The 55158-nt window shown below is 63.9% G+C and carries 60 protein-coding genes and 1 pseudogene (1 of these 61 cut by a window edge); 32 read left to right on the plus strand and 29 right to left on the minus strand.

Translation table 11 applies throughout. The features are described from left to right. Both KLP42_RS02550 and KLP42_RS02555 read left to right on the plus strand, forming a co-directional pair. Positions 1-250 carry the end of an HAD family hydrolase gene (locus KLP42_RS02550; protein WP_215564521.1) on the plus strand. The gene continues 359 nt to the left of window position 1, outside the view, so only the last 250 of its 609 coding nucleotides appear in the window; its start codon lies beyond the left edge, outside the window; it ends in the stop codon at positions 248-250. Positions 251-267: 17 nt separating this feature from the next. Beyond that, entirely contained in the window at positions 268-570 is a 303-nt protein-coding gene (locus tag KLP42_RS02555) for a putative quinol monooxygenase (RefSeq protein WP_215564522.1), read from the plus strand. Positions 571-1157: 587 nt separating this feature from the next. On the opposite strand, the gene KLP42_RS02560 is transcribed toward KLP42_RS02555, so the two are convergent. Further along, on the minus strand, positions 1158-2288 hold the full coding sequence (locus tag KLP42_RS02560) for a site-specific DNA-methyltransferase (protein WP_215564523.1): 1131 nt from the start codon (positions 2286-2288) through the stop codon (positions 1158-1160). Between the two features lie 147 nt (positions 2289-2435). Between KLP42_RS02560 and KLP42_RS02565 the strand changes: the two genes are divergently transcribed. Further along, positions 2436-2732 carry a nucleotidyltransferase family protein gene (locus KLP42_RS02565; RefSeq protein WP_215564817.1) on the plus strand — a complete coding sequence of 99 codons (297 nt, stop codon included), beginning with the start codon at positions 2436-2438 and terminating at the stop codon, positions 2730-2732. Then, positions 2732-3139: a HepT-like ribonuclease domain-containing protein gene (locus KLP42_RS02570; protein ID WP_215564524.1), complete on the plus strand. Its 408-nt coding sequence runs from the start codon at positions 2732-2734 to the stop codon at positions 3137-3139. Before KLP42_RS02565 ends, KLP42_RS02570 begins: the two co-directional genes overlap by 1 nt. Here the strand turns inward: KLP42_RS02570 and KLP42_RS02575 are convergent. Next, positions 3055-3426, minus strand: a complete 372-nt coding sequence (locus KLP42_RS02575) for an antibiotic biosynthesis monooxygenase family protein (RefSeq protein ID WP_215564525.1) — start codon at positions 3424-3426, stop codon at positions 3055-3057. The genes KLP42_RS02570 and KLP42_RS02575 overlap by 85 nt on opposite strands. After that, entirely contained in the window at positions 3423-3752 is a 330-nt protein-coding gene (locus tag KLP42_RS02580; RefSeq protein WP_215564526.1) for an NIPSNAP family protein, read from the minus strand. The genes KLP42_RS02575 and KLP42_RS02580 overlap by 4 nt, the downstream gene beginning before the upstream one ends. Positions 3753-3826: 74 nt before the next feature. On the opposite strand from KLP42_RS02580, the gene KLP42_RS02585 reads away from it, so the two are divergent. From KLP42_RS02585 to KLP42_RS02600, 4 genes are all read left to right on the plus strand, one after another. Continuing rightward, positions 3827-4525 carry an ArsR/SmtB family transcription factor gene (locus KLP42_RS02585; RefSeq protein ID WP_215564527.1) on the plus strand — a complete coding sequence of 233 codons (699 nt, stop codon included), beginning with the start codon at positions 3827-3829 and terminating at the stop codon, positions 4523-4525. A 100-nt stretch (positions 4526-4625) separates the two neighbouring features. Next, entirely contained in the window at positions 4626-5315 is a 690-nt protein-coding gene (locus tag KLP42_RS02590) for an HAD family hydrolase (protein ID WP_215564528.1), read from the plus strand. Positions 5316-5438: 123 nt separating this feature from the next. Further along, a complete protein-coding gene (locus KLP42_RS02595; protein ID WP_215564529.1) occupies positions 5439-6341 on the plus strand; it encodes an AraC family transcriptional regulator in 903 nt (300 codons plus the stop codon). 148 nt (positions 6342-6489) lie between these two features. Then, positions 6490-6993: a cupin domain-containing protein gene (locus tag KLP42_RS02600; RefSeq protein ID WP_215564530.1), complete on the plus strand. Its 504-nt coding sequence runs from the start codon at positions 6490-6492 to the stop codon at positions 6991-6993. A 32-nt stretch (positions 6994-7025) separates the two neighbouring features. Here the strand turns inward: KLP42_RS02600 and KLP42_RS02605 are convergent, their stop codons facing one another. Beyond that, a complete protein-coding gene (locus KLP42_RS02605; protein ID WP_215564531.1) occupies positions 7026-9734 on the minus strand; it encodes an autotransporter outer membrane beta-barrel domain-containing protein in 2709 nt (902 codons plus the stop codon). Positions 9735-9912: 178 nt separating this feature from the next. Continuing rightward, complete coding sequence (locus KLP42_RS02610; RefSeq protein ID WP_215564532.1) at positions 9913-10479, minus strand: PilZ domain-containing protein; 567 nt, start codon at positions 10477-10479, stop codon at positions 9913-9915. Between the two features lie 249 nt (positions 10480-10728). Here KLP42_RS02610 and thrC point away from each other — a divergent pair, with 249 nt between their 5' ends. From thrC to KLP42_RS02630, 4 genes are read left to right on the plus strand one after another with little or no spacing between them, the layout of a single operon-like run. Then, positions 10729-12135 carry a threonine synthase gene (gene thrC / locus KLP42_RS02615; protein ID WP_215564818.1) on the plus strand — a complete coding sequence of 469 codons (1407 nt, stop codon included), beginning with the start codon at positions 10729-10731 and terminating at the stop codon, positions 12133-12135. Between the two features lie 26 nt (positions 12136-12161). Beyond that, positions 12162-13460 (plus strand): M16 family metallopeptidase, encoded by a 1299-nt coding sequence (locus tag KLP42_RS02620; protein ID WP_215564533.1) that lies wholly within the window; start codon positions 12162-12164, stop codon positions 13458-13460. A 60-nt stretch (positions 13461-13520) separates the two neighbouring features. Further along, positions 13521-14135, plus strand: a complete 615-nt coding sequence (locus KLP42_RS02625) for a GNAT family N-acetyltransferase (protein ID WP_215564534.1) — start codon at positions 13521-13523, stop codon at positions 14133-14135. A gap of 44 nt (positions 14136-14179) precedes the next feature. Beyond that, positions 14180-17038, plus strand: a complete 2859-nt coding sequence (locus KLP42_RS02630) for an EAL domain-containing protein (RefSeq protein ID WP_252192738.1) — start codon at positions 14180-14182, stop codon at positions 17036-17038. Positions 17039-17186: 148 nt separating this feature from the next. Here KLP42_RS02630 and KLP42_RS02635 read toward each other — a convergent pair whose 3' ends face one another. The 3 genes from KLP42_RS02635 to KLP42_RS02645 form a co-directional block, all read right to left on the minus strand. Continuing rightward, the gene (locus tag KLP42_RS02635; protein WP_215564536.1) at positions 17187-18248 is read right to left on the minus strand and encodes a zinc-binding metallopeptidase family protein; all 1062 of its coding nucleotides are present in this window, start codon (positions 18246-18248) and stop codon (positions 17187-17189) included. Positions 18249-18321: 73 nt separating this feature from the next. Then, positions 18322-18513 carry a CsbD family protein gene (locus tag KLP42_RS02640; protein WP_215564537.1) on the minus strand — a complete coding sequence of 64 codons (192 nt, stop codon included), beginning with the start codon at positions 18511-18513 and terminating at the stop codon, positions 18322-18324. Between the two features lie 117 nt (positions 18514-18630). Continuing rightward, positions 18631-19236 (minus strand): YqgE/AlgH family protein, encoded by a 606-nt coding sequence (locus KLP42_RS02645; RefSeq protein WP_215564538.1) that lies wholly within the window; start codon positions 19234-19236, stop codon positions 18631-18633. 244 nt (positions 19237-19480) lie between these two features. Here KLP42_RS02645 and KLP42_RS02650 point away from each other — a divergent pair, with 244 nt between their 5' ends. The 7 genes from KLP42_RS02650 to KLP42_RS02675 all read left to right on the plus strand — a co-directional run bounded on the left by KLP42_RS02650 (position 19481) and on the right by KLP42_RS02675 (position 26114). Then, the gene (locus tag KLP42_RS02650) at positions 19481-20323 is read left to right on the plus strand and encodes a protein-disulfide reductase DsbD domain-containing protein (RefSeq protein ID WP_252192701.1); all 843 of its coding nucleotides are present in this window, start codon (positions 19481-19483) and stop codon (positions 20321-20323) included. Between the two features lie 59 nt (positions 20324-20382). After that, on the plus strand, positions 20383-20868 hold the full coding sequence (locus KLP42_RS02655) for a peroxiredoxin (RefSeq protein ID WP_215564539.1): 486 nt from the start codon (positions 20383-20385) through the stop codon (positions 20866-20868). Between the two features lie 322 nt (positions 20869-21190). Then, positions 21191-23146, plus strand: coding sequence for a methyl-accepting chemotaxis protein (locus tag KLP42_RS02660; RefSeq protein ID WP_215564540.1), 1956 nt, complete (start codon positions 21191-21193; stop codon positions 23144-23146). 290 nt (positions 23147-23436) lie between these two features. Then, the gene (locus KLP42_RS27090; protein WP_286675427.1) at positions 23437-23559 is read left to right on the plus strand and encodes a hypothetical protein; all 123 of its coding nucleotides are present in this window, start codon (positions 23437-23439) and stop codon (positions 23557-23559) included. After that, positions 23556-24326: a metal ABC transporter ATP-binding protein gene (locus KLP42_RS02665; RefSeq protein WP_252192703.1), complete on the plus strand. Its 771-nt coding sequence runs from the start codon at positions 23556-23558 to the stop codon at positions 24324-24326. The genes KLP42_RS27090 and KLP42_RS02665 overlap by 4 nt, the downstream gene beginning before the upstream one ends. Then, positions 24323-25195, plus strand: coding sequence for a metal ABC transporter permease (locus KLP42_RS02670; RefSeq protein ID WP_215564542.1), 873 nt, complete (start codon positions 24323-24325; stop codon positions 25193-25195). The genes KLP42_RS02665 and KLP42_RS02670 overlap by 4 nt, the downstream gene beginning before the upstream one ends. Before the next feature lie 19 nt (positions 25196-25214). Continuing rightward, a complete protein-coding gene (locus KLP42_RS02675) occupies positions 25215-26114 on the plus strand; it encodes a metal ABC transporter substrate-binding protein (protein ID WP_215564544.1) in 900 nt (299 codons plus the stop codon). Between the two features lie 214 nt (positions 26115-26328). Here the strand turns inward: KLP42_RS02675 and KLP42_RS02680 are convergent, their stop codons facing one another. The 15 genes from KLP42_RS02680 to coxB all read right to left on the minus strand — a co-directional run bounded on the left by KLP42_RS02680 (position 26329) and on the right by coxB (position 37009). Beyond that, positions 26329-26637 carry a Dabb family protein gene (locus KLP42_RS02680; RefSeq protein WP_215564546.1) on the minus strand — a complete coding sequence of 103 codons (309 nt, stop codon included), beginning with the start codon at positions 26635-26637 and terminating at the stop codon, positions 26329-26331. A gap of 52 nt (positions 26638-26689) precedes the next feature. Further along, on the minus strand, positions 26690-27130 hold the full coding sequence (rnhA, locus tag KLP42_RS02685) for a ribonuclease HI (protein WP_215564548.1): 441 nt from the start codon (positions 27128-27130) through the stop codon (positions 26690-26692). Then, positions 27127-28098, minus strand: coding sequence for a homoserine kinase (locus tag KLP42_RS02690; RefSeq protein ID WP_215564550.1), 972 nt, complete (start codon positions 28096-28098; stop codon positions 27127-27129). Before KLP42_RS02690 ends, rnhA begins: the two co-directional genes overlap by 4 nt. A gap of 132 nt (positions 28099-28230) precedes the next feature. Continuing rightward, entirely contained in the window at positions 28231-28557 is a 327-nt protein-coding gene (locus KLP42_RS02695) for a type II toxin-antitoxin system RelE/ParE family toxin (protein WP_215564552.1), read from the minus strand. 1 nt (position 28558) lies between these two features. Further along, positions 28559-28804, minus strand: a complete 246-nt coding sequence (locus KLP42_RS02700; protein WP_215564554.1) for a type II toxin-antitoxin system ParD family antitoxin — start codon at positions 28802-28804, stop codon at positions 28559-28561. Between the two features lie 179 nt (positions 28805-28983). Next, positions 28984-29988: a 4-hydroxy-3-methylbut-2-enyl diphosphate reductase gene (gene ispH / locus KLP42_RS02705; RefSeq protein WP_215564556.1), complete on the minus strand. Its 1005-nt coding sequence runs from the start codon at positions 29986-29988 to the stop codon at positions 28984-28986. 4 nt (positions 29989-29992) lie between these two features. Then, the gene (locus KLP42_RS02710; RefSeq protein WP_215564558.1) at positions 29993-30358 is read right to left on the minus strand and encodes a DUF1304 domain-containing protein; all 366 of its coding nucleotides are present in this window, start codon (positions 30356-30358) and stop codon (positions 29993-29995) included. Positions 30359-30426: 68 nt separating this feature from the next. Then, the gene (locus KLP42_RS02715) at positions 30427-31191 is read right to left on the minus strand and encodes an SURF1 family protein (RefSeq protein WP_215564560.1); all 765 of its coding nucleotides are present in this window, start codon (positions 31189-31191) and stop codon (positions 30427-30429) included. Next, on the minus strand, positions 31160-31543 hold the full coding sequence (locus KLP42_RS02720; protein ID WP_215564562.1) for a DUF983 domain-containing protein: 384 nt from the start codon (positions 31541-31543) through the stop codon (positions 31160-31162). Before KLP42_RS02720 ends, KLP42_RS02715 begins: the two co-directional genes overlap by 32 nt. A gap of 135 nt (positions 31544-31678) precedes the next feature. Then, the gene (locus KLP42_RS02725; RefSeq protein ID WP_215564564.1) at positions 31679-32554 is read right to left on the minus strand and encodes a cytochrome c oxidase subunit 3; all 876 of its coding nucleotides are present in this window, start codon (positions 32552-32554) and stop codon (positions 31679-31681) included. A 58-nt stretch (positions 32555-32612) separates the two neighbouring features. Further along, positions 32613-33245, minus strand: coding sequence for a cytochrome c oxidase assembly protein (locus KLP42_RS02730; RefSeq protein ID WP_215564567.1), 633 nt, complete (start codon positions 33243-33245; stop codon positions 32613-32615). Positions 33246-33267: 22 nt separating this feature from the next. Continuing rightward, positions 33268-33402, minus strand: a complete 135-nt coding sequence (locus KLP42_RS02735) for a cytochrome c oxidase system small membrane protein (protein WP_502941261.1) — start codon at positions 33400-33402, stop codon at positions 33268-33270. Beyond that, positions 33402-34358: a heme o synthase gene (locus KLP42_RS02740; protein ID WP_215564569.1), complete on the minus strand. Its 957-nt coding sequence runs from the start codon at positions 34356-34358 to the stop codon at positions 33402-33404. The genes KLP42_RS02735 and KLP42_RS02740 overlap by 1 nt, the downstream gene beginning before the upstream one ends. Before the next feature lie 63 nt (positions 34359-34421). Next, positions 34422-36116, minus strand: a complete 1695-nt coding sequence (ctaD, locus tag KLP42_RS02745; protein WP_215564571.1) for a cytochrome c oxidase subunit I — start codon at positions 36114-36116, stop codon at positions 34422-34424. 14 nt (positions 36117-36130) lie between these two features. Further along, positions 36131-37009, minus strand: a complete 879-nt coding sequence (gene coxB, locus KLP42_RS02750; protein ID WP_215564573.1) for a cytochrome c oxidase subunit II — start codon at positions 37007-37009, stop codon at positions 36131-36133. 305 nt (positions 37010-37314) lie between these two features. Between coxB and KLP42_RS02755 the strand changes: the two genes are divergently transcribed. Then, positions 37315-37896, plus strand: a complete 582-nt coding sequence (locus tag KLP42_RS02755; protein ID WP_215564576.1) for an invasion associated locus B family protein — start codon at positions 37315-37317, stop codon at positions 37894-37896. A gap of 447 nt (positions 37897-38343) precedes the next feature. On the opposite strand, the gene KLP42_RS02760 is transcribed toward KLP42_RS02755, so the two are convergent. Next, a complete protein-coding gene (locus KLP42_RS02760; RefSeq protein ID WP_215564578.1) occupies positions 38344-39192 on the minus strand; it encodes a peptidoglycan-binding domain-containing protein in 849 nt (282 codons plus the stop codon). A 242-nt stretch (positions 39193-39434) separates the two neighbouring features. On the opposite strand from KLP42_RS02760, the gene tldD reads away from it, so the two are divergent. The 4 genes and pseudogenes from tldD to KLP42_RS02780 all read left to right on the plus strand — a co-directional run bounded on the left by tldD (position 39435) and on the right by KLP42_RS02780 (position 42473). Further along, positions 39435-40850: a metalloprotease TldD gene (gene tldD / locus KLP42_RS02765; protein WP_215564580.1), complete on the plus strand. Its 1416-nt coding sequence runs from the start codon at positions 39435-39437 to the stop codon at positions 40848-40850. Positions 40851-40859: 9 nt separating this feature from the next. Beyond that, positions 40860-41333 (plus strand): annotated as a pseudogene (locus tag KLP42_RS02770) (GrpB family protein); the annotation flags it as partial. A 6-nt stretch (positions 41334-41339) separates the two neighbouring features. Beyond that, positions 41340-41774 (plus strand): bleomycin resistance protein, encoded by a 435-nt coding sequence (locus KLP42_RS02775; protein WP_215564821.1) that lies wholly within the window; start codon positions 41340-41342, stop codon positions 41772-41774. A 12-nt stretch (positions 41775-41786) separates the two neighbouring features. Further along, positions 41787-42473: an HAD family hydrolase gene (locus KLP42_RS02780; RefSeq protein WP_252192705.1), complete on the plus strand. Its 687-nt coding sequence runs from the start codon at positions 41787-41789 to the stop codon at positions 42471-42473. On the opposite strand, the gene KLP42_RS02785 is transcribed toward KLP42_RS02780, so the two are convergent. After that, positions 42460-42762: a nucleoside triphosphate pyrophosphohydrolase family protein gene (locus tag KLP42_RS02785; RefSeq protein WP_215564582.1), complete on the minus strand. Its 303-nt coding sequence runs from the start codon at positions 42760-42762 to the stop codon at positions 42460-42462. The genes KLP42_RS02780 and KLP42_RS02785 overlap by 14 nt on opposite strands. Before the next feature lie 195 nt (positions 42763-42957). On the opposite strand from KLP42_RS02785, the gene KLP42_RS02790 reads away from it, so the two are divergent. After that, positions 42958-43749, plus strand: coding sequence for a sulfite exporter TauE/SafE family protein (locus KLP42_RS02790; protein ID WP_215564584.1), 792 nt, complete (start codon positions 42958-42960; stop codon positions 43747-43749). Between the two features lie 112 nt (positions 43750-43861). After that, positions 43862-44917, plus strand: a complete 1056-nt coding sequence (locus tag KLP42_RS02795; RefSeq protein ID WP_215564586.1) for a polysaccharide deacetylase family protein — start codon at positions 43862-43864, stop codon at positions 44915-44917. Positions 44918-44956: 39 nt separating this feature from the next. On the opposite strand, the gene pdxH is transcribed toward KLP42_RS02795, so the two are convergent. After that, positions 44957-45577: a pyridoxamine 5'-phosphate oxidase gene (pdxH, locus tag KLP42_RS02800; protein WP_215564588.1), complete on the minus strand. Its 621-nt coding sequence runs from the start codon at positions 45575-45577 to the stop codon at positions 44957-44959. Between the two features lie 64 nt (positions 45578-45641). On the opposite strand from pdxH, the gene KLP42_RS02805 reads away from it, so the two are divergent. The 4 genes from KLP42_RS02805 (at position 45642) to KLP42_RS02820 (ending at position 49156) form a co-directional block, all read left to right on the plus strand. Continuing rightward, a complete protein-coding gene (locus tag KLP42_RS02805; RefSeq protein ID WP_215564590.1) occupies positions 45642-46094 on the plus strand; it encodes an RT0821/Lpp0805 family surface protein in 453 nt (150 codons plus the stop codon). 281 nt (positions 46095-46375) lie between these two features. After that, on the plus strand, positions 46376-47590 hold the full coding sequence (locus KLP42_RS02810; RefSeq protein ID WP_215564592.1) for a J domain-containing protein: 1215 nt from the start codon (positions 46376-46378) through the stop codon (positions 47588-47590). Between the two features lie 133 nt (positions 47591-47723). After that, on the plus strand, positions 47724-48542 hold the full coding sequence (fabI, locus tag KLP42_RS02815; protein ID WP_215564594.1) for an enoyl-ACP reductase FabI: 819 nt from the start codon (positions 47724-47726) through the stop codon (positions 48540-48542). Positions 48543-48565: 23 nt separating this feature from the next. Continuing rightward, positions 48566-49156 (plus strand): histidine phosphatase family protein, encoded by a 591-nt coding sequence (locus KLP42_RS02820; RefSeq protein WP_215564596.1) that lies wholly within the window; start codon positions 48566-48568, stop codon positions 49154-49156. Between the two features lie 36 nt (positions 49157-49192). Here the strand turns inward: KLP42_RS02820 and KLP42_RS02825 are convergent, their stop codons facing one another. Then, the gene (locus KLP42_RS02825) at positions 49193-49453 is read right to left on the minus strand and encodes a DUF1344 domain-containing protein (protein ID WP_215564823.1); all 261 of its coding nucleotides are present in this window, start codon (positions 49451-49453) and stop codon (positions 49193-49195) included. 296 nt (positions 49454-49749) lie between these two features. On the opposite strand from KLP42_RS02825, the gene KLP42_RS02830 reads away from it, so the two are divergent. Further along, positions 49750-52896, plus strand: coding sequence for a bifunctional diguanylate cyclase/phosphodiesterase (locus KLP42_RS02830; RefSeq protein ID WP_252192706.1), 3147 nt, complete (start codon positions 49750-49752; stop codon positions 52894-52896). Between the two features lie 110 nt (positions 52897-53006). Further along, the gene (aroC, locus tag KLP42_RS02835) at positions 53007-54104 is read left to right on the plus strand and encodes a chorismate synthase (protein WP_215564600.1); all 1098 of its coding nucleotides are present in this window, start codon (positions 53007-53009) and stop codon (positions 54102-54104) included. A 48-nt stretch (positions 54105-54152) separates the two neighbouring features. Here the strand turns inward: aroC and KLP42_RS02840 are convergent, their stop codons facing one another. Together KLP42_RS02840 and KLP42_RS02845 are read right to left on the minus strand one after the other, a co-directional pair. Continuing rightward, entirely contained in the window at positions 54153-54608 is a 456-nt protein-coding gene (locus KLP42_RS02840) for a DUF5680 domain-containing protein (RefSeq protein WP_215564602.1), read from the minus strand. Between the two features lie 110 nt (positions 54609-54718). Continuing rightward, positions 54719-55138: a GNAT family N-acetyltransferase gene (locus KLP42_RS02845; protein WP_215564604.1), complete on the minus strand. Its 420-nt coding sequence runs from the start codon at positions 55136-55138 to the stop codon at positions 54719-54721. Between the last annotated feature and the right edge of the window lie 20 nt (positions 55139-55158).

Here is a 55158-nt window from a genome sequence, read left to right on the forward strand (position 1 = left end):
CGAAATTTTCCCCTTCCTCAACCGGCCGCGCGGCGTGACCGTGTCCGGCGAGATCTTCCTCATCAAGCCGGATGTGGAGATCTACCGCCTGCATGCGAAGAATTTCGACCTCGATCCGGCCCGGACCATCTTCATCGACGATTCTGCCGCCAATGTGGAAGGCGCAAAGGCCGCCGGCTGGCAGGCGGTTCAGTTCATCGATGCGCAGCGACTGCGCGCCGATCTCGCCTCCTTCGACATCACCGTCTGACCGGGAAAGATACAGGCATGAACGACAGGAAGGTCTATCTCGATGGCCATATCGACGTGCCCGCCGATCGGCGGGCGGCGGTGGATGCGGCCCTTCCCGTTCACATCGCGCTGACGCGAGCCGAACCCGGCTGCCTGAAGTTCGAGGTGACGGCCTGCGGCACGGTGGAAGGTCGCCTCCTCGTTTCGGAGATCTTCACCGACCAGGCCGCCTTCGACGCCCATCAGGCCCGCACCAAATCCTCCGATTGGTTTCAGGTCACCGCCGGCATTCCGCGTGACTATACGATCCGGGTCGAGGGAGACATCCCGCCGCGTTGAAAGCCAGCGAGGATGTGGTATATTTCAGGAGTGAGATCAGGAGCGGTAACTCCTGATCTCGTTTCGCTTAGATATGGAATGTGACCCGCACGTCAGCTCGCCAGCTCGTGCGGGTTTTCCGTATCGTGAGCGTGATGCTGAATGGTATCCACCACATGCCATCACTCCTGTTCGGGAGCAGAGCCTCTGCCTCGGCCGGTGCGGCTCATCCTCACCGGTCGACGCCGGCTGGCACGGCGCCTGCTGCTTCGCTCCCGACGGGGCGACGATAGCACGGGAAGAGCCGAAACCAAAAGTTGCAACAAGTTGCGAATTCATCGATGCGATGGGCCGGCCTGCCCGCCGTGCGGACATTGTCCGCAATCACCGATCCGTATCGGCGCGACCGACTGAAGGTCTGGTGCCCATAAAACACGACGCCCGGATCCTTGCGGACCCGGGCGTCGCTGCCTCTTCCGGGACTGGAACCGGTGAGAGGCCTCATTGACGGGGGCGGTGGATCGAATGTCTCCGTGCAATGAGCATCCATCCCAGAGAAGGCGTCGAATCAGGCAAAAGCATGATCGATGGCCTCTCCTGCCATGCGTTCAGTCGAGAGCAGCCATGTCCCGGCGCACGATCGCGCGCAGCGCATCGATGGGCTTCAATGCACCCTCTTCCTCGTAGTGCCAGAAGGTCCAGCCATTGCAGGTGTCAAAACCCTGCACCTTTGCCCCGACGCGGTGGATCGATCCCGCCTCGCCGCCGGAGACCAGCGTGCCGTCGGCGCGCACGATCGCGCTGACGCGGCGCCTGGCATCCGTCAGCACCTGACCGGGCTTGACCATGCCGCTTTCCACCAGCGTGTTGAAGGCGACCCGCGGTTCGGCCTTCTTGCCGGAGAGTACGGTGAGTTCCACCTTGCCCAGCGGTTCGACGGCGGCAATGCGGGCCGAGGCCGCATCGATGTAATCCTGCTCGCGCTCGATACCGACGAAATTGCGGCCGAGCCGCTTTGCAACCGCCCCGGTGGTGCCGGAGCCGAAGAAGGGATCGAGGATCACGTCGCCCGGCTTGGTGGAGGCCATGATGATGCGGGCGAGCAGCGCTTCGGGCTTCTGCGTCGGATGGATTTTCTTGCCGTCATCATCCTTCAGCCGCTCATGGCCGCTGCAGATCGGGAACAGCCAGTCGGAGCGCATCTGCACGTCATCGTTGGAGGCCTTCAGCGCATCGTAGTTGAAGGTGTAGGATTTCGCCTTCGGGTCGCGGCTCGCCCAGATCAGCGTCTCATGCGCGTTCTGGAAGCGGCGGCCCTTGAAGTTCGGCATCGGATTGGTCTTGCGCCAGACAATATCGTTCAGCAGCCAGAACCGCAGGTCCTGCAGCATGGAGCCGACGCGGAAGATGTTGTGATAGGAGCCGATCACCCAGATGGTGCCGTTCGGCTTCAGCACGCGCCGGCAGGCCAGCAGCCAGGCGCGGGTAAAGGCGTCATAGGCCTGAAAGCTCTCGAACTGGTCCCATTCGTCATCGACGGCATCGACCAGCGACTGGTCCGGCCGGTGCAGCATGCCGCCAAGCTGCAGATTGTAGGGGGGATCGGCGAAGATGACATCGACCGACTGGTCCGGCAGTGCCTCCAGCGCAGCGACGCAATCGCCCTTGATGATGCTGTTGAGCCAGGAATCGGGACGCGGTTCGGCCCTCAAGGCCGCAAGCGGAAGAACGGATGCCATCTGATACTCGCTGAACGCTGACTCGGAATACGTTTACAGACTGTTATGGTTACCCAGTTTGGTTACCAAAGACTGAAGGCGGCACCGCGAATTGTGAAAATTGTGGCAAGGATGGTCTCGCCGCCCGATCCGCGCTATGGTGGTGCCATGAAAAAGGACGAGGCCATCCGACAGTTGACCGCGCGGGCCGATGCCATCCGGGCACTCGGCGCGACCGCGCTCTACCTGTTCGGCTCGGTCGCGCGCGACGAGGCCAAGGAAACAAGCGACCTCGACCTGTTCATCGATTATGACCCCCGCTCGCGCTTCAACGCATTAGATCTCGTCGGGATCAAGCTTTTTCTGGAGGAAGATCTGTCGATCCCCGTCGATGTGACGACGCGCGACAGCCTGCATCCCATCCTGCGAGACCGGATCATTGCCTCCGCTGAGCGGGTTTTCTGATGGCGCGAGACATTCGCCATTTCCTCTACGATATTCACCTGGCGATCAGTGCGATCGAGTCGGCCGTCGCCGGCAAAACACTTGCCGATTACCAAGCCGACGCGTTCCTGAAACTGGCAAGCGAGCGTGCGATCGAGATCATATCCGAAGCGAGCCGGCGGATCCCCGAGGACATCCAGAACCTTCGCCCCGAAATTCCATGGCCGAAGATCCGGGGCATCGGCAATATTCTGAGACACGAATACTATGGGCTATCCGATGCCATCCTCTGGGGCGTGATCGTGGATGAGTTGCCGAAACTTGGCGTCGCCATCGCCGCCATTCAGGCGGCACTTGAAGGCGATGAGGGAGATACTGGTCCCACTTCAGCATCCACCGGCGCCTCCGCCCGTTCGAACATGCCGTAATCGCGCAGCACATGGCCGATGCGCAGGCGATAGTCGGCAAAGATCTCGCGGCGTCCGGCCCGTTGCGCGGCGCGGTGCGCTTCCCGGGTGCGCCACACCTTCACCGCCGCCTCGTCGCGCCAGAAGGACAGCGACAGGAGCTTGCCGCGCATCGAGAGACTTTCGAAGCGTTCGATGGAGATGAAGCCGTCGATGGTTTCGAGGTCCTGGCGGAGTCCGCCGGCGAGATCGAGATAGCGATGGCGCTCGCCCATATAGGGCACCACTTCGAAGATGACGGCGATCATGCGGGCATCCTCGGGCCATGCGGCAGCGAGACCTTGCGCAGGAACAGGCGATCCTCCTTCAGGATGAAGCGCTCGCGGCTGGCGAAGGCATAGTTTTCCCGGCCGAGCGGGTCCTCGGCGAGGCGCGCGCGATAAGCCTCGTAGGCGGCGAGGCTTTCGATGGAATAGACGCCGTAGGCAGTGGTCGCCGATCCCTCGTGCGGGGCGAAATAGCCGATCAGATCGGCACCGCAGCGCGGGATGGCCTGGCCCCAGGCGCGCGCATAGTCGGCGAAGCGATCGCACTTGAACGGATCGATCTCGTAGCGGATGAAACAGGTGATCATCGGGCTTTCTCCTTGTGTCGGGAGCCAGACAATGCCCCATTGCCCAACAGGGATGCTTCGGTTACCATCGAAGCATGAAAGAAGGACCTGACATTGCCCGTATCGCAACACTGATCGGCGATCCCGCCCGCGCCAACATGCTGATGGCGCTGATGGGTGGCCAGGCGCTGACCGCGACCGAACTGGCGGGAGCCGCCGGCGTGACGCTGGCGACCGCCAGCGCGCATCTTTCCAAGCTGGAGGATGGCGGTCTGCTGACCCAGCGCAAGCAGGGACGCCACCGCTATTTCGCGCTGGCCGACAGCGCTGTCGCCGGCCTGCTGGAGGATCTTGCCGGTCTTGCGGCCACGCGCGGCCATCTGCGCCATCGCCCCGGTCCACGGGACCCGGCGCTGCGCCGCGCCCGCATCTGCTACGATCATCTGGCCGGCGATTTCGGTGTGCGCATGCTGGACAGCCTGATCGAGCGCGGCGCCATCCTGGAGGAAGGCGAGGCGCTGGCACTGACCGGCAGCGGCCACCGCTTCTTCTGCGAGATGGGGATCGATGCGGAGGCACTGAAGACGCCACGCCGCCCGCTCTGCCGGGCCTGCCTCGACTGGAGCGAGCGCCGCTCGCATCTGGGCGGCACGCTGGGCAAGGCGCTGTTCGACCATATCATGGCCGAGGGCCTTGCCAGGCGCGAGCCGGACAGCCGCGCCATCCGCTTCACCCGTGAGGGCGAGCGCCGCTTTCTCGCCCTCTTCCCGGTTCAGGACGCCGACGCGGCCTGATTGTTCTCGGCGCCGTCCTCGTGTAGGTCAGGCATCAATCCCCGAAACCGGGCCTGACGACCGGGCCACCCCAAAGATCCAAGCAAAGAGCACTTCTGACATGAGCGGATTCGACCTCATCATCTTCGACTGCGACGGCGTTCTGGTCGATTCGGAAATCATCGCGGCCCAGGTGGAATCCCGCCTGCTGACGGAAGCCGGATACCCGATCAGCGTGGAGGAAATGGGCGAGCGCTTTGCCGGCATGACCTGGAAGAACATTCTGCTGGCCATCGAGAAGGAAGTGGACATTCCGCTGTCCGCCTCCTTGATCGACAAGTCGGAAAAGCTGCTCGACGCCCGGCTGGAGCGTGACGTGAAGGTGATCGAGGGCGTGAAGACCGCGCTGTCGAAGATCACCACGCAGGCCTGCATCTGCTCCAATTCCTCCAGCCAGCGGCTGGACATGATGCTGACCAAGGTGGGTCTGAAGCCCTATTTTGCCCCGAACATCTTCTCGGCCAAGGATCTCGGGCCGGACAAGGTGAAGCCGCGCCCCGACATCTTCCTGCATGCGATCGACACCTTCAAGGTGAACGCCGCGCGCACCGTCGTCATCGAGGATTCCGTGCACGGCATCCATGGCGCGGTGGCCGCCGGCTGCCGGGTGATCGGCTTTACCGGCGCCTCGCACACCTATCCGAGCCATGCCGACCGCCTGACGGATGCCGGCGCCGAAACGGTGATTGCCCGCATGAGCGACCTGCCGGCAACGATTGCCGCGCTCGGCGAATGGGCCGGCGCCGTGTGACCACGGGCCGGAAGACAGCGCCATGCGGCAGGACCGAAAGCCGGCGCTTGATTAGAAAAGGGTTTTGCATTCCGCCGTTTGCGCATAGTTTCATGCGGATGACATGATCAGGCGGTGAACCACATGAGGCATGCAGCGGCGGCAAGACAGAGGCCGGCCTTTCCCGGCGGCCAGGACGTGCTGACGGCGGCGACGGAAAACGCCACCATCAGCGTGACGCGTTTCACCCCCGAGATTCCCGGCAACGACGCGCTGGTGGCAAAGATGGAGGCGGAAAAGGCCTTCGTCGTCCTGGTGCAGCTCAGGGCCCATCCGCCGCACGAATTCAAGCTCGACGGACGCTTCGAGCGCCCGCCCGCCATGCCGCAAGGGGCGCTCAACGTCATCGACCTCAATGTCGGCGATGCCTGCGCCCGCCTCACCGCGCCGGCCGACACGCTGATGTTTCATCTGCCGAACCGGGCGCTGCACGACCTTGCGGAAGCGGCCGATGCGCGGCCTGTCGAGCGGCTGCGGGCACCGGACGGCTGGCTGACCGCCGATCCGCTGGCAAGCCGGATGGCACCGGTCCTGGTGCACGAACTCGCCGAACCGGAGGGCGAGCGCAACCGGCTGTTCATCGAACACATGCTGCTGGGGCTCGGCGCCCATTTCGCCCGCCGTTACGGTGGTCTCGCTCCGCAGCGGCGGCAGCGCGGCGGGCTTGCCCCCTGGCAGGAACGGCGCGCCCGCGAGCTTCTGGAGGCAAGGCTTGCCGATCCGCCCTCCATCCGCGAGGTGGCGCGCGAATGCGGTCTCTCCGCCGATTATTTCACCCGCGCCTTCAGGGCATCGACCGGCCTGACGCCGTATGCCTGGCTGCAGGCGCAGCGCATCGACAGGGCCAGGCGCCTGATGCGCGATGAGACCGCATCGCTGGCGGAGGTCGCCCTGGCCTGCGGCTTTGCCGACCAGAGTCATCTGTCCCGCGTCTTCCTGCAGCATACCGGCCACACGCCGGGGCAATGGCGGCGCAGCCACCTCTGACGGCAGGGACGGCGCGCATTTCGCGTCGTTTTCCTTCAAGGAAGGTCGGCAATCTTCCAGACGCCCGGCTTCGGCCGCCTACACTGCGCCGCGTCTGCATCCGGCGCACGGGGCACCGGATGCATGCCCATTGGAAGGAAACCGATTCATGACTGCATCCAGCCTTGCGGCACATATCTTCAGCGCGGCCGAAAGCCGCGAATGGTTCAAGCCGCTGCCCGGCGAACATATTGCCATGCGGGTGGAAACCCGGCACACCGGCGGCGCCTTTTCGCTGACCGAGATCATCGTGGAGCCGCAATCCGGCCCGCCGCTGCACATCCACACCGATGCCGATGAGGTGCTCTACGTACTGGAGGGAACCGTCGACTTCATCGCCGGCGACGAGCAGTTCCGCACCGGCGCCGGTGGCTTTGCCGCCATTCCGCGCGGCATGCCGCATGCCTTCCGCAATTTCGAGGCGCAGCCGGCGCGGATGCTGGTGATGCTGACGCCCGGCGGCTTCGAGCAGTTCATGCCGGCCATGCGCGGCCGCGCCCTGTCCGAGGTGCCGATGCTGGCCCGGCAGTTCGGCATGGAAATCGTCGGGCCGCCGATCGCGGCACCGGCCGGAACGCCGCCGCAGGAGGCGATGGTCCCGCAGGAGGCATAGTCACAGCCCTCCCACGGTCGAGGGGCCGTGCCTCAGAAGGACACCGCAAGCGCAAGCCTTGCGGTGTTGCTGATCTCATCGGCGGAAAGAACGCCGTTCCAGTTGAAGGTCAGCCGCATGGCGGGCGAGAGCCTTGCCTCGATGCCGGCCTTCAGCACCGCCGCATCGCGCGGCAGCGACACGCCGCCGACGGTAAAACTCTGACCGCCGGCATAGGCGAGCGTCGATTCCGGCGACAGATCACCGAACACATGCCGCCAGCCGATTTCGCCGGTGAGGCTGACCGGGATCGCACCGACCGCCAGATCGGTGACGACGCGCAGGCCGAGCGTGGAAAGCGTCAGGTCGTCGATGCTGCTAGCCCCGGAAAGCGCCGCAGATCCCCCCTGCTCCGCAAAGCCGTCGGTCCACAGGCGCACCCGGGCGATATTGGCAAAGGGTGTCAGGGTCGCATTGCCGGCGCGGATATCCGAGGAAAGCTCGGCGAACACCTGGGCGGTGTCGCCGTGATAATCGCCGGTCAGCACCTGCGACAGGCTGCCGACATCGATGCCGCGCCGGGTGCTGATGCTGTTGCCGGACCAGATGGCCCCGCCGCTCAGCGTCACGGGTCCGAACCAGGTGCTGCCGTAAATGCCGGCATGATAGGCGTCCACATCGGCATGATCGCCGCCCTGCGGTTCGGAGACCTGGTTGCGGCTGGCTCCGACCACAACGCCGACCCGGCCGCCCTCGAAGCGGTCATTGTCGAACAACAGTGCATCGGCACCGAGAAGTGCCCCCTTCAGCCGGCTCCTGACCTCTTCCGCATTGCCATCGCCATCGATATGGCCGTTGCCGCCGAACACCGCCGCCCAGAAACCGTCCTTGCCCTCATGGCGCACCTGCATGCGCTCGCGCAGGGCCTCGCGCTGGAACTGGCTGTCTTCCAGCAGCTGGCTCTTCAGGGAAGCATGCAGATCGCCATCCAGCCGCTCGAAGACGTTCGCGGCATCGGCCTGCGACATCGACTGCACCGCCAGGAACAAGCCGTCATTCGAAGGCAGCGCATCGGCGGCCGTGGCCGCTGCCCGCGCATTGGCCGTTGCGGCATAGGAGGAGAAGGCGACCGCATTGCGGTCGAGATCGAGCGTCAGGCTGCCTGTGCCATAGGTGACGAGCGGCGACAGGAAGGCGAAATCGGAGGTGATGCTGTCGAAACTGCCGGAGATGCCGCCGGTGGCGGTGAGGATCGTATAGCTGACGGAAGGATCATAGACCTGGCTTGCCGCCACCACCTGAAGCGTGCCGCCGAGCGTGGCGGTCCCGCCGACCGCAACGAGATCGGACAGCCCGGTCGAGGAAATTTCCGCCTCGTAGAGCGCGCCCGTGCCAAGCGTCAGGTCGCCTGTGACGGACAGCGTCGCCATGCCCGGCCCGGGCGACAGCGTGCCACCGGAGCCGACGGACAGCGATGCGACGCTGCCCGTGCCGGAGAGCGTGCCGGTGCCGGAAACAGAGACCGCGCCGAGCACCGTTCCGTCATTGGTCAGCGTGCCGCCACTGACGCTGGCTGTGCCGGTGATGCTGCCGGCATTGTCGAAATCGCCATCGGTGTTGACGAGCGACGCGACCGTGCCGCCATTGGTGACGCTGCCGGCATTGGTCACTGCGCCGGTGGAACCGGTGCTGTTGTTGACGAGACTGCCCGCCGATCCGACACTGACATCGGACAGGCTCGCATTGTTGGTGAGGCTGCCACCCGTGATGCTGGTGGTTCCTGTGACGCTGCCGCCGGCATTGTTGGTGAAGGTGCCGGCGCTGTTCGACAACGAGGCGATGCTGCCGGCATTGGTGACTTTGCCGGCATTGGTGACGGCGCCGGCGCTTGCACCCACATTGTTCGTGAACTCGGCATCGGCGCCGACCGCGACATCCGAGAGAGTGGCATTGTTGGTCACGGTGCCGCCGGTCACGGTGGTGAGGCCCGCAACCGTGCCGCCGGCATTGTTGGTGAAGCTGCCAGCGCTGTTCGACAGCGAGGCGATGCTGCCGGAATTGGTGGCTGTGCCGGCATTGGTGAGCGTGCCGGCGGTAGCGCCGCTGTTGTTGATGAAGATTGCGCCGGTCGCAACCGACACATCGGCGAGCGCGCCGTTGTTGGTCAGCGTGCCGCCGGCAAGATCCGTAGCCCCGAGCACGCTGCCCGTCGCATTGTTGGTGACGATGCCGCCGGCGGTGACGGTGAGCGCTCCGATCGTGCCATTGTTGGTGAAGGTGGCCGCAACGCGCGTGATGCCGCTGATCGTCCCGTCATTCACGGCGCTGCCGCCGGAGAGGAGAAGGTCGCCATCCAGCGTGCCGGAATTCGAAAGAGTGCCGCCGGTCACCGTGAGATCGCTGGCGAGCGTGCCGCCGGCCAGAACCTCGATCAGGCCGGAGGAAAGGCTGGTGCCATTGCCGACGGTGAGAACCGAGGGAACGCGCAGCGTGCCGCCATCGACGGTGAGTGTCGAGACCTCGGCGGCGGACGAGACGATCGCAACGCCGGAGCCGATCTCGGCGGCATCGCCGGCCCCCGGCGCCTGCGGTGCGGTGGACCAGTTGGCGCCGTCGGTGAAGGTGCTGCCGGAGGCGCCGGTCCAGCTGGCCGGAACAGTCTGCGACACGGCCGGGGGGACCGCAAGAAGGGTCAGGCCGGAGGCCAGCGCCGTCGAAAGCCAATGCCGGGTCCGGCCGGGACCCAGTCCGCCCACCGCCATGTCATTCTCCCTGTCATCGGAGCATACAGGAGCTGCATCGCTCCCCCTCGTGACGGAACAAACTAGAAGCAGGCGGTTAATGGCAGGTTAACAGCAAGGCCACTGCGTAAAAAACTGTAACATTGCTGGAAAACCCATGAATTTCCGCAATGATTACAGTTTTTCTCTGCAGATATTCTTAGCTCTTGCGACGCGAGGTCTTGCCGACGGCAACCTCTTCGAAGCCAAGACGCACGCGGGTGAAGCGGGACGTGCCGCCAACCGTGTTGGGAATGGCCACATCCGGCTTGTTGAAGATGAACTGGGTGGAGCCTTCCGGCGGCACCGTGACCGGATAGTTGACCGATTTCGAGTAGATCACCTTGTCGCCGTCAATCACCTCGACCGTGACCGGAAGCGTCACCGAACCGGCCTTGCCGGCCGGACCGAGCACGAGACGGCCCTGCGCCATGACATTGATCGTCAGCGTCGTGTCGTTGGCGGTGCAGGCGCGCGTCGCCTCGGCAAGCGAGGCACGATAGATCAGCTTTTCCGGATCGTCCTTGGCATTGCCGGCATAGGAACTGCGAATCGCGGTGTCGTCGCGCAACACCACCGGCGGGCAGAAGGCCTGCACCACGGGGGTCACCGGCTGGGCCGCCGGCTCGCTGCCGGTGAGCCCGCCAAGGGGCGAAGAGGAGTTACACCCGGCAAGACCTGCAAGAAGGGAGAGCGAAAGAAACCTGAGCGAAGACTTGCCAAACACGTAATGCGACCCTTTTCTTCCCAACCGCCACTGAACGGACATTCCGGGCTTTCACGGTAAATTTTGATGGTCTATACCAGCGGCGCACGGAAAAATCGATTGGGATTGCAGCCGAATTTTGTCTGGACCGGAAGCCCTGGCGCGAAATGCGCCGCCCGGTCGATACAATCGCCTTCAAGGGGCCGGCCTTCGGCCTGATCGGGTTCCTCCGCCATCGTCCGCTTCGGACCGTCAAACACGCATCCAGGGATAGCTGTCTTGGACTATATTTCTACTCGGGGCGATGCGCCCGCTCTCGGTTTTCGTGATGCCCTGCTGGCGGGTCTCGCCCGCGATGGCGGTCTCTATCTGCCGCGGGAATGGCCGGTCTTCACGAAGAAGGATATCCGCGCCATGCGGGGCCAGTCCTACCAGCAGATCGCCTTTGCGGTGATGTCGCGCTTCGTCGATGGCGAGATCCCCGATGCCTCCCTCAGGGCGATGATCGACGAGGCCTATGCCACCTTCCGGCATCCGGCCGTGGTGCCGCTGGTGCAGGTCGGCCCCAATGATTTCGTGCTGGAGCTTTTCCACGGCACCACCCTCGCCTTCAAGGATGTGGCCATGCAGATGCTGGCCCGTCTGATGGATTACGTGCTGGCCGAGCGCGGCGAGCGCGCCACCATCGTCGGCGCCACCTCCGGCGATACCGGCGGGGCGGCGATCGATGCCTTTGCCGGGCGCGAGCGCACCGACATCTTCATCCTCTTCCCGCATGGCAAGGTCTCGCCCGTGCAGCAGCGGCAGATGACCACCTCGACACATGCCAACGTGCGTGCACTGGCGGTGAAGGGCAATTTCGACGATTGCCAGGATCTGGTGAAGGCCATGTTCAACGATGTCGGCTTCCGGGAGAGCGTGAAACTGTCCGGCGTCAACTCGATCAACTGGGGCCGCATCATGGCGCAGGTGGTCTATTACTTCACGGCCGCCGTCTCGCTCGGCGGGCCGGACCGCAAGATCTCCTTCACCGTGCCGACCGGCAATTTCGGCGACATCTTCGCCGGCTATGTCGCCAAGCGCATGGGCCTGCCGATCGACCGGCTGGTGATCGCCACCAATGACAACGACATCCTGGCCCGCACGCTGAAGACCGGACGCTACGAGATGAAGCCGGTGATCGCCACCACCTCGCCGTCGATGGACATCCAGATCTCGTCCAATTTCGAGCGACTGCTGTTCGAGGCCTATGGCCGCGAGCCCGCCGCCGTGCGCTCGGCCATGTCGGGCCTTCGCCAGTCCGGCGCCTTCGAGATCCAGCCGGAGGCCCTGAAGGCGATCCGCCGCGAATTCCGCGCCGGCCGCGCCACGCAGAAGCAGGTTGCGCAGACGATCCGCGCGACACTTGCCGAGACCGGCTACCTGCTCGACCCACACACGGCAACCGGCATCTTCGTCGCGGCGAAGAATGCCAGGACCGCAAGCCCCATGGTGACGCTCGCCACCGCGCACCCGGCCAAGTTCCCGGCCTCGGTAGAATCCGCTTGCGGAATTCATCCGTCCCTCCCATCATGGCTCGCTGATCTGATGAACAGGGAGGAGCGCTACGACCTGCTGGAACCCGAGCTTAAGGCGGTGGAAACCTTCATCCATCAGCATGCGCGGGCGAAAGCGTAAGGGCCGCAGTGCCGGAAAGACCGACAATGAATGTTGAAATCACCCGGCTTGCCTCCGGGTTGACCGTCGTGACGCAGAACATGCCGCACCTCGAAAGCGTGGCGCTGGGTGTCTGGATCAAGTCGGGATCGCGCAACGAAACCGTCGACGAGCACGGGATCGCCCACCTTCTCGAACACATGGCCTTCAAGGGCACCGCGCGCCGCTCGGCGCGCGATATCGCCGAGGAGATCGAGAATGTCGGCGGCGAGCTGAATGCCGCCACCTCGACCGAGACAACCTCCTACTATGCAAGGGTGCTGAAGGACCATGTTCCGCTGGCCATCGACATCCTCGCCGACATCCTGACGGAATCGGCCTTCGACGAGGAGGAACTGGAACGCGAGAAGCATGTGATCCTGCAGGAGATCGGCGCGGCCAACGATACGCCGGACGATCTGGTATTCGACCGCTTCTCGGAAGTCGCCTATCGCGGGCAGACCATCGGCCGGCCGATCCTCGGCACGCCCGACACGGTGAAAGGCTTCACGCCGGACCAGATCCGCGGCTATCTCGCCCGCAATTACACGACCGACCGCATGTTCATCGTTGCGGCGGGTTCCGTCGATCACGAGACGCTGGTGCGACAGGTGGAGGACCGCTTCGCGCTGCTGCCGAGCAGGCCCGCCGCGCCGCCGGTGTTCGAACCTGCCCGCTATCTCGGCGGCGAGGTGCGTGAGACGCGCGATCTCATGGATACGCAGCTGCTGCTCGGCTTCGAGGGCAAGGCCTATCACATGCGCGACTTCTACTGCTCGCAGATCCTTGCCAATATTCTCGGCGGCGGCATGTCGTCCCGCCTGTTCCAGGAGGTGCGCGAGCATCGCGGGCTCTGCTATTCGGTCTATGCCTTCCACTGGGGCTTTTCCGATACCGGCGTGTTCGGCATCCATGCCGCGACCGGCGGCGAGGACCTGCCGGAACTGGTTCCCGTCATCCTCGACGAGCTGCGCAAGGCCTCCGACGTGATCGAGCAGCAGGAGATCGACCGCGCCCGCGCCCAGATCCGCGCCCAGCTTCTGATGGGCCAGGAAAGCCCCGCCGCGCGCGCCGGCCAGATCGCCAGGCAGATGATCCTCTACGGCCGCATCATTCCCAACGTGGAAATGATGGAGCGGCTGGCCGGCATCACAACTTCGCGATTGACCGATCTTGCCGGGCGGCTGTTTTTCGATACAGTTCCGACATTGTCCGCCATCGGCCCGGTCGAAAAGCTGGCGCCGCTCACGGACATCACGGCGGCACTTTCCTCGCCGCACATCAGGACGCAGAAAGCGACCGGCTGATCACGCGGGCTTTGCCATTCCGTTCAGCGATCGCGCTGGACGGGATGGAACGGACATAGGATGACGCGGTCGGTGTTTCGGTTTTTGTCACGTCAGCCGGAAACGCCGGAACTCTATGGCGAGCGCCATATGCTGCGCCTGCCGCGCTATACCGATTATCGCGACTGGTATGAACTGCGCGCCCAGAGCCGCCTGTTCCTGCAGCCCTGGGAGCCGAGCTGGCGTCATGACGAACTGACAGAGGCCGCCTTCAGGGCCCGCGTCACCCGCAATTCACAGGAATTCGCCTCGGGCCTTGCCGTGCCGCTTCTTCTGTTCCGGCGGGAGGACAAGGCCCTGCTAGGCGGCATTACCATCGGCTATATCCGGCGCGGCGCGGCGCAAAGCTGCATGATCGGATACTGGATGGGTGAAAAACATGCGGGCCAAGGTCATATGTTTGCCGCACTCCGCCTTGTAGTACCCTACATCTTCTCCGGGCTTCAGTTGCACCGCATCGAGGCAGCCTGTATCCCGGAAAACTGGAAGAGCGTGCGGCTTCTTGAAAAAGCCGGTTTCGAACGGGAAGGTCTCTTGCGGAAATATCTGAAAATCAACGGAGAGTGGCGGGATCACACCCTCTATTCCCTGCTTGCCGGCGAAGAGGCGGATATCGGGATGCAGGCCGCACAATGAAGATGGCGGCTTCCCTCTGGTGTTTCCTCGTCCACCGGCTGGCCATGCTGGCGGCCTGTCTTTTCCTTGCGCTGCCCCCGGTGGCGGCCTTTGCCTTCGAGCCGGTGAAGATCTCCCGCGACGACCGGGCGCTCGACCTGACGGCAACCACCGACATCTATGCCAACCAGGGCGAGGCCTTCCAGGTTTCGACGGCGGCCGGTGCCGATGGCATTCGCCGTCGCATCGAGGTGCGTTCGGCCACGCCCGGCCACCAGGGCGACTGGGCGGTGTTTGCGCTGGCAAACGTCTCCGAGGAACAGCTGGAGCGCGTCATCGTCGCGCCGCACTTCCGTCTTGTCGGCTCGCGCCTCATCTGGCCGGATCTCGGTTCGCAGCGCATCAATGCCATCACGCCCTCAGAGGGTTTCGCGCTGGACCGCGTGCCGAGCCCGGATGCCGACGTATTCCGCATCACGCTGAACCCCGGCTCCGTCATCACCTTCGTGGCGGAACTTACCTCGCCCAACCTGCCGCAGATCTATCTGTGGGAGCCGGACGCCTACAAGGATACGGTCAACTCCTTCACCCTCTATCGCGGCATCGTGCTCGGCATTGCCGGCCTGCTGGCGGTCTTCCTCACCATTCTCTTCGTGGTGAAGGGCACCTCGATGCTGCCGGCGGCCGCAGCGCTCGCCTGGGCGGTGCTGGTCTATATCTGCGTCGATTTCGGCTTTCTGGAAAAGCTGGTCGCCATCAGTTCCAGCGACGAGCGAATATGGCGGGCCGGCGCGGAGGTGGCGCTGGCATCATCGCTGGTGATCTTCCTCTTCGCCTATCTGAACCTCAACCGCTGGCACGTGCATCTGGGCTATGCCACCTTTGCCTGGATCGTCGGCCTTGGCCTTCTGTTCGGCGTGGCGATCTACGATCCCTCGATTGCCGCCGGCATTGCCCGCATTTCGCTGGCGCTGACCGCCACCGTCGGCATCGGCCTCATCATCTATCTCGGGCTCAACCGCTTCGACCGGGCGATCCTGCTGGTGCCGACCTGGGCGCTGATTCTCGTCTGGCTGTTCGGCGGCTGGCTGACGGTCACCGGCAAGCTCGACAACGACATCATCCAGCCGGCGCTCGGCGGCGGTCTGGTGCTGATCGTGCTGCTGATCGGCTTTACGGTGATGCAGCACGCCTTTGCCGGCGGCGCCTATCAGCAGGGGCTGTTCTCCGATCTGGAGCGCCAGTCGCTGGCGCTGATGGGCAGCGGCGATACCGTCTGGGACTGGGACGTGGCGCGCGACCGGCTGGTGACGACGCCCGACATCTCGCTCAGGCTCGGCCTGTCGCCGGGCAGCATGCACGGACCGGTGCGCAACTGGCTGCCGCGCCTCCACCCCGACGACCGCGACCGCTTCAAGGCGACGCTCGACGTGCTTCTGGAGCACCGCAAGGGCAAGCTGAACCACGAGTTCCGCATCCGCGCCGAGGACGGGCATTTCCACTGGCTGCAGATCCGTGCGCGGCCGGTGCTGGGGTCCAATGGCGAGATCATCCGTTGCGTCGGCACCATCGTCGATGTGACGGAGCCGAAGAATTCGGTCGAACGACTGCTGGTCGATGCGCTGCACGACAACCTGACCGGCCTGCCGAACCGCCAGGTCTTCCTCGACCGGCTGCAATCGGTGCTCGCGATTGCCGCGACCAGTGACAGCGTGCGCCCGACCGTGCTGACCATCGACATCGACCGCTACAAGCAGGTCAACGACACGCTCGGCATTGCCGCCGGCGACAACATCCTGATTGCCCTGACGCGCCGCCTGCGCCGCCTTCTCAAGCCGCAGGACACGCTGGCACGCATTTCCGGCGACCAGTTCGGGCTGATTCTGGTCTCCGAGCGCGATCCCGCCAAGGTCGCCGATTTCGCCGATGCCGTCAGCCAGGCGATCATGGTGCCGATCAACTTCGCCAATCGCGAGGTGATCCTGACCGCCTCCATCGGCCTCTGCTCCTGGGTGGACCAGCAGGAAAGCGCCGCAAGCCTGCTCAGCGACGCCGAACTGGCCATGTACCGGGCCAAGCGTGCCGGCGGCAACCGGGTGGAACCCTTCCGCCCGGCCTTCCGCACCAATGCGACGCCCGACCGCCTGCAGATCGAGACGGATCTGCGCCGCGCCATAGAGCGGCGCGAACTCTCGCTCGCCTACCAGCCGGTCATCCGGCTGACCGATGGCGAGCTTGTCGGCTTCGAGGCGCTGATGCGCTGGGAACATCCCAAGCGGGGCAATATTCCACCGGGCGAGTTCATTCCGATTGCGGAAATGTGCGAGCTGATCGGGCCGCTCGGCATGTTTGCGCTGGAAAGCGCCACGAGCGACCTGGCGGGCTGGGAAAAGCAGGCGGGCGAACTGCCGATCTTCCTGTCGGTGAACCTCTCCAGCGCGCAACTGCTGAACGCGGATCTCTATACCGAAATTCGCGCCCTGCTCGCCCGTACCGATATCGAGCCGGGCCGGCTGAAGCTCGAACTGACCGAATCCATGATGCTGGAAAACCCGGAACAGGCGCGCCTGGTGCTGAACAAGCTGCGCGATCTCGGCGTCAGCCTCGCCATCGACGATTTCGGCACCGGCTATTCCTCGCTCGGCCAGCTTACCCAGTTCCCCTTCGACACGATCAAGCTCGACAAGTCGCTGGTTACCAATGACAGCGACAAGGGACTGGTGGTGCTGCGCTCGGTGATTGCCATGGCGCGCGCCATGGACATGTCGATCGTCGCCGAAGGCATCGCCTCGGACGAGGCGGCGATGGAACTGGCCAAGATGGGTTGCCAGTTCGGCCAGAGCTTCCTGTTCGGCGCACCCATGGCCGCCGATGCCGTGCAACGCCTGCTGAAGGAACGCTTTCCGCTGACCAAGCGGGCCTAGCGTGTCGCCACACAGCTGCGTTACAGCGGACGCCAGGGTGGCGCACCTGCATCGATGACGGGAGATGCCGCGCCATGCGAGCGTGACATCTCCACGCCAGCGGACCGGACAGGCGCGCGCCCCTGCGGTGGCCCGGTCTGTCCATCGATCAATACTGCCCGTGCACCAGTCCATGGATGAATTCGAGCTTGGCCACCACGGTGGATGTCAGGATGAAGGGATAGAGGTCCGGCATGCCCATGGAGCGATGGACGCTGTTCAGCGCGACGCCGAAGGGGATCCAGACATCGACGAGCTGCGCCGCATTGCGCGCCCGGTAGGGATCGAAGCCCACTTCGGAAGCCAGATCCTCATGACCGCGCGGTTCCACCACCATGCCGAAGGCGCGCGCGGTCTCCAGCGTGTCGACGATGTGCAGGTAATGCGCGAAACATTCGGCAAAATCCTCCCAGGGGTGGCTGCTGGCATAGGTGCTGATGAAGTGTTCCTGCCAGTCCGCCGGTGGCCCCTCTTCGTAATTGCGCCGCAGCGCCTCGGCATAATCCTGCCGCTCGTCGCCGAAGGCCTCGCGGAAGGGCCCGAGCCGGCCGCGATCCTCCACGAGCTTCTGCCAGATGTAATGGCCCGTCTCGTGCCGGAAATGGCCGAGCAGCGTGCGGTAGGGCTCGTTCATCGAGACCCGCACCTGCTCGCGCGTCACATCGTCGGCCTCGGCGGCGCGGATGGCGATGCGGCCGTTCTCGTGGCCGGTCACGGCGGGCTTGACGCTGCCGTCCGGCCGCACATCGTCCACCAGAAAATCGAAGACCAGACCGTGATCGGGATCTTCGGCGCGGGTGGTGCGCGGCAGGTTCCACCTCAACAGCGAATAGAACAGGTGGCGCTCGGCCTGGCTGATGCGCCGGAACTGCAGGAGCCCCGCCTTGGTTGCCGCGTCGGGGACCAGGCGATTGTGCCGGCAGGCAAGACAGAAGGTTTCCTGCCCCTCCGCCGGCACCGTCCAGTTGCAGATGTCGTTCACCTCGTTGGCGCAAAGCCTGACGGCGTGCCAGCGATCCGCCACCAGCCGCCAGCTGCCATCGGCGCCTTCCCGCAACGCATGCATGGCAAGCCGCTCCGGCACGAAGGCGAGGCGATGGCCGCAATTGACGCAGACGCGATTGTCGAAATGGATCGACTGACCACAATGATCGCATTGGTAGAGGCGCATGTCCGGTTCCGTCAGCCACAAGAAAGCCCGCCTCGCCACGGGCGAAGCAGGCTCCATCAAAGTTCAGAAGTGATCAGGCGCGGTCTACGACGTTCTTCGCCGCATCCTTCACCTCGCCCTTGGCATGTTGCCCCTTGCCCTTGGCTTCCTGCGCCGTGCCGTCGGCCTTCATCGAACGGTCGTTCGTCATGTCGCCGGCTGCCTGCTTGGCCTTGCCGGCCATTTCATTGGCCTTGCCGCTGACCTTGTCGCTCATGCTGCTCATGGGTCTTCTCCTCGTTGGGCCACCCCATGGTGGCGTTCGAGGGAAAAACGCCGGCACCGGCAGTTGGTTCCCCGCAGGTCTGCACAACAGATGCGAGCGGTTGCGGCCATTCACGGCTCAGGCGTGGCCGGCCTCGCGCGACAGAAGCTCCGGGCGAACCCCCAGCAGGGCCAGCGCCCGGTCATATTTGCCCTCCAGCGCCGTATCGAAGATCAGGTCCTCGCTGGCCGGGCAGTTCAGCCAGCCATTGGCAACGATTTCCGCCTCCAGCTGGCCCGGACCCCAGCCGGCATAGCCGAGCAGCATGGTGGCACGGCTGGGGCCGCGCCCGTCATAAATGGCGCGCACGATGTCGATGGTCGCCGTCAGCGAAATGTCGTCGCTGACCGGAATGCTGCTTTCGCTGGAATAATCGTCGGAGTGCAGCACGAAGCCGCGGCCGGTTTCCACGGGTCCGCCGCCCAGGATGGGGAAATCCCGGGTGTGGCTGGGCAGCATGATGGCCTCCGGCTGGTCCACCAGTTTCAGGTGCAGCAGGATTTCGGCAAACGAGATCGGCTGCGAGCGGTTGATGATGAAGCCCATGGCACCGGCCGGCGAATGGGCGCAGACATAGACCACCGTCCGCTCGAAATTTCCGTCCTGCATGCCCGGCATGGCAATGAGGAACTGGCCATCCAGAAATCCCCGTTCCTGCCTGTCCTTGAGTATCGACAATGCCATCGTGCCTCCTTGATCGGTAGGCCCGGCCCGTGGGCGGGCGGCTTCACTGCGTGCGGTTCGCCAAAGCGGCCTGGCAAGCAGACGACGCATGGCAAAGCCCGTTGGCGGGCGCCGGCCACGCGCTGACCGATACGACCCGCACCAGAGCAAGATGGGGCAGGCCTTATCCGCAATCAACCGAAAATGATGTACTTTTCAAGGTTGTGACTGGAAGGTGCTGCGCGCCTCGTCTAAATCTGGCGTCATGATCACCAAAATGCTTCCGCCGTTCCGCCGTCATGCGAAAGCCGCCCTGCTTGCGGCAGCAGCCGTGCTTTTGGCTCATGGCAGCCAGGCCGCAACCAGCGATTGGGCGCAGAATGACGGCGGGCGCATGCGAATCATTGCCCTGCCGGCCAAGGCCGACGGCACCGTGGAGGGCGCGCTGCAGATCGAGCCGGGTCGCGGCTGGATCACCTACTGGAAGGAGCCGGGACAGGCCGGCATTCCGCCGCAGATCTCGCTCGATCCCGGCGAGGGCATTACCCTGCAGAAGATGGAGTTTCCCGTACCGCGCCTGTTCGATGCAGGCGGCCTGAAGGATCTCGGCTATGACCACGCCGTCACCCTGCCATTCACATTGAAGGTGGACGATCCCGCCGCACCGCTGAAGATCCGCGCCAGCGCCTTCATCGGGCTGTGCCGCAACATCTGCATTCCCTTCCAGGCGGATTTCGAGGTGGACCTGACCAGGAACGCCGGCCTGCCGCTGGAGGAAAACATGATCCTCGACGAGGCCCGCCGGAAGCTTCCCGAGCGGCCGTCCGACGATTTCAGCGTCACCCATTATGCGCTGACCGCCGGGCGCGAGAAGCTGAGCCTTGCGCTGCGGCTGCCGGAAGGGATCGAGAAGCCGCAGATCTTCGTGGCGACGCCGGGCGGGCAGGTGCTGTTCGACCAGGCCAATCCCCGCATGATCGACGGGCATTACGTGGTCGACATGCCCTTCGGCAAGCGCCCGCCCGGCACCGGCGGTAAGGACAAGCACTGGGACATTCTGGTGATTGCCGGCAATCGCGCCATGGAAACCAAGCTTGCCTTCGATTGAGCCCGCTCTATAGTCGCGGACGGATTTGCCGACCTTCCATTTCCATCAAGGAGAACATCATGACGATTTCCGTCGGAGACAGCCTGCCTGCCGCCACCTTCAAGGAAAAGACCGCCGATGGCCCGGTCGAGGTTACGACCGACGCCCTGTTCAAGGGCAAGAAGGTGGTGCTGTTTGCGGTGCCGGGCGCCTTCACCCCCACCTGCTCCATGAACCACCTGCCGGGCTACCTGGAAAACCGCGATGCGCTGATGGAGCGCGGCGTGGACGACATTGCCGTGCTTTCGGTCAATGACTGGTTCGTCATGGGCGCCTGGGCGGAGAAGAGCGGCGGCATGGGCAAGATCCACTTCCTGTCCGACTGGGATGCCGCCTTCACCAAGGCGCTCGGCCTTGACATGGACCTCTCGGCCGCCGGCCTCGGCACGCGCTCCAAGCGCTATTCCATGCTGGTGGAAGACGGCGTGGTGAAGTCGCTCAACATCGAGGAAAATGCCGGCCAGGCCACCGTTTCCGGCGCCGCCGCCATGCTGGAACAGCTCTGAGCATCGTTTCGCACCGATCTTTCCGCAAGGCGGTCCCCGCAGGGGCCGCCTTCTTTTTTGTGCCGGTGGCGCCCGGCCATGCGAACGGCTGCCGATGACGCCGGACGAAGCGGGTATCCGCTCATTAAGCAAATTCTAAACATGTATTGCTAATAAAGAACGGACTGACGTTGGACTGCATCAGGCTGTTCGACCGCGGTCAGTGACATCGTGGCCACCGCCGTCTGCCGGCATGAACTGTTCCGGAACCATGATCACTTCAACGGCATGCCAGGCAATGAATGCTCCCGGCACTGCGCTTTCCAGGGCAACGGGAGTTCACGTGAAGCACGTTTCCATCGTCGGTAAATTTCTCACCATCATGGCCGCATTCGGCCTGATGACCTTCGGCCTTTCGCTTTACGAGAGCCAGCAACTCTACAGCGTGGACGAGAGCTACAGCGGCCTGCTGGAACAAGAAACCAGCGCCTCGCTCTATCTGGCCCGCTCCAACCGCAGCCTTCAGTCGGCACGCGCCAGCATCGGCGACCTGATGATGGCCCGCTCGGAGGAAGCGAATGCGCGTGCGGTGGCAAGCCTGCAGGAGGCGCGACAGAGCTTCGTCAAGTTCATGGATGTGGCCGCTGCCGCCATGCCGGGCACCCCGGAGATCGGGCAGTTGAAAGCCAGCGGGCTGCAGGTGATCGACACCACCTGTGCCGCGGCAATCGCCGCCGGGAAGGCCGCCACCACCGAGGAGGAAATCACCGCCTCGCAGCAGTTGTTCCTGCAGCAGTGCCAGCCGGCCTTCGCCGAACTCTCCCCCCGCTTTACCACCGTCACCAGCCAGATGGTGGATGCTGCCGCGCGCGAAAGCGAGGCACTGACCGCCAGCGTCCACAGCGCCGCCATCATGACGCTCGGCACCGTGGTTCTGGCTCTGGTGCTTGCCCTGACCGCCGGATTCCTGGCGGTGCGCACCTGGCTGGTCCGTCCGATCCAGGCCCTGTCCGTCACCATGAAGACGCTCGCCAATGGCGACCTGACGGCTACGGTCGAGGGAACCGACCGCCGCGACGAGATCGGCGGCATGGCCCAGGCCGTGCAGGTGTTCAAGGACAACGGCCTCAAGGCCCGCGACCTGGAGCGCGACGCGGCAACCAACCGCAGCGCCAGCGAAGCCGAACGCGCCCGTGCCGCCGAAGCCGAGCGCCAGCGTGCCCAGGAGATGGCGCAGGCCACCTCCGGCCTCGCGGAGGGGCTGAAGCATCTCTCCAGCGGCGACCTGACCTTCCGCCTCAGCGAGCCCTTCGCCCGCGACTTCGAAGCACTCCGTGCCGATTTCAACGCCGCCGTCCAGCAGCTGTCCGACAGCCTGCGGGCCGTCTCCAATGCCACCGGCTCCATCGACAGCGGCGCCCGTGAAATCAGCCAGAGCGCCGAGGACCTGTCGAAGCGCACCGAGCAGCAGGCCGCCTCGCTGGAAGAGACCGCCGCAGCCCTGGACCAGATCACCACCAATGTGTCGAATGCCTCCAAGCGCACCGAGGAAGCCCGTCACGTGGCGATGGAAGCCAACAAGTCGGCCCGCCGCTCCGGCGAGGTGGTCTCCAATGCCGTCTCCGCCATGCAGCGGATCGAGCAGTCCTCCAACCAGATTTCCTCGATCATCGGCGTGATCGACGAGATCGCCTTCCAGACCAACCTGCTGGCGCTGAACGCCGGCGTGGAGGCCGCGCGTGCGGGCGAAGCCGGCAAGGGCTTTGCCGTCGTCGCCCAGGAAGTGCGCGAGCTTGCCCAGCGCTCGGCCCAGGCCGCCAAGGAAATCAAGGATCTGATCCGTAACTCGGTCGACGAGGTGTCCACCGGCGTCAAGCTGGTGCAGGAGACCGGCGACGTGCTGAAGGTAATCGAGGATCAGGTCATCGCGATCAACAGCCAGCTGGATGCGATCGCCACCTCGGCCAGGGAACAGTCGGTCGGCCTGGCGGAGGTCAATACGGCCGTCAACCAGATGGACCAGACCACCCAGCAGAATGCCGCAATGGTGGAGGAATCGACGGCTGCAAGCTCTGCCCTTGCCGGCGAAGTGCGCCGCCTGCGCGAAATCGTCTCCGAATTCCGCCTCGGTGGAAACGATGTTGCCGCTCCGCGCCGACCGGAGGCCGTGCGGGCCGCTCATGCCCCCGCCGCCTCACCCGCGCCCTCCCCTGCACCATCCCCGGCCCGCCGCATGATGGCGAAGGTGGCCGGCGCCCTCGGCGGCGGTGCCGCAGCCGAAAGCTGGGAAGAGTTCTGAGATCATCAACCGACGAGACGAGGGAAAGCGGTCCGCCAGGGCCGCTTTTTCATTTTGCCCGAAGGCATCGGCAAGCGGCGGGGCGGCCGCCTCATTTTCTTCATGCGCGGCCTCAACGCCGCATGCGATGCCCCTGCGGAGGAAGCCTCCGGCCGCGTTTTGCCTGACCCCGAAGATCAGGAGAACAGACATTGCGGGTGGTGCGCTTTCCCGAAGCCTGCCCTTGCCTTCATCTTGCCGCATTCGTTATAACATAACGTCGTTACAAAGTTACATGGCGAAGGCGCAGCATGTCCGGTATTCCCTCCCCCTCCAGCCTGTTGCAGCAGGCGGCATTGACGCGTGTGGCGGTCGCCCTTGTCCTGATCGGCGGGCTGTGGCTGGCCATCGGCTGGGCGGTTGCATTGCCATGAGCGGGGCCGGCAAGGACGCCATGCAGCGTGAGGGCGCGGCGCTGACCCTGCGGGATCTGACGGTCGCCTATGACCGGCATCCGGCCGTGCATCATGTTTCCGGCACGCTGAAGGCCGGGAGCCTGACAGCGATTGCCGGGCCGAACGGGGCGGGAAAATCCACGCTGCTGAAGGCCATCGTCGGCGAACTTCACCCGGCGGAAGGCTGCATCGAACACGGACTTTCCGCCCGCGAGATCGGCTATCTGCCGCAGGCGGCCGAAATCAACCGGCGGTTCCCGATCAATGTGCTGGATACGGTGCTTCTGGGCGACTGGCACCAGAGCGGCGCTTTCGGGCGCGTGGCAAGGGCGGCCCGCGACAGGGCTCATGAGGCCCTCTCGACCGTCGGCCTCGAAGGCTTCGAACGGCGTCCGATCGGCTCGCTGTCGGCCGGCCAGTTCCAGCGCGTGCTGTTTGCCCGCCTGCTGATGCAGCAGGCCCGGCTGATCCTGCTCGACGAGCCGTTTACCGCGATCGATGCCCGCACCACGCAGGATCTGCTGGCGCTGGTCACCCGCTGGCATGGCGAGGGCCGCACGGTGGTGGCCGTGCTGCATGATTTCGACCAGGTGCGCACGCATTTTCCGCAAACCCTTTTGATTGCCCGCGAACTGATCGGCTGGGGGCCGACCGAGGAGGTGATGGCGCCGGCCAACCTGCTCAAGGCGCGCGCCATGGCCGAGCGCTGGGATGAGAACGCCGCCGTCTGCGAGCCAGCTGCATGAGCCTCTACGATCTCTTCCTCGCCCCGCTTGCCGATTACGGCTTCATGCGCCGGGCGCTTGTCGCCTGCCTCTGCCTGTCGCTCGGCTGCGGGCCGATCGGCGTCTTTTTGATGATGCGGCGAATGAGCCTGATGGGCGATGCGCTCAGCCATGCGGTGCTGCCGGGGGCGGCGATCGGTTATCTGGTGGCCGGGTCGCTCTCCTTGACCGCCATGGGGATCGGCGGACTGATTGCCGGGCTTTCGGTGGCGCTGCTCGCCGGTGCCGTTTCGCGCGCGACGAGCCTGGCCGAAGATGCCAGTTTCGCCAGCTTCTACCTCACTTCGCTCGCGCTCGGCGTGCTGATCGTATCGTTGCGCGGCTCGAATATCGACCTGCTGCATGTGCTGTTCGGCACGATCCTCGCCATTGATTCCGAAGCGCTGACGCAGATCGGCGTGATCACCTCCGTGACGCTGGTGGCGCTTGCGATCATCTACCGGCCGCTGGTGGCGGAATGCTTCGATCCCGGCTTCCTGCGTGCCGTCGGCGGGCACGGGCCGCTTTATCACGTCGCCTTCCTGGTGCTGGTGGTGCTGAACCTCGTTGCCAGCTTCCAGGCGCTCGGCACGCTGATGGCAGTCGGCCTGATGATGCTGCCGGCGGCAATCGCGCAGCTGTGGTCGCGCAACCTGCCGGTGATGCTGGTGGTTGCCTCCGGCACGGCGCTGGTTTCCGGCTATCTCGGGCTGATCGCCTCATACCATCTGGAGCTTGCCTCCGGCCCGACGATCATCGTCACCGCCGCGCTGTTCTACGGCCTGTCGATCCTCATCGCGCCGTCCGGCCTTGCCCGGCGCTATTTTCCCCGCCCGCATCTGACGGGCTAACCTGAAGGAGAACCCTCCGATGTCACTCCGCCATCTGCTTCTTTCTGCAGCGGCCATTCCCGCCATGCTTGCCTTCAGCGCCCCGGTTTCCGCCGCTGAACTCAAAGCCGTCGCCTCCTTCACAGTGCTCGCCGACGTCGTTCACCAGGTCGGCGGCGACAAGGTGCGGGTGGCAAGCCTCGTCGGCCCCGATGGCGACCCCCACGAATTCGAGCCCTCACCGAGCGACGCCAAGAAGCTGAAGGAGGCCGATGTCGTCTTTGTCAGCGGCGAGGGCCTCGAAGGCTGGATGGACCGGCTGATTTCGGCCTCCGGCTTCAAGGGCAAGCCGGTGACCGCCTCGGAGGGCATCAAGACCCGCACCATGGAAGAGGACGGCAAGACGGTGACCGATCCGCATGTGTGGAACAGCCCGGTCAATGTGAAGGTCTGGGTCGCCAATATCGAAAAGGCGCTCTCCGCCGCCGATCCGGCTTATGCCGCCACCTTCAAGGCGAATGCCGAAGCCTATACGAAAAAGCTCGACGCCATGGACGCCTATGCGCGCGAAAAGATCGGCAAGGTGCCGGAAGACCGCCGCAAGGTGCTGACGAGCCACGACGCCTTCGGTTATTTCGGCCGTGAATACAAGGTGACCTTCCTCGCGCCGCTCGGTGTCTCCACCGAAAGCGAAGCCTCCGCCACCGATGTCGCCAAGCTGATCGACCAGATCAAGGCCGAACACGTAAAGACCTATTTCTTCGAAAACTCCAACGATCCGCGCCTCGTCAAACAGGTGGCCAAGGCGACCGGCGCGGAACCGGGCGGCGAGCTCTATGTGGAAGCGCTGTCCAAGGCCAAAGGCCCGGCACCCACCTATGAGAAAATGTTCCGCTACAATGTGGACCAGCTCGCCGCTGCGATGAGCAAAGGCAGCTGAGTTTTATTGGGGGCTGCCGATGCGGCGGCCCCTTACTTCGTTTTTGAGGGCTCCCCCTCTGGCTGCCGCCATCTCCCCCACAAGGGGGGGAGACCGCGAGTGGCATCGAGTTGCCCAAATCGATCCGCTATCGGTGATGGAGCGCCAGGCGGAGCGGCCGGGTTAGCCCCTCCCCCTTGTGGGGAGGGGTTGGGGAGGGGTTTTCAGCCGTCTCTCACACCTCCAGATCGAACACCAAAAGCCCCGCCAAGCCGCCGTCGCAGGCGGTGACGATGCGGTCGCCGACGGCCATGTGGTCGGGATGGGCGAGATAGGCGTCACGCGCCGCCGCATCCTCGAAGGTCACGGCGAAACCGTCACGGAAGCCGCCACTCAGGCCTTCCGGCGAGACGTTCGGCCCCGTCTTGATGCTGACGATGCCGGGGATGATCGCCTGGAGTTTTGTGAGATCCTCGAAGATCGATTGTTTATCGGCTGCCGGCAGCGACGCCTTCAGCCTCAGAAACACGCAGTGCAGGATCATGGTTTTCCTCCCTCGCCTGCCGCAAGCCTTCACGAGGCCACGGTCAATTCTGTCAGCGCGTCTTGAACGGCGCCATGCCGAGCCGCGCCAGTTCGTCGGCCCGTTCGTTTTCCGGGTGGCCGGCATGGCCCTTGACCCAGTGCCACTTGACCTTATGGCGCTGGTTGGCTTCATCGAGCTGCTGCCACAGCTCGCCATTCTTCACCGGTTTTTTGTCGGCGGTCTTCCAGCCGTTCTTCTTCCAGCCGAAAATCCACTTGGAAATGCCGTCCATCACATATTTGCTGTCGGTGTGCAGATCGACCTCGCACGGGCTTTTCAGCGCATTCAGCGCTGTAATCGCCGCCAGCAGTTCCATGCGGTTGTTGGTGGTGTCCGCCTCGCCGCCATAAAGCTCCTTCTGCACTTCGCCATAACGCAGGATGGCGCCCCAGCCGCCCGGCCCCGGATTGCCGGAACAGGCGCCATCGGTAAAGATCTCCACCTGTTTCATGCCGAAACCTCCAGCCCGTATTCGGTGGGCGAGACGATGGCGCGGTGGAAGCGCAATTTGCGCAGGTATTCGAGCGGGTCCTTCTTCACCACCAGCGCGCCTTCCGGCGTCATCTGCCAGTCGTAGAGACGGGTAAGGAAAAACCGCAACGCCGAACCGCGCGCAAGAATCGGCAGCGCCGCCCGTTCCTCCGCCGAGAGCGGCCGCACCGCCTGATAACCGGCGAGCATCGCCGCACCCTTGGCAAAATTGTAGGAACCATCCGGCTGGAAACACCAGGCATTCAGGCAGATCGCCACGTCATAAGCGAGCAGATCGTTGCAGGCGAAATAGAAGTCGATGAGGCCCGACAGTTTGTCGCCGAGGAAAAACACATTGTCCTGGAAGAGATCGGCATGGATGACACCGGCCGGCAGATCTTTCGGCCAATGGCCCGAGAGATGATCCAGCTCGTCGCCGATCTCCGCCTCCAGCCCTTCCTGCACCTCGTCGGCGCGGGCGGCGGCCTTCTGCCACAGATCGATCCAGCCATCGAGCGACAGCGCATTGGGACGGCGGATGGCAAAATCGGCCGCCGCCAGGTGCATTTCAGCGAGCGCCCGGCCCACATGCTCGCAATGAACCGCCTCCGGTTTTCTGAGCCACATGCCTTCGAGGAAGGAGATGAGCGCCGCCGGCCGGCCGGACAGTTCTCCCGTCAGCTTTCCGTCATGGCGCGGCAAAGGCAGCGGGCAGGACAGGCCCTTTTCCGCCAGATGCTGCATCAGGCCGAGGAAAAACGGCAGATCGCCGGCATCCACGCGCTTTTCGTAAAGCGTCAGGATCAGCGGGTCCTTTGTCGTGTGCAGCAGGAAGTTGGAGTTTTCCACCCCTTCGGCAATGCCCTTGTAGGAGGTGAGTTCTCCCACATCATACTGGGCGAGGAAGGCCCTCAGATCGGTTTCGCTGATATCGGTATAGACGGCCACTGGTTCTGCCCCTGCAACTTGATGGCTGATCTCCCAGCCAGTCTCGCACAAGGCATACACAGGGGGATGGCAGACTGGCTAGTCCCATGGACGGGATGGGCACAGGAATTGGGGGCGGGGCGGAACTGACGCTTACGCACGATCATCTGTTGGCGGGATTTCGCGGAAATAACTGTCGATGTCGCGACGCCCGTGCAGGATATTGATCACCTCAAATGAGTCGTCCCTGTAGCGAAAGAAGATCACGTAACCCTGAAAGACCTGACTGCGAATATCTGTGCCGAGTTCCGGGCGCGGCCGCCCGATAATGCCAGGCAAAACGGACAGATCACGACATTTTCGGCGTATGCGATCAACGAACGCGCGTGCTGCAATAGCGGAGCCGCTCTGCTCCGCAATGTAACGCAACGTGATGATCAGGTCGCGTTTTGCGCTACTGAGAAAGACAAGGCGTGGCACATCAGTAGCCGTTTTTGATGAGAGCTTCCACCTCAGTGTCCAAAGCTGAACCGACATCCTCGTCGCTGTTGGCACCGCCTTCTGCAATCGACGCAGCCAGGGTGTCGCGTAATGCCTTCAGACGGGCTTCACGTTCCTCCACAAGCCGAAGGCCTTCCCGCACAACCTCGCTGGCAGAACCGTAACGACCCGATTCAACCGTGGCCTCGACAAACTTTTCCCAGCGTTCGCCAATGGAAATGTTCACCCGAACCTCCTTCAATAACACGGACTGCGCATAATATGTTATTGAACTCGGATGGGGTCAAGTAAGGCCCTTAGCCTGACCGTTCCTGTCTTACGCCCCGGCCCTTCGCCCTTGGCTCGCGGCGCGCTCGCAGTTCAAAGCGCTCCAGTGGAGCGTTTTGTCGGCTGGCGCCTGCCCCCTCACCCGTTCACCCAGGCCATATCCTCGCGGGTGAGTTCGATGTTGCGCAGTTCGCGATTGACGAGGAAATGCTCGTTCTCTTCCGCCGTGATTGCCAGTTCCACCTTGGCGTCGAACCGTTCCCGGAAGGCCTCGATGATCTCGTCGACGATGACCTCCGGTGCGGACGCGCCGGCGGAAATGCCGAGCGTGCGGATCTCGCCGACCTGCGACCAGTCGATTTCGGATGCCCGCTGGACGAGCAGCGAGCGGGTGGCGCCGGCGCGCAGGGCCACTTCCACCAGCCGCTTGGAATTGGAGGAGTTCGGTGCGCCGACGACGATGAAGAGATCGCAGCCGGGGGCCGCCTGCTTGACCGCCTCCTGCCGGTTGGTCGTGGCATAACAGATGCTGTCGGCGGCGGGTGCGGTGAGGTTCGGAAAACGCTCCTGCAGCTTGGCGATGACGCCGGCCGTGTCATCCACCGAAAGCGTCGTCTGCGTGACATAACCGAGATTGTCCGGATCGGTGGGCTGATAGGTTTCAGCATCCTCGATGGTTTCGATCAGCGAAACCGTGCCTTCCGGCAACTGCCCCATCGTGCCGATCACCTCCGGATGGCCGGCATGGCCGATCAGCACCACGTGGCGGCCAAGCCGCTGGTGGCGCATGGCCTGCTTGTGCACCTTGGAGACCAGCGGGCATGTCGCATCGAGATAGAAGAGATTGCGCGCCTGCGCATCCTCCGGCACGGATTTCGGCACGCCATGGGCGGAAAACACCACCGGCTGCTGGCGATGTTCGGCCGGGATCTCGTTCAACTCCTCGACAAAGATCGCGCCCTTGGCCTCGAGGCCCTCGACCACATAGCGGTTGTGCACGATCTCGTGGCGCACATAGACCGGCGCGCCATAGGCCTTCAGCGCCAAGACGACAATCTGGATCGCCCGATCGACACCGGCGCAAAAGCCGCGCGGTCCGCACAGGCGGATGGTCAGCGGCGGTCGGTTCACATGCATGTTCATTCAGTCAACCTGCAATCAGGACGGCAAGAAAAGCGAGCCCCGCCGGAAGCGCCTGAATGACGAAAATCTTCCGCGAGGCCGTTGCACCCCCATATAGGCCAGCGACCAGCACGCAGCCAACAAAAAACAATTTGAGCTGGAAGGCAAAGGCCGGATCGGGATGCACAAGCGCCCAGATGAGGCCCGCCGCGAGGAAACCGTTGTAGAGCCCCTGGTTAGCGGCCATCACCTTCGTCGCCTCGGCGCGCTCCGGCGAGAGGCCAAACGCCTTGCGACCCTGCGGCTTCGTCCAGAGAAACATTTCGAGCACCAGAATATAGACATGCTCGAGCGCCACCAGCGCCACCAGCAGGTTCGAAACGACTGTCATGAAAACTCCCCCTCTTCAAAAACGCCGGTTGCGCTCCCCGCCGGCAAGGATCACGCAGCCCCTCGCCTTTATGGCTTGCGCCGGAACAGCATCAGGCCCGCCACCGCCACCAGCGCGGCGGCCAGCCCGTACCAGGTGACGGCATATTGCAGATGGTTGTTCGGCAGGTCGAACTGGGTCACCCCGCCCTTCGGCAGACCGCCCGGATTCCTCACTGTCGCATCGGCATCCACGAAGAAGGGCAGAACCGTGGCGGGGGTGAGGCCGGCGCTTGCCGTCATCACCTGCCAGTCCTTCCAGTAGAAGATATTTCTTCCCGGTTCGTTGTCCGGCAGCAGCGAGGACGGTTTTGCGCCCAGGCGGTTCCGAACATAGCCGGAAAGCATCACCACACCTGCCACCTGCCCCGCAGCGCGCGTGTCCGCCTCCTTCAGGTCGTACGGCACGAAACCGCGATTGACCCAGAGAAACCGGTCATCGGCAAGCGACAACGGCGTATAGACGTAAAAACCGCTCTGGCCTTCGAAGGTGGCAAAGAAGTGCCGCTCGCGGGCGTGATCGAAGGTGCCGCTGACCCGCACATGCAGATATTCGCCGTCTTCGCCCTTCGCGATCACCTGCTCTGCGACGGCCAGATCGACGGGATCGGCATTGCGGCGGCTGTCGATCTGCGCCAGGAGCCCCTCCTTCCAGTAGAGCCGCTGTACCTGCCAGGTGCCGAGCGACAGAAGGATAGCGAGCGCCAGCAGCACAATCGCACCGGTCGCAATGATCTTCGTCCTGCTCATCACGGCTTTCGGCTCATTCACGGTCGATCCGGCCCTCGCTGGCATTGTGCTTATATTGCAGCGCGATCAGCAGGCCCTTCAGCATCCGCAGGCTGCCGAGGCAGACAATCACGGCGAAGGGCAGCGTGACGATGACATGCAGAAAGACCGGCGGATGGAAGGTGAATTCGAACCAGAGCGCAAAGCCGACGACCAGAAAGCCGACAAGCAGCATGACAAACACCGCCGGACCATCACCGGCATCGGCAAAGCCGTAATCCAGCCCGCAGGCGGTGCAGCGGGGCCTCACCTTCAGAAGCCCATCGAACAGTCTGCCCTGACCGCAGCGGGGGCAATGACCACGCAGGCCGGTGGAAACGGCATGCTGCGGCGGATAATGTGCCTGGTCCTGTGGCATCGTGTCGATCCTTTCTGCGCGCCCGGCATGGCAGCTGGCTGAAGGCGCCTAACTGAAAAGGGGCGGTATTACCGCCCCTCGCATTGTCAACGGTCAAAGCCGGCCGCTCAATCCCGACCGCTCACTCCCGGCCCCTCAATGCGCCAGCGGTGCGCCCCAGCCGCCCCAGATATAGATGGCGAAGAAGAGGAACAGCCAGACCACGTCCACGAAGTGCCAGTACCAGGCGGCGGCTTCGAAGCCGAAATGCTTCTGCGGCGTGAAGCCGCCATTGATGGCGCGGATCAGGCAGACCAGCAGGAAGATGGTGCCGACGAAAACGTGGAAACCGTGGAAGCCGGTCGACATGAAGAAGGTCGCGCCATAGATCGAATTCTTGAAGTCGAACGGCGCGTGCATGTATTCGTAGACCTGCACGAAGGAGAACAGCACGCCGAGCGCCACCGTCAGCGCCAAGCCATTCACCAGGCCCTTGCGGTCGTTGTGCAAGAGCGCATGGTGCGCCCAGGTGACACAGGTGCCGGAGAGCAGCAGGATCACCGTATTGTAGAGCGGCAGGTGCCAGGGATCGAGCACCTCGATGCCCTTCGGCGGCCACTGGCCACCGGTTGCGCCCACACGACTCGCCTGGATTGCCTCGTTGGCATAGAGACTGGCATCGAAGAAGGCCCAGAACCAGGCAACGAAGAACATCACTTCGGAGGCGATGAACATGATCATGCCGTAGCGCAGATGCAGCGACACGACCATCGTGTGGTGCCCCTCACGGCCTTCCCTGATCGTGTCCGCCCACCAGCCGACCATGGTATAGATGAGGATGGCAAGGCCGATGAAGAAGATCCACGGATTGGCGAGATTCATGCCGAAGATGTGGAACTCGCTGCCATGCAGATAGCGCATGTAGCCGACACCGCCGAACGTGACGACGAAGGCGCCGATCGAGGCCATCAGCGGCCAGATGCTCGGGTCTATGATGTGGTAATCGTGTTGTTTCTGGTGCGCTTGCGCCATGTGATCAGTCCCCGATGTTTCTCCTCAAGCCCTCCCGCTCGCGCGGCAGAACCCTCTCTCACAACTTCTTCCCGCCGTCCGCCTTCTCATCCCTCAAGCCGGCGACCGGCTTTGCCCCCTGGCTGGGATAGAAAGTGTAGGACAGCGTGATATTCCTGATATTCTTGGTTTCTTCCGCCTTGACGATTTCCGGATCGACGAAGAACACCACCGGCATGTCGAGCGTTTCGCCCGGCTTCAGCGTGGTTTCGGTGAAGCAGAAACACTGCACCTTGTTGAAATAGGCGCCCGCTTCCATCGGCGTCACATTGAAGACGGCCGTGCCCGTCGTCGTCGTCGCGGAACGGTTCGTCGCCTTGTAGCTGATCTGGATGGTCTCGCCGATCTTCGGCTCCACCATCCGGTCCACCGGCTTGAAGTCCCAGTTCAGGCCACTGGACGTGTTGGCATCGAAGGTGACGCGGATGGTGCGGTCGAGCACGGTATCCGAATATTGCTCGACGCGCTGCGTGGTGCCGTTATAGCCGGTAACCTGACAGAACAGCCGGTAGAGCGGAACCGCGGCATAGGCGGCGCCCACCATGCCGCAGACGAAGGCGACGCAGCCGGCCAGGATCGCGCTGTTGCTGACACGGCGATTGCCGGCGGGCTTGCCTGCCTCGTTGATCCTTGTCTGCTGCTGACTGGCCATCCCGTTCTCCTCCCCGTCCCGTTCAGCCCATTCCGCCCAGCTTGATGATCGTCACCACGTAGAAGAGGAGAACGAGCGCCGCGAGCACCACGCCGAGCGCCACATTGCGCCCGCGCCGCGATTTCTTCTGGGCCTCCGTCGGTCGGATCGTCTCGATCACAGCAAGCCTCCCAACCGGCCGATGACGTGCTCGCCGTAATGGCTTGCGATCAGCCCCGAGAAGATCGCGAACAGATAGAGCACCGAGTAGGCAAACATCCGCTTGGCGGCGGTCATCTTCTGGTCGCCCTCCGGCATGCGCCAGACGGCGAGGGAACAGACGATGAAGATGGCGCCGAGCAGTGCGGCAAACAGGCCATAGCCCCAGCCGACCAGCCCGGTGACGGCCGGCACGACGGCAATCGCGGCCGTCAGCACGGCATAGGCGACGATCTGGTGCTTGGTGGCGCGTTCGCCGGCCACGTTCGGCATCATCGGAATGCCGACGGAGCCGTAATCGCGCATCTTGAACAGTGCAAGCGCCCAGAAATGCGCCGGCGTCCACAGGAAGATGATGAGAAACAGCACGACGCTGTCGAGCGACACGCCGCCCGTCACGCAGGCCCAGCCGATCATCGGCGGAAACGCACCGGAGGCACCGCCGATCACGATGTTCTGCGGCGTGGAGCGCTTCAGCCACATGGTATAGACCACGGCATAGAAAAAGATGGTGAAGGCGAGCAGGCCTGCCGCGAACCAGTTGACCACCAGGCCGAGGATCGCCACGGAAAAGGTTGCGAGCGTCATGCCGAAGGCGAGCGCCTCCTCCGGCCGGATGCGGCCGGCGGGAATGGGACGGCGGGCAGTGCGCGTCATCACCGCATCGATATCGGCATCGTACCACATGTTCAGCGCGCCGGAGGCCCCCGCCCCCACCGCGATGCACAGAATGGCAATGGCGCCGATCACCGGATTGATGCTGCCGGGCGCCAGAAGCAGCCCGGCAAAGGCGGTGAACACCACCAGCGACATCACGCGCGGTTTCAGAAGCTCGAAGAAATCGCGCGCTCCCGCTTCGGAGAGGCGCACCTGCTCCTCCCCCCGGAGATCTGCGTGATTGTCGATGGTGACCATTGTCATTCCTGCTGTTTATCGTCGTTCAGCGGCGCGGACCGGGGCCCGCGCCGGACAGTTGTTTCACTTGATGCGGGGAAGCTGCTCCCACTGGTGGAACGGCGGCGGCGAGGACAGCTGCCATTCCAGCGTGGTCGCACCTTCGCCCCACGGATTGTCGCCGGCGACGCGCTTCTTGGCGAAGGCTTCCCAGACGCAGTAGAGGAAGATCAGGACGCCGACGAAGGAGATATAGGAGCCGATCGAGGAAACATAGTTCCAGCCGACAAAGGCATCCGGATAATCGATGTAGCGGCGCGGCATGCCGGCAAGGCCGAGGAAGTGCTGCGGGAAGAACACGAGGTTCACGCCGACGAACATCACCCAGAAATGCAGGTTGCCGAGGGTTTCGGAATACATGTAGCCGGTCATCTTCGGGAACCAGTAGTACCAGGCCGCGAAGATGGCGAAGACCGCGCCGAGCGACAGCACGTAGTGAAAGTGGGCCACCACGTAATAGGTGTCGTGCAGCGAGCGGTCGAGGCCGGCATTGGCGAGCTGGACGCCCGTGACGCCACCGACCGTGAACAGGAAGATGAAGCCGATCGCCCAGATCATCGGCGTGCGGAAGGTCAGCGACCCGCCCCACATGGTGGCGATCCAGGAGAAAATCTTCACGCCCGTCGGTACCGCGATAACCATCGTGGCAAAGACAAAGTAGCGCTGCGCATCGAGCGACAGGCCGACCGTATACATGTGGTGGGCCCAGACGATGAAGCCGACGGCGCCGATGGCAACCATGGCATAGGCCATTCCGAGATAGCCGAAGACTGGCTTCCTGGAGAAGGTCGAGATGATGTGGCTGATGATGCCGAAGCCGGGCAGGATCAGGATGTAGACTTCCGGGTGACCGAAGAACCAGAACAGGTGCTGGTAGAGGATCGGGTCACCGCCGCCTTCCGGCGCAAAGAAGGTGGTGCCGAAGTTGCGGTCCGTCAACAGCATGGTGATGCCGCCGGCAAGAACCGGAAGCGACAGCAGAAGCAGGAAGGCCGTAACCAGCACCGCCCAGGCAAACAGCGGCATCTTGTGCAGCGTCATGCCCGGCGCGCGCATGTTGAGGATGGTGGTGATGAAGTTGATCGCACCGAGGATCGAGGAGACACCCGCAATGTGCAGCGCGAAGATCGCCAGATCGACCGCCGGCCCCGGATGGCCGCTCGTTGCCAGCGGCGGATACATGGTCCAGCCGCCGCCCACGCCATAGGCGCCTGCCGGGCCTTCCACGAACATGGAGAGCAAGAGCAGGATGAAGGCAGGCACGATCAGCCAGAAGGAAATGTTGTTGAGGCGCGGGAAGGCCATGTCCGGCGCGCCGATCATGATCGGGATCATCCAGTTGGCAAAGCCGCCGATCATCGCCGGCATGACCATGAAGAAGATCATGATGAGGGCGTGTGCGGTGGTGAACACATTGTACATGTGCTTGCCGCCGTCGATCGCCGCGTCACCCTCGAAACCGTAGACCATGGCGGCAAGGCCATGGAAGATCTGGATGCCGGGCTCCTGCAGCTCCATGCGCATGAAGACCGAGAGCAGGCCGCCGATGATGCCGGCAAAGATCGCGAAGATCAGGTAGAGCGTGCCGATGTCCTTGTGGTTCGTCGACTTGAACCAGCGATCGAAGAAGCTCAGCTTGTGGTCATGATGGTCATCATGGGCATGCGCGCCATCGGCGACGCGGGCGTGATGACCGTGATCGGTCGAATGTCCAGCCATTGTCCTCACTCCCCTTAGTTCGACGCGACGGCAACGGCGCGTGCCGGCGCATCGGTTGCGGCCATCAGCTGGCGATAGGCGCCGGGCAGATCGGAGCCGGCAGCGGCAAGCCAGGTCTTGTACTGGTCTTCGGAGACCACGCGGATGGCGATCGGCATGAAGGCATGGTCCTTGCCGCAGAGTTCGGAACACTGGCCGTAATAGAGGCCTTCCTTCTCGGCGCGGAACCAGGTCTCGTTGAGACGGCCCGGCACGGCATCGATCTTGATGCCGAAGGCGGGCATGGCGAAGGCGTGGATCACGTCGGTGGGGGCGGCCGTCACCAGCATGCGCACGGTCTTGTTGACCGGCAGCACCAGTTCGTTGTCCACCGCCAGCAGGCGCGGATAGCGGGCGCGATCTTCCTTGCCGGCCTTCTCGCGGTCCTTGTCGGCCAGCAGGTAGCTGTCGAAGCCGACCGGATTTTCCATGCCTTCGTATTCATAGCTCCACAGCCACTGGGTTGCCGTGGCCTTCACCGTCACGTCCGGATTTTCCGGCATGGTCAGCTGGGCGTTGAGCAGATTGAAGGACGGGATCGCCAGGAAGAGCAGGATGAGAACCGGGCCGAGCGTCCAGACCACCTCGATGGTGGTGTTGTGGCTGGTGCGCGACGGCACCGGATTGGCACTGGCGCGGTAGCGCACCACGACCCAGACCAGAAGCGCCAGCACCAGCAGCGTGATCGGCACGATGAACCAGAGTGTATAATGCGAGAACCACTTGATCTCGTGCATGATCGACGTTACCGGCTGCTGGAGGTCCAGCTGCCACGGCACTGGCTGGTCCGCTCCCGCCCCCGAAGCGAAGAGCAGACAGATCGTCGCAGCAATGGCTGCAAAGGCTCTGTTCATCACGATTTCTCTCCCCAAGCGTTTGATCTGGATCAGATCGCCACGCAATTTCCCAAGCTATAGCCTATCGGTTCAATCACAGTTTGCCAACTGCCGCAATATGCGCCAAGGGGTTCATCCCCGTTGCCCCGTGCGGCATTTTTGCGCGTTGTCAATTCCGGGGGAAAGAATGGTGTATGGTGGTTGCCGCAAGCTTGCCGGCGGCTCCGCATTTTCGCCGCACTCAACTGAAAAGACGTCAGGGCTTTTCATTACCCCGCCCGGCGACAAGAATAGCACGACTGATTCGAAAGACAGAGGTATTCATGCGTTTTCCCTTCCTGCGTGCCGCCACGCTGGCAGCCCTCCTACCGGGGCTCCTGCTTGCAAGCGTCGCCATGGCACAAGCGCCGCAGGCGGGAGACAAGCAGGCCCGGCCGCAGACCTCGCAGCCGCAGCCCCTCTCCCCCCAGCAGCAGGGCAATGTGCGCGGCAATCACGGCGCCTGGTCGATCCTGTGCGACAAGCCCGCCGGCTCCTCGGTGGAGCAGTGCGCGCTGATGCAGAACGTGGTGGCCGACGACCGTCCGGAAGTGGGCCTCTCCGTCGTCATCCTCAAGACCGCGGACCGCAAGGCGCGCATCCTGCGCATCCTCGCACCGCTCGGCGTGCTTCTGTCGGATGGCATGGAACTTTACGTCGACGGCAAGAACATCGGCCGCGCCGGCTTCACCCGCTGCTTTTCCGAGGGCTGCTATGTGGAGGTCGGCATCGATGACGAATTGATGCGCATCCTGCGCGCCGGCAAGAGCGCCGTCTTCGCGCTGCGCGAATCCGCCGACCAGGACCGCATCGGCATCCCGATCGAACTGACCGGCTTTGCCGACGGCTATGACGCCCTGCCCTGATCCGGTGCCAGCAAGTGTCGCACGTTACGGATCGGCACCGACGCCGATATAGATGCTGATAATTCTCCGAAAAGGAGAAAGTTCATTGAGCAGAATTTTTATGTCGATGTTGGTCAAATTCTCCCGCCACATCCGCATTATTGATACCAAGGATGCGAATTTCTGCAGTTCCGCGAGCGGGGAACCTCCTGAAGCGACATCAACGTCACATGTGATTGCGAATACTGCAGTCTCTCTGCTCGACAATAATAAGCCCGCCCTCCCGAAGATCCAGAACATCCCACCTTACAGGCTCACCACTGTCAGCATCGCAGCGACCAGACGAATGCCCCTTCACGATACCTGCCACAGCGCCTTTCAAAGACAATTCGGAGGCATGCACACGACAGTCAGCAGACGCGATATCAGCCCAACCCAATAAAACAGACAGGCAGAGCAGCACGGATCTCATCTGACCAGCACCCTGTTGAAATCCGGAAGCGGCAATGAATTCGGCACGATTTCAAGATGCCAGCACTGGTTTGATTTTTCAGTCTCGTCCAGCAATTTCTTAATGTAGCCCCTCTTTTTTAATTCATTCAACTCACTTCCAAATCGTTTCTTGCTAAAAGTTTGGCCAGAAACTGATTTCGTGCTTCCTACGCCGATATCAAAAACATTTAAATTTTCATAATCATCATTTCTAGAAATATGATTGGAAACCTTTACCCCTTTTTCGTATAACTCTTCTATTTTTTTTCTCATAAGCGAAACAACATCCTGCGATTTTCCGGAATTTTCCTTGTAAACATCGAGCACCAAATCTCCAAATTTACCATATAGCGCGTACTGAGCTCGCAAGTCCTTTCTGGCGTTTTCATACATCAGTCTAGCCTGCTCATCAGCGGTCCGAAATGTATCCGTGATAACCGCACCGTTCATTCCAGCCTTTCGCACTGCCCAAGCGACAACGGCAATAGAGTAAGGACTGACGAGTCTGCGATTGGGAGGGACCGTAGACTTGTAAGAAACGACTTCAGAGATCGAGTGTGCCGGATGCAGTTTCGCCATCTCGTTCAATTTCTCGAACGTCATCCCCCCGGGGCTCATTCGCCCATCTGGCAACAGCAATTGAACGACCTGACGCTGAAACTCGTAAATAGCATTGAAGGTCGCAGGCCCCGCCACTCCATCAACAACGAGCGGATTGACACCAGACATTTTGTCAATGACCTGATTAATTTTCCGCTGAACAACAAAAACGTCCTGACGTTGATTGGCACACCCCTTGCCGACGGATGCAAATATATTGTTCAAAACACGCCACCACTCCAGAAAAACATGTATATATGGAAATTTACCGTATTTTTGTTTATTTTCAAGCAGACAACGTCACGCATCTGCCCTCCGTCGCGAGAATATTTCTCTCAGTCTTTTAGCGTTCTGCGAAAAGGCACTGACAAGATGTAAAGCCGCTTGACATTAAGGGCTCACCACCCACGTTGGGCACAGTGACCAAGCCCACCCGACGACCGCCTCTCTTCACGAAGGACGTTTTGATGACCACCGACCTGATCTCCCTCTTCGACTGTGACGAGACGCGCCTGCGCAGGATGCTTGCCGAGGCGCTTTCCGGCGCGGATGACGGCGAGTTGTTCATCGAGCACGCGCAGGCCGAATCGCTCTCTTTCGACAATGGCCGCCTGAAGGGCGGTTCCTTCAATACCGATCAGGGCTTTGGACTGCGCGCGGTGGCGGGCGAAGCGGTGGGCTATGCGCATGCAGGCGAGCTCTCCGCCGCCGCCCTGTCGCGTGCGGCGGATGCGGTCGGCGCCGTCACCCGCGGCTATTCAGGTTCCTATGCGGCGGCACCCCAGCGCACCAACAAGAAGCTTTATGGCGACGGGAACCCGATCGGCCAGCCGTCCTTCGAGCAGAAGGTGGCACTGCTGACCGAGATCGACGCCTATCTGCGCGCCCGGGACCCGAAGGTGCGGCAGGTGACGGCAACCGTCGCCGCCAGCTGGCAGGTGGTCGACATCCTGCGCGCCGACGGTCACCGCGTGCAGGACGTGCGGCCGATGACGCGCATCAGCATTTCCGTGGTGGTCGGCGATGGCGACCGGCAGGAAAGCGGTTCCTTCGGCACCGGCGGACGCATCGGTTTCGGCGATTTCGTCACCGGCAGCAACTGGCAGGCAGGCGCGGACGAGGCGCTGCGGCAGGCGCTGGTCAATCTGGAGGCCATCGAGGCACCGGCCGGCACCATGGATGTGGTGCTTGGCAATGGCTGGCCGGGCGTGATGCTGCACGAGGCGGTCGGCCATGGGCTGGAAGGCGATTTCAACCGCAAGAAGACATCCGCCTTTGCGGGTCTGCTTGGCGAAATGGTGGCGAGCCCCGGCGTCACCGTGGTCGATGACGGCACGATCGACAACCGCCGCGGCTCGATCACCATCGATGACGAGGGTACGCCGTCGGCCTATAACGTGCTGATCGAGAACGGAAAACTGGTCGGCTACATGCAGGACCGGCAGAATGCCCGCCTGATGGGCATGACGCCGACCGGCAACGGCCGCCGCCAGGGCTATGCCCACCAGCCGATGCCGCGCATGACCAATACCTACATGCTTTCCGGCGACAAGACGCCGGAGGAGATCATCGCCTCCGTGAAGAAGGGTATCTATGCCGTTTCCTTCGGCGGCGGGCAGGTGGACATCACCTCCGGAAAATTCGTGTTCGGCTGCACGGAAGCCTATCTGATCGAAAACGGCCGGATCGGCGCGCCGATCAAGGGCGCCATGCTGATCGGCAACGGCCCGGATGCGATGAAGCGCGTCTCGATGGTCGGCAATGACAGCAAGCTCGATACCGGCATCGGCAATTGCGGCAAGGCGGGCCAGTGGGTGCCTGTCGGCGTCGGCCAGCCGCATCTCCGGATGGATCAGGTGACGGTGGGCGGCACGAAGGCGTGAGGCCGGACCATGGCGACGCGGGTTGAAATCGTTGATTACGACCCGGCCTGGCCGTTGGCGTTCGAAAGAGCCAGCACCGAATTACAGCAGCTTCTCGGCCTGCCGGCCTCGGCAGTGGAGCATGTCGGCAGTACATCCGTGCCAGGTCTTTGCGCCAAACCGCTGATCGATATGGACCTAACTGTAGCAGACCCTGCCGACATTCCGGCTCTTGCTGATTTGCTGGAGAAATCCGGCTACCAGCCGCGCGGTTCGCGACACGGCGACGGCGTCTTCGCCTTCCTGATGCTGGGCCATCCCGCTCGACGGGTCTATCTCTGCCCACCCGGCAGCCGGACCCATCGCGAGCGTGTCCTCTTTCGCAATGCTCTGAGAGCCGATCCGCATCTCGCCTATGCCTATCGTGTCCTGAAGCAGGAACTAGCGAGGCTCCATTCCGGGGACGGCGACCTCTACACGGCCGCCAAGGGCGATTTCATCCGCCAAGCCATCAACAGGGCCACCGCTTCCGAAAACGCGCTCGTTCCCGAACTGGCGGTGACGGACTGGCTGAAAAGTCGGGCCTTCTATGTCGATCTCATCGGCTTTGAAACTCTCTACGAGCGCCCCGAGGAAGGATTTGCCTTTCTGACGCTCGGCACTGCGCAGTTGATGATCGACCAGATCGGCATGGGTCGGACGTTCGACGACGAGAGACCCCTCGTGCCGCCGCTCGGGCGCGGCCTCAATCTCCAGCTTCGCGTGCCGGACGTGTCAGCGATCGTCGCGCGTCTTCAGCGTGCCGGCCATCCACTTGCCTTGCCGGTGGAGGAAAAGTGGTATCGTCGCGACGATCACGAGGTTGGCAACCGCCAGTGCCTCGTCGCCGATCCGGACGGTTACCTCTTGCGACCGTTTCAGGATTTGGGTATCCGGCGTTTTTGAAGGCAAGATCCGATGTCCATGCTGCCCCGCCCGCCGAAAGCCGTCATCTTCGATATGGATGGCCTGTTGCTCGATACCGAAATCCTCTATCGCCGCTCGATCATTTCCGCCGCTGCCGAAGAGGGCCTGCCGATCGGGCCATCGATCTACGAGGGCATGCTGGGCAGGCCCTGGGTCAGCATCGCGGACCTTTTGCGGGAGCATTATGGCGAAGCGTTCGATGCCGATGGCTTTAGGGCGGTGTGGCTTGCGCATTTCGACCGGCTGCTGGAAACGGAACTGCGGTTGAAGCGCGGCGTCACCGCGATGCTCGATCTTCTCGACCGGCTGGGCCTGCCGCGCGCCGTCTGCACCTCCTCGGCCCATTTCCAGGTCAAGCATCACCTTGGCGAACTCGGCATTCTGGAGCGCTTTCATCAGGTGGTGGCGCATGGCGATTATGCCAATGGCAAGCCTGCACCCGATCCCTATCTTGCCGCGGCAGAGCGACTGGGCGTTGCGCCGGGGGACTGTCTGGCGCTGGAGGATTCCTTCAACGGCATCCGCAGCGCGGCCTCCGCCGGCACCATGGCGGTGATGGTGCCCGACATGCTGCAGCCGACAGGGGAGATCCGGGCGCTGTGCGCGGCCATCGCCGAAAGTCTCGACCATTGCTGCGCCTTCTTCGACCGCCATCCGGCCGCCGTCACGCCGGCCTGAAGCGCCATTTGCGTTCCACCGCCGCGGCCAGATCGAGACCGTTCGCCCTGGCAAGCAGCAGGACATGGCCGAGCACGTCGGCGGTCTCGTCGGCCAGATCGCGGGCCAGATCCTCCGGCGTGCGCCCCTTGGGGCGGCCGCGACCGGTCACGCGGTTCCAGGCCTGCGTCAGCTCCCCCATTTCCTCCTGCAGCTTCAGCATGAACCAGTCGGGATCGCGCTCAAGGCCATTGGCCTCGGCATAGCGGCGCGAAGCCGCCTCGAAGGCGGTCATCAGGTCGTCGAGCATTTCGTTCTCCATTTGTTTACGGCAAGAGAGCCTGATTCGGTGCAAAGGTCCATGCCTGTTACGGTGCAAGCCGGAGATGCAGGCAGCCCTGCGGCGCGCCGGAGGCAAAGCCGCCGCCGGCGGGACGGGAGCCTCCCTTGACAGACCGGAGACGGCGCTCCAGACAGTGTGCTTGCCGCCACTGGTCCCGCCCGTATGTTCCTTTCCGCTTCCCTTGCCGCAGAACTCGAAAGCTTTTTCGCGCTGCATCCGCCGATGCAGATCGCCTTCCTGTTCTGCGCCGCGCTGACCGGCGGGCTGGCGCGCGGCTTTTCCGGCTTCGGCGGCGCGCTGATCTTCGTGCCGCTGGCCGGGGCGGTGGCGGGACCGCAGGCGGCCTCGCCGGTGCTGCTGGTGATCGACGGCATCATGACGCTCGGCCTGTTGCCGGATGCGTGGCGCCGGGCCAACCGGCGCGAGGTGGGCACCATGCTGATCGGCGCGCTGGTCGGCGTGCCCGCCGGTACGGCGCTGCTGGCATTTGCCCCGCAGATGGCGCTGCGCTGGGCGATCTGCGGCATCGTGCTGGCGCTGCTGGCCTTCCTGATCTCCGGCTGGCGATATCGCGGCAGACCGAAGCCGGCGCTCAGCATCGCCACCGGCGCGCTGGCCGGCCTGTTCGGGGGCGTGGCGCAACTGTCCGGGCCGCCGGTCGTCGCCTACTGGCTGGGCGGCGCCATCGAGCGGACGGTGGTCCGGGCCAATCTGGTGGTCTATTTCGCCCTTGCCTCGGTGATCTCCGCCACCTCCTATCTGAGCGCCGGCCTGTTGCGGCTGGATACGCTGCTGCTGGCCGCCGCCGTCGGCCCGGGCTATGGCATCGGCATTGCCATCGGTTCGCGCCTGTTCGGCGTGGCGAGCGAAGATACCTTCCGCCGCATCTGCTTCTGCCTGATCGCTGCCGCCGGCATCATCAGCCTACCGCTGCTCGACGGCGTGCTGCGCTGAGACCCGTGCGCCGGCAGCAGCCCGCCAAAGGCTACCTTCAGGAAGGCTTAAGCCTCCGCCGCTAGCCTGTGCCGACCGGAAAGCAGGGCGGAGGCGAAACGCGGCGGCGGGCATGAACAGCAGGATCGAAGCCATATGGCGCCGCAACCTTCGTCGCGGCCTGATCACCGGCGGTCTGGAGACGGCCGGCATTCTGGCGCGCGCCGGCGTTCTGCCGGAGGCGCGCGGGCGCGGCGCGATCTTCACCCTGCATCACGTCCGCCCGGCCGAGGCACGGCCCAGCGCACCGAACGCCCATCTGGAAGTCACGCCGGATTTTCTGGAGGCGGCGATCCTGCGGCTGAAGGAAGAGGGCTATGACTTCGTGCGGCTGGAAGATGTGCCGCGCCGGCTTTTCGAGCCACAGGAGAAGCCCTTTGCCTGCTTCACGCTGGATGACGGCTATCGCGACAATCTCGATCATGCGCTGCCGGTCTTCGAACGGCAGGGCGTTCCCTTCATGGTCTTCATCAACGAGGGCTTTGCCGATCGCACCCACACCATCTGGTGGGAAACCCTGGCCGATCTGCTGAACGGCTGCGAGCGCCTGCGCTTCGATTTCGGCACTGGCGAGGAGGAACTGGATCTGTCGACCGGCACCGCCAGGCTCGATGCCTTCGACCGCTTCGCGCGCTTCATCGAGCGCGACTGCGAGGCGCAGGCGGTTTCGGCACTCGATGCCCTGGCGCGCCGGCACGGCATACAGCCGCTGGAGATCACCCGCCGCCTGACGATGGGGCGCGACGACCTGACGCGTCTCGCCCGCCATCCGCTTGCCTCCCTCGGCGCCCATACGGTGAGCCATCGGGCATTGCGACGGCTGACGGACGCGGAGGCCCTGCAGGAAATGCGCCGCTCGGCCGACTGGCTGGAGAACCTGACCGGCCGGCGTCCGAGGGCGATCGCCTATCCCTATGGCACGCAGGCCACCGTTTCCGAGCGCGAGCAGGAGCTTGCCCGCCGGCTGGGCTTCGATATTGCCGTGACGACGCAGCCCGGCACGGTCTGCGAGCGCGATGCCGGCCGACTGACGGCCCTGCCCCGCATCTCGCTGAACGGCTATTATCAGGAGCCCCGCTATGTGGCGGCGCTCGCCTCGGGCATTCCCTTCGCGATGGGGGCCGGCTGAACGCCACCGCCGTCGCCGGTCGTGCCGCCTGCGCCCCGGTCAGGGATACATGCGCACCTTCGCCCAGTCCTCGCCCGGCGCGGCGCGACGAAACTCCACCCGGTCATGCAGGCGGAAGGGCCGGTCGTGCCAGAACTCGATGGAGGTCGGTTCGATGCGGAAGCCGGACCAGTGGCGCGGCCGCGGAATCTCGCCGATCGCATAGCGGGCGGTATATTCGGCCACGGCCTTTTCCAGCGCAAAGCGGCTTTCCAGCGGCCGCGACTGCTTGGAGGCCCAGGCGCCGATTCGGCTGCCGCGCGGGCGCGAGGCATAATAAGCATCGGCCTCCTCGTCGGACACCACGCTTACCGGCCCGCGCAGGCGCACCTGCCGGCGCAGCGATTTCCAGTGGAAGCACATGGCCGCCTTCTGCTGGCCGAGAATTTCACGGCCCTTCTGGCTTTCGAAATTCGTATAGAAAACGAAGCCCCGCTCGTCGAACCCCTTCAGCAGCACCATGCGCACATTAGGCAGGCCGTGCTCATCGACGGTGGCCAGCGCCACGGCGTTCGGATCGTTGATCTCGGAACCTTCTGCATCCTTCAGCCATTCTGCGAAAAGGGCGTAGGGTTCGCTTTCCAGGGTGAAGTCACCGCTTGTTAACCGATCTTCAGACATATTGACTAAAATGCTCCCGATCTGATCAAATCAACCCGTGAACCGTTTCCGGACTGGACGCAAGGTGGCAGTGACAGCAAAGACAAACAACCGCACCCGGACGCCGCTGTCGCTTCTGCTCAATGCAGCCATTGTAGTCCTCCTTGCTGGCTCGGTATCCGGTTGCACGAGCGGCGCCTTCGACCTGTTCGACAGCTCGCCCAAGGTGGACCGGAGCCTTTCCACGTCGACCATTCCGAAGCGCTCCGAAGAAGCGGTATCCGACGAGGTGACGGTGCGCAATGCCGTGACCTCCGCCGACCTGTCGAAAATAGGCGCCTCGCCCCTGCCTTGGGCCAATACGGCAACCGGCAGCGCCGGCGTCGTCTCCGGCATCCGCGAGGCGAAGGTGTCGGGGCAGTTGTGCCGCGGCTTCGTCACCACCCGCCATTCCTATGACGGCATCGCCAAGTTCACCGGCCAGGCCTGCATGGTCGACAGCGGCGACTGGATGCTGACCTCCTTCGAACGCCAGTAACGCCGAACACAGACGGGCAGCCCGCATGTCCGGCGCCGGGCCGTGCGCGGCCATGGCCCGCCGCGGCGCAATGCATGACGCGCGCTTACCTTCCCTTAAGCTTAATTTTACTGTCCCGGCGGCGTAAATCCTCTTTAGAGAGTCCTGCTCCTATTCTGCGCGGCATAAGCCAGGGGTCGACAGTCCGTCTTGCGGAACCTGTCGGGCCGGCACGAGTTGTTTGACCTTCGGCGCACCCGGTCATTCCGGTGTCGCGCAGGGAACCGAGTTGGTGGATTGTGATGCGCGACCCCTATTCCCTTCTGGGCGTTCAGAAAGACGCCGGGCCCGACGAAATAAAGGCCGCATGGCGGTCCAAGGCCAAGACGCTGCACCCGGATCACAACCAGGGCGATCCGCTGGCGACCCGGCGTTTCGCCGAGGTGGGCCAGGCCTATGAAGTGTTGAAGGATCCGGACCGCCGCCGTCGCTACGACCGGGCGGTGGAGACGCAGCAGACCATCATGCAGCAGCGGGAGGCGGCCCGCCAGGCGGAGGAGCGCGCCCGCGCCGCCCGCGCCAATGCGGAAAAGGTGATGGAGGAACTGGCCCGCGCCAATGCACAGCGCGCCCAGAACCAGGCCCATGCCCAGGGCACCGCCGGCCCCGGCACGCTGGGCAGCGAGCAGGAAAGCCCGGAAGACATCATCAACCGCATCTTCGGCTCCCCTTCCGATCCCCGCCCGGCCACTGGACAGGGGCAAGGCCAGAGCCAGAGTCAGGGTGCGGGTACGGGTCAGGCCCAGCCGCACGGCCCGTCGCAGGCAAGGGCACAGCAGGCACCGCCGCGCCCCGACGCCGCCGCCCCCGAACAGGCACAGGCCGCCGCCGGTGCCGAAGCGAAGGGCGACCCGTCCGGCCAGAAGGCGCCGCCGCCCCTTCCGCTGCAGGCGATCGAACTGCTCTCCGGCCTGATGCGACGCATCCGCGGCAGCACGCCGCCACCGGAAAAGGCACCGGATCTCATCGCCACCGCCACCGTATCGCTGAACGACATGCTGCAGCTTGCCCCGGCCACGGTCTCGCTCTCGGACGGGCGCGAGGTGCGCCTGCCCCTGGAAGCCGGCATGACCGACGGCCATGTCATCCGCCTGCCCGGCCAGGGACTGCGCATTCCCGGCACCCAGCGCGGCGATCTGGTGGTGACGCTGCGCATTGCCCGCGACGAGCGCTTCCGCGTCGAGGGCCACGACCTGCACACGGTGCTGCCCATCTCGCTGGAGGATGCGGTTCTTGGCACCGAAGCCGAGGTGGAAACGCCGGGCGGCCGGGTTGCCGTCTCCATTCCCGCCTGGACCGGCTCGGACCAGAGCCTCAGGATCGCGGGCCTCGGACTGCACAGGGAGGTCGGACAGCGCGGCGACATCGTGGTCGAGGTGCGCGTCATTCTCTGGGAGAAACCGGACCCGAAGGTGATCGACCTGATGCGCCACATGCGCTACGGCCTCTTCGTGTGACGGTTTTGCGACGTTATCCAACATCGCGCACCCATTGTTACGGAGCCTTACAGGAGATGATCCGCGTCAAGCTTGAACGCGGGGGCGGGCTATGCCATAGGCAAAATTCGTCTAAAGTCTCAGGGGATAGAGTATGGCTCAGGCAACCGGCCTCATGGCAGGCAAACGCGGCATCATCATGGGTGTTGCGAACAATCGTTCCATCGCCTGGGGAATTGCCAAGGCCATTCATGCACAGGGCGGCGAAGTGGCATTCACCTACCAGGGTGACGCGATCAAGAAGCGCGTCGAGCCTCTGGCCGCCGAACTCGGCGCGACGCTCGCCGGCCACTGCGACGTCAGCGACGAAGCCAGCATCGATGCCGTCTTCGCCGACATCGAACAGCGCTGGGGCAAGATCGACTTCCTGGTGCACGCCATCGGCTTTTCCGACAAGGACGAACTGACCGGCCGCTATATCGACACCTCGCCGGAAAACTTCTCCAAGACCATGCAGATCTCGGTGTTTTCCTTCACCTCGGTTGCCCGTCGCGCTGAAAAGCTGATGACGGACGGCGGCTCCATGCTGACGCTGACCTATTACGGTGCCGAAAAGGTGATGCCGAACTACAACGTGATGGGCGTTGCCAAGGCCGCGCTTGAAGCCAGCGTGAAGTATCTCGCCGTCGACCTCGGCCCGAAGAACATCCGCGTCAACGCGATCTCGGCCGGCCCGATCAAGACGCTGGCCGCCTCCGGCATCGGCGATTTCCGCTACATTCTGAAGTGGAACGAGTACAATGCGCCGCTGCGCCGCACGGTCACCATTGACGAAGTGGGCGATGTCGGTCTCTACATGCTCTCCGACCTGTCGCGCTCGGTCACCGGTGAGGTGCACCATGCCGACAGCGGCTACCACGTCGTCGGCATGAAGGCGGTGGACGCGCCCGACATTTCCGTCGTCAAGGACTGAGGTCTAACGCCAGGACAGGCACCGTGCTCATCTACATGATCCGCCACGGGCAGACCGACTGGAATGCCGAAGGCAGGCTTCAGGGCCAGAAGGATATCGGCCTCAACGACACGGGGCGCGCCCAGGCGCGCCACAACGGCGAGACATTGCGCACACTTCTCACCGATCGGGTGGAGGCCTTCGATTTCGTGGCCTCCCCTCTCTCCCGCACGCGGGAGACCATGCAGCTCGCCCGCCAGTCGATCGGCCTCGATCCGCTGGCCTACCGCACCGACGAACGGCTCATCGAACTCTCCTTCGGGGATTGGGAAGGCCACACGCTGGAGGAAATCCGGCTGCTGGCACCGGAGCGGCTGAAGGCGCGCTCGCGGCAGAAGTGGAGCTTCATTCCGCCCGGCGCCGATGCGGAAAGCTATGAAATCCTCTCCTGGCGGATCGGTGCCTGGCTGCAATCGGTGGAACAGCCGACCGTCTGCGTCAGCCATGGCGGCGTTATCCGCTGCGTGCTGAAACTGGTCGGCGGCTGGGACGAAATGGATGCGGCGCGCTGCGACATCCATCAGGACCGCGTTCTCGTCATCGAACGCGACAATGGCCGCGTCGAGTGGCTCTGACGCGCGCCGACCGGCTGCATGCGTCAGGCGGCGGTCTTACTGGACGATCTGCAGGTCATCCACCACGCGGCTTCCATCGACGATGGTATAGAACACCACCACCTTGACGCCCGAGGCCAGCCCGTCGAAGTTGAACTCCTCCGGCACCTTGTAGACCTTGCCGTCATCCAGCGTCAGGCTCAGCTTCTTCTTGTCGATGGCCTTGATGGTGGATTCGACATCCATGCTCTGGGCAACCGTCGACAGCGGGGACAGGATGCTTGCGGTTGCAAGCAGTGCGGCGATCAGGAGGCGCATGGTGTAAGCTCTGGGCACATCGGCGAATGTTTTGTTTCGAAACATGTTTTGCCTTCCGATTATGGCGAAATTTGCCCGTCCGCATGGCATCCGGCACCTTATTGATGAAGACAATTTTTACAAATTGCAACCAACCGGCGGAAGCAGCCGCGAAATCGGCGGCCGCAGGCAATCCTCAGGCGTTGTCCGCGCAGGAAAACCCGGCGGTTTCCGTTTATCAGCGCAATCGGAAATTAACCCGGCGCCCGTAAGGATGGCGCCTGATGTCTGCAAGCTTTCAAAAAAGGCCCGTCCGCTTGGTCTCCTGGCTCCTGTCGAACCGGCACACGGACGAGGCACATGTCCGCTGGCGAAAGCCCGTCCTCATCGCCGCAGCGATCGCGCTCGTGCTTGTCGCGGCGGGCGTCGTCATCGACCGCTATCGCAGCCAGGTTTACCAGGAGCAGCTGCGGGCCGCGACGGAACGCACCGTCAACAGCCTGATGCAGCGGGTCAAGGGCCGGTTGCAGGGCGACATGCTGATCGCCGACCATCTGGCACATCTGCTGGCGCATGAGGGCATCCAGCGCCCCGACCTCTTCGAGGAAGATGCCCGCCGCCTCCTGAAGCAGACTCCGCACACGCTGGCGGTGGCGCTGGCGCCGGACCGCAAGTTCGACCGGCTGATCCTGCGCAACGAGACCGCGACCGGTACGGCGGGGACCTTTGCCCGTCTCGACCTTGCCGCCCTCGCCGCGCGGCTGCAGGAGCAGGACACGACACAACCCCCGCTGGAGGTGGCCGGCGCCGGCGACCAGACGCTGACGCTTGTCGTGCCGGTGATCCGCGAGGGCAGATCCTGGGGGGCGCTCGCGCTGATCATCGACCAGCCGCAATTCTTCGCCGAAGCCGGCATCGACGTGCAGAGCGCCTCGGTCTCCTTTCGCGACATGCTGGCGGATGAGTGGCTGCATGTGGCCGTGCGCCACGTGGACCCGCGCGGCGAGACCCTGCTGACCGGGCAGGCGGATCTTGCCGATCTGGCGCCGGTCGCCTCCGCCATTCCGGTTGCCGGCGGGCGCTGGGAGGTGATGGCGGCACCGCGCCAGGGCTGGGACGCCAGCCCGACCGACCAGCTGTCGTTCCGCTGGCTGCTGGCAGCGGCTGGGCTCGGCATGATCCTGCCGATCTTCTTCGCCAGCCTGCTGATCGGCGAGCGCAACCGCCACATCGCCATGCTGAAGAGCCGCGAGGCCAATCTCGTGGAGCTGTCGAAACGCTTCAACCTGGCGATGGAGACTTCGAACATCGGCATCTGGGAAGTGACGGGCGACAATCATCTGACCTGGGACCAGCGCGCCGCGGCGCTGCATGACCGCCCGGACGATCACGACAGCAACCGGCTGGAGGAATGGCTGCGCAGCATCCATCCGGAAGATGCCGCGGCGGCGGAGGCGCATTTCTTCACCTGCATCTGCTCGACCAGCCCCTGCACCCAGATCTACCGCATCCGTCTCTCCGACGGCACGCTGCGCCATCTGCGCTCGGCCGGCGCGAGCTACCGGCATGCCGACGGCAGCACCCGCACCACCGGCATCGTCTGGGACGTGACCGCCGATATCCTGATGAACCAGAGGCTGCGCACCGCCAAGGAAACCAGCGACATCAAGAATGCCGAACTGGAACTGGCGCTGGACGAGTTGTCCAACCGCGAGCACCAACTGGAGGAGTTGTCGACAAGGCTCGATCTCGCCCTCGGCTCCTACAATTGCGGCATCTGGGAATCGCATCCGGAATCCCGCACCGAAATCTGGGACCGGCGCATGTGCCAGCTCTATGGCGTGCCCTACACCGACGGCCACATCACCGCCGAACAGTGGCTGAGCCTGGTCCATCCGGACGACCGCCGGCTGGCCGAGCGGCTTTCGACGCATTTTCCGTCCAGGCCCACCGGTCAGCCGCTGGTGGTGCGCGTGCCGCAGCCGGATGGCAGCATCCGCTTCGTGCGGTCCATCGGCCGGCCGCACACCCTGCGCGACGGCAGCCAGAAGCTGGTCGGCATCGCCTTCGACGTGACGGAGGACATGCTGATGCAGGAGCGGCTGAAGGCCGCCAAGCTGGAGGCGGATGCCAAGAACGTGGAGCTGGAGCTTGCCCGCCGCCGCATCGAATACAACGCGCTGCACGATCCGCTGACCGGTCTTGCCAACCGCCGCAAGCTGGACCTGGAACTCGACGCCCTGTCGCTCGACAGCCGCCGGCAGCGCCGGCAGGTCTCGCTGCTGCATCTGGACCTCGACCGCTTCAAGCAGATCAACGACACGCTGGGACATGCCGCCGGTGACGCCATGCTGGTGCATGCGGCACAGATCCTCACCCGCAATGTCGGGCCGCGCGATCTGGTGGCCCGCATCGGCGGCGACGAGTTCGTCATCTTCGTGGCCGACAATGCCGAGCCGAAGGACATGGCGGCGCTGGCCGGGCGGATCGTCGCCGAACTGCGCCAGCCCGTCGATTTCGAGGGCTTTTCCTGTCGCTGCGGCGTTTCCATCGGCATCGCCCAGGAACGCGGCATGAAGATCGATGCGCGGCGGATGCTGGTCAATGCCGACATCGCGCTCTACCGGGCCAAGGGCCTTGGCCGCAACCGCTTCGAATTCTTCACACAGAACCTGCAGGCCGAGATCATTCGCCACAAGCAGACGGCGGACGAGATCCTGGCCGGCATCGAGAACCACCAGTTCACCGCCTGGTATCAGCCGCAGTTCTGCGCCATCACGCGTCAGCTGGCCGGCGTCGAGGCGTTGATCCGCTGGCACCATCCGCAGCGCGGCATTCTGACGCCCGACGCCTTCCTGAAGATCGCCGAGGATCTCAACGTGGCGGCCACCCTCGACCAGATCGTCCTCGAAAACGTGCTGAAGGACCAGATGCGCTGGGCCGCCGCCGGCATCCGCATTCCGCGGGTCTCCGTCAACGTATCCTCCCGGCGCCTGAGCGACCGCGCGCTGATCGACACGCTGCAGACGCTGCCGATCACCCCCGGCCAGATTGCCTTCGAACTCCTGGAATCGATCTTCCTCGATGACGGAGAGGATCTGGTGACGGAGAACCTGGAACGGATCAAGGCGCTCGGTGTCGACATCGAGATCGATGATTTCGGCACCGGCCATACCTCGATCGTCAGCCTGCTGAAACTGAAGCCGCGGCGGCTGAAGATCGACCGCCAGCTGGTGATGCCGATCCTGACGGCACCGCAGGAACGGGCGCTGGTGCGCTCGATCATCGAGATTGCCCGCTCGCTGGGTGTCGATACCGTTGCCGAGGGCGTGGAAAGCCTGGAACATGCCACCATGCTGCGCGACATGGGCTGCGACCTGCTGCAGGGCTATGCCTTCGCCAGGGCCATGCCCTATGCCGAGTTCACCGAGGCCGCCCGCACCGGCTTCAGCCGGATCGCCTGACCGGGCGCGGCCGGCCGCTCGAAAAAGGACTTCCCCCCCGCCCGCCTTTTCCACTATGACAGGGCCGCTCAACGTCCCGGCGGCCTGGCGTCGCCCAACGGTCAGGTCTCATGTCGCATAACACCTTCGGTCACCTTTTCCGCGTTACCACCTGGGGCGAAAGCCATGGCCCGGCGCTCGGCTGCGTCGTGGACGGCTGCCCGCCCGGCATCCGCTTCACGCTGGACGAGATCCAGGCCTATATGGACAAGCGCAAGCCGGGCCAGTCGCGTTTCGTGACGCAGCGCCGCGAGGACGATATCGTCAAGGTTCTTTCCGGCGTGATGCTGTCGGAGGACGGGACGGTGATGACCACCACCGGCACGCCGATCTCCATGCTGATCGAGAACACCGACCAGCGTTCCAAGGATTATGGCGACATTGCCCGCCGCTACCGGCCCGGCCATGCCGACTACGCCTATGACCTGAAATACGGGATCCGCGACTATCGCGGCGGCGGCCGCTCCTCGGCGCGCGAGACGGCGGCCCGCGTGGCGGCCGGCGCGCTTGCCCGCAAGGTCATCCCGGGCGTCACCATTCGCGCGGCCCTGGTGCAGATCGGCAAGCACAGGATCAACCGCGCCAACTGGAACTGGGCCGAGGTGGACAAAAACCCCTTCTTCTGCCCGGATGCCGAGATGGTGCCGGTCTGGGAAGACTATCTCGACACCATTCGCAAGGCCGGCTCCTCCATCGGCGCCGTGATCGAAGTGGTGGCGGAAAACGTGCCGGCCGGCCTCGGCGCGCCGATCTACGCCAAGCTCGACCAGGACATCGCCTCGCTGCTGATGTCGATCAACGCGGTCAAGGGCGTGGAAATCGGCGAGGGCTTTGCCGCGGCCGAACTTTCCGGCGAGGACAATGCCGACGAGATGCGGATGGGCAATGACGCTCAGCCGGTGTTTCTCTCCAACCATGCCGGCGGCATTCTGGGCGGCATTTCCACCGGCCAGCCGATCACCGCCCGCTTTGCCGTGAAGCCGACCTCCTCGATCCTGACAGAGCGCCAGTCGATCGACGCGGACGGCAACAATGTGGATGTGCGCACCAAGGGCCGCCACGATCCCTGCGTCGGCATCCGCGCCGCGCCGATCGGCGAGGCCATGGTGGCCTGTGCACTCGCCGACCACTTCCTGCGCGATCGCGGCCAGACCGGCAAGACCCGCTGATGCCTGCCCCGGGCAGGCTCAGGCCAAGCCCCTGGCGGGACCACCCTTTCAGGGAACGATCATGCCGCCGTGGTAGTCGAGACGGTAGACCTCGCGATCGCCGCGAAAGATGCGTTCGATGCCGATGAAGCTTGCCGGATCGCCGGCGCTCTCGTCGGCATAGCGGTAGCCGGCCACCTCATGCACGAAGCCACCCAGGAAACGCCCTTGCGCATACATCCGCGGCAGGCTGGCGCGGATGACCATTCCAGCCCTTTCCCCGTCGATCTCCAAGGGATCGAGGATGCGGCCGTAATAGTTCATTGCCCAGACCGGATCGCCCTTCCTCCAGACAACCTCCTGCCCGAGAAAATCCGTGCCGCCGAAATAGCTGTCGAGGTAGGCCCATTCGTCCCGCACATGGCCGACGTCATGCGATCCCGGCCGGCACGACGGCCCCGCCGCCCGGCCGCCCACATAGGCCGCCGCCTTGGCCTCGACGATGAAGGCTGTGAGATCCTGCATGTTTCTCCTCCCTTTGCTGAATGCTGATGCTCGGGACACGTCGCGTTGCGGCCTCCCCGGATAAGGCGATCGACGTCATTGTCAGGAACGTCGTCCCCGGCCCCCAAAACCTACTTCTCGATCACCATCGACATGCCGACCGAGCGCGGTGCCGTTTCGCGAAAGCCGAACTGGGCATAGAGGCGGTTGGCCGGCACGTCGGCGATCAGGCTGACATAGGCGCTGGCCGGCGCCACCTCGCGCAGGTGATCGACAAGCGCTGCCACGATGCGCTTGCCGAGCCCGCGCCCCTGATGGGCGGGCTTGACGGCAATATCGGTGATCTGGAAGAAGCAGCCGCCATCGCCGATGATGCGCCCCATGCCGACCGTTTCGTCGCCCAGCATCACGCTGACGCCAAAGACGCTGCCCTTCAGCCCGCGCTCCGCCGCCGCCTCGGAAAAGGGCGAGAGGCCGGCGGCCTGACGCAGGCCAAGATAGGTCTCCACCGCCGGAATGCGGGCTTCGACACGATATTCGCTGCTGGACATGGGATTTCCTTCTGTTGTGC

Source organism: Rhizobium sp. CSW-27 (genome assembly GCF_018760785.1).
Lineage (GTDB): Bacteria > Pseudomonadota > Alphaproteobacteria > Rhizobiales > Rhizobiaceae > Neorhizobium.

Excerpts from the sequence above, each read along its gene's own strand:
- KLP42_RS02665 (WP_252192703.1), top strand. The coding sequence starts at position 23,556 with ATGAGCGGGGCCGGCAAGGACGCCATGCAGCGTGAGGGCGCGGCGCTG.
- KLP42_RS02825 (WP_215564823.1), bottom strand. The coding sequence starts at position 49,453 with ATGCGCCTCCTGATCGCCGCACTGCTTGCAACCGCAAGCATCCTGTCC.
- tldD (WP_215564580.1), top strand. The coding sequence starts at position 39,435 with ATGACCACCGACCTGATCTCCCTCTTCGACTGTGACGAGACGCGCCTG.
- KLP42_RS02780 (WP_252192705.1), top strand. The coding sequence starts at position 41,787 with ATGTCCATGCTGCCCCGCCCGCCGAAAGCCGTCATCTTCGATATGGAT.
- KLP42_RS02725 (WP_215564564.1), bottom strand. The coding sequence starts at position 32,554 with ATGGCGCAAGCGCACCAGAAACAACACGATTACCACATCATAGACCCG.
- KLP42_RS02640 (WP_215564537.1), bottom strand. The coding sequence starts at position 18,513 with ATGAGCAGCATGAGCGACAAGGTCAGCGGCAAGGCCAATGAAATGGCC.
- aroC (WP_215564600.1), top strand. The coding sequence starts at position 53,007 with ATGTCGCATAACACCTTCGGTCACCTTTTCCGCGTTACCACCTGGGGC.
- KLP42_RS02580 (WP_215564526.1), bottom strand. The coding sequence starts at position 3,752 with ATGATCACCTGTTTCATCCGCTACGAGATCGATCCGTTCAAGTGCGAT.
- KLP42_RS02810 (WP_215564592.1), top strand. The coding sequence starts at position 46,376 with ATGCGCGACCCCTATTCCCTTCTGGGCGTTCAGAAAGACGCCGGGCCC.
- KLP42_RS02650 (WP_252192701.1), top strand. The coding sequence starts at position 19,481 with ATGATCACCAAAATGCTTCCGCCGTTCCGCCGTCATGCGAAAGCCGCC.
- KLP42_RS02730 (WP_215564567.1), bottom strand. The coding sequence starts at position 33,245 with ATGGCCAGTCAGCAGCAGACAAGGATCAACGAGGCAGGCAAGCCCGCC.
- KLP42_RS02565 (WP_215564817.1), top strand. The coding sequence starts at position 2,436 with ATGAAAAAGGACGAGGCCATCCGACAGTTGACCGCGCGGGCCGATGCC.
- rnhA (WP_215564548.1), bottom strand. The coding sequence starts at position 27,130 with ATGAAACAGGTGGAGATCTTTACCGATGGCGCCTGTTCCGGCAATCCG.
- KLP42_RS02795 (WP_215564586.1), top strand. The coding sequence starts at position 43,862 with ATGAACAGCAGGATCGAAGCCATATGGCGCCGCAACCTTCGTCGCGGC.
- pdxH (WP_215564588.1), bottom strand. The coding sequence starts at position 45,577 with ATGTCTGAAGATCGGTTAACAAGCGGTGACTTCACCCTGGAAAGCGAA.
- KLP42_RS02570 (WP_215564524.1), top strand. The coding sequence starts at position 2,732 with ATGGCGCGAGACATTCGCCATTTCCTCTACGATATTCACCTGGCGATC.
- KLP42_RS02620 (WP_215564533.1), top strand. The coding sequence starts at position 12,162 with ATGAATGTTGAAATCACCCGGCTTGCCTCCGGGTTGACCGTCGTGACG.
- KLP42_RS02720 (WP_215564562.1), bottom strand. The coding sequence starts at position 31,543 with ATGCCACAGGACCAGGCACATTATCCGCCGCAGCATGCCGTTTCCACC.
- KLP42_RS02645 (WP_215564538.1), bottom strand. The coding sequence starts at position 19,236 with ATGGCATTGTCGATACTCAAGGACAGGCAGGAACGGGGATTTCTGGAT.
- ispH (WP_215564556.1), bottom strand. The coding sequence starts at position 29,988 with ATGAACATGCATGTGAACCGACCGCCGCTGACCATCCGCCTGTGCGGA.
- KLP42_RS27090 (WP_286675427.1), top strand. The coding sequence starts at position 23,437 with ATGTCCGGTATTCCCTCCCCCTCCAGCCTGTTGCAGCAGGCGGCATTG.
- fabI (WP_215564594.1), top strand. The coding sequence starts at position 47,724 with ATGGCTCAGGCAACCGGCCTCATGGCAGGCAAACGCGGCATCATCATG.
- KLP42_RS02590 (WP_215564528.1), top strand. The coding sequence starts at position 4,626 with ATGAGCGGATTCGACCTCATCATCTTCGACTGCGACGGCGTTCTGGTC.
- KLP42_RS02710 (WP_215564558.1), bottom strand. The coding sequence starts at position 30,358 with ATGACAGTCGTTTCGAACCTGCTGGTGGCGCTGGTGGCGCTCGAGCAT.
- KLP42_RS02755 (WP_215564576.1), top strand. The coding sequence starts at position 37,315 with ATGCGTTTTCCCTTCCTGCGTGCCGCCACGCTGGCAGCCCTCCTACCG.
- KLP42_RS02555 (WP_215564522.1), top strand. The coding sequence starts at position 268 with ATGAACGACAGGAAGGTCTATCTCGATGGCCATATCGACGTGCCCGCC.
- KLP42_RS02630 (WP_252192738.1), top strand. The coding sequence starts at position 14,180 with ATGCTGGCGGCCTGTCTTTTCCTTGCGCTGCCCCCGGTGGCGGCCTTT.
- KLP42_RS02840 (WP_215564602.1), bottom strand. The coding sequence starts at position 54,608 with ATGCAGGATCTCACAGCCTTCATCGTCGAGGCCAAGGCGGCGGCCTAT.
- KLP42_RS02680 (WP_215564546.1), bottom strand. The coding sequence starts at position 26,637 with ATGATCCTGCACTGCGTGTTTCTGAGGCTGAAGGCGTCGCTGCCGGCA.
- KLP42_RS02595 (WP_215564529.1), top strand. The coding sequence starts at position 5,439 with ATGAGGCATGCAGCGGCGGCAAGACAGAGGCCGGCCTTTCCCGGCGGC.
- KLP42_RS02625 (WP_215564534.1), top strand. The coding sequence starts at position 13,521 with ATGACGCGGTCGGTGTTTCGGTTTTTGTCACGTCAGCCGGAAACGCCG.
- KLP42_RS02600 (WP_215564530.1), top strand. The coding sequence starts at position 6,490 with ATGACTGCATCCAGCCTTGCGGCACATATCTTCAGCGCGGCCGAAAGC.
- KLP42_RS02740 (WP_215564569.1), bottom strand. The coding sequence starts at position 34,358 with ATGGTCACCATCGACAATCACGCAGATCTCCGGGGGGAGGAGCAGGTG.
- KLP42_RS02785 (WP_215564582.1), bottom strand. The coding sequence starts at position 42,762 with ATGCTCGACGACCTGATGACCGCCTTCGAGGCGGCTTCGCGCCGCTAT.
- KLP42_RS02675 (WP_215564544.1), top strand. The coding sequence starts at position 25,215 with ATGTCACTCCGCCATCTGCTTCTTTCTGCAGCGGCCATTCCCGCCATG.
- coxB (WP_215564573.1), bottom strand. The coding sequence starts at position 37,009 with ATGAACAGAGCCTTTGCAGCCATTGCTGCGACGATCTGTCTGCTCTTC.
- KLP42_RS02575 (WP_215564525.1), bottom strand. The coding sequence starts at position 3,426 with ATGATCGCCGTCATCTTCGAAGTGGTGCCCTATATGGGCGAGCGCCAT.
- KLP42_RS02715 (WP_215564560.1), bottom strand. The coding sequence starts at position 31,191 with ATGCCAGCGAGGGCCGGATCGACCGTGAATGAGCCGAAAGCCGTGATG.
- ctaD (WP_215564571.1), bottom strand. The coding sequence starts at position 36,116 with ATGGCTGGACATTCGACCGATCACGGTCATCACGCCCGCGTCGCCGAT.
- KLP42_RS02845 (WP_215564604.1), bottom strand. The coding sequence starts at position 55,138 with ATGTCCAGCAGCGAATATCGTGTCGAAGCCCGCATTCCGGCGGTGGAG.
- KLP42_RS02655 (WP_215564539.1), top strand. The coding sequence starts at position 20,383 with ATGACGATTTCCGTCGGAGACAGCCTGCCTGCCGCCACCTTCAAGGAA.
- KLP42_RS02790 (WP_215564584.1), top strand. The coding sequence starts at position 42,958 with ATGTTCCTTTCCGCTTCCCTTGCCGCAGAACTCGAAAGCTTTTTCGCG.
- KLP42_RS02560 (WP_215564523.1), bottom strand. The coding sequence starts at position 2,288 with ATGGCATCCGTTCTTCCGCTTGCGGCCTTGAGGGCCGAACCGCGTCCC.
- KLP42_RS02670 (WP_215564542.1), top strand. The coding sequence starts at position 24,323 with ATGAGCCTCTACGATCTCTTCCTCGCCCCGCTTGCCGATTACGGCTTC.
- KLP42_RS02605 (WP_215564531.1), bottom strand. The coding sequence starts at position 9,734 with ATGGCGGTGGGCGGACTGGGTCCCGGCCGGACCCGGCATTGGCTTTCG.
- KLP42_RS02585 (WP_215564527.1), top strand. The coding sequence starts at position 3,827 with ATGAAAGAAGGACCTGACATTGCCCGTATCGCAACACTGATCGGCGAT.
- KLP42_RS02635 (WP_215564536.1), bottom strand. The coding sequence starts at position 18,248 with ATGCGCCTCTACCAATGCGATCATTGTGGTCAGTCGATCCATTTCGAC.